The sequence below is a fragment of the Streptomyces sp. NPDC086777 genome (assembly GCF_040702065.1).
In the GTDB taxonomy this organism is placed as follows: Bacteria; Actinomycetota; Actinomycetes; order Streptomycetales; family Streptomycetaceae; genus Streptomyces.
In genome coordinates, this window is record NZ_JBFBJI010000006.1 from 80,540 (window position 1) to 136,596 (window position 56,057).

Here is a 56,057-nt window from a genome sequence, read left to right on the forward strand (position 1 = left end):
GCCGGGGGTGCCGGCGCGGGGGGTGGCCGCCGGGCCGGCGGTGCCGGCCCGGGGGGGGGGGGGGGGGCACCCCGGGGCGGGGGCCGCGGGTTCCGCCGGGGCCACGGCGGACGACGACGACGCCGACGCGGCCGCGGACGACGAGGAGACCCCCTCGGGTCCCGTCTTCGAGGCCGCCGACCGGCGCGCCCGGATAGTGGCCGACCACGAGGGCGTGCGCCTCAGCCTCGACGAGGAGAACTGCGAGTTCCGCTGGGACGAGATCGGTGCGGTCGAGACCGAGGCGCCGCGCTTCGGCAAGCGCTTCACGATCACCGTCCACACGCCGGAGCGCCGCTGGTACCCGATCGAGATCGAGGCGACGTCCCGCTCCCGCTTCAAGGAGTGGGAGGAGCAGCTGGACGAGGTCCTCGACGCGTACTTCGACGACGGTACCGAGGACGAGGACCGGGACGAGGACTTCACGGACGCGGACGCCGAGGCGCAGGACCGGGCGGAGGCCGACGCCGATGCCGACGCCACGGACGCAGCCGAGGCCGGGGACAAGGCCGGAGACAAGGACAAGGCCGAGAACAAGGCCGAGAACAAGGCCGTCGACAAGGCCGTGGACAAGGTCCTCGGCAAGGAGTAGTCCCGGTCCGTCCGCGGTCGCGCCGCTCCGGCCCTGGTGGCTGCCCCACGGCCGGAGCCGGTGCGCCGTCCCGCGCCCGGCTCCCGGGACGGGATACCCAGGCCGCGCGCAACGGCCGCGCAGTGTACGCGCGTACCCGCCACCGCAAGCAGCCCCCGCCGAAGTGCACCCGCCCGCGTGACGTCCGTGTGCGTTCTCCCGGTCCGCCGGGAGAACGTGGTCGGACGGTCTGGAGGAGGGCTGGCTGATCATGGGCGGATCGGCGCCGCGCGAGGGCTGCCAGCTGCCGGTCGAGACGACCAGCTTCGTCGACCGGAGAGACGAACAGGCCACGGGCCGCGAGCTGTTGGCCAAGGCCCGCCTCGTCACGTTCACCGGCCCGGGCGGGGTCGGCAAGACCCGGCTCGCCGCCCATGTCGCCGCCCGTGTCGAACGCGCCTTCCCCGACGGCGTCCGGTACGTCGCCCTCGCCGGCCTGCACGACCCGGCGCTCGTCCCGCTGGCCGCCGCCGACGCCCTCGGCCTGCACGACCACTCCGACCGGCCGCCCCTGGACACGCTGGTGGAGCGGCTGCGCGACCGCCGCCTGCTCGTCGTCCTCGACAACTGCGAGCACCTGCTCGCCGCCTGCGCCGGCCTGGCCGCGGCCCTGCTGCGCGGCACCACCGGCGTCCGCATCCTCGCCACCAGCCGGCACCGTCTCGGCCTCACCGAGGAACACCTCATGGAGGTAAGGCCGTTGCCGGTTCCCGACCCGGACGGCGACCTCTCCGCCGCCGCGGCGAATCCGGCCCTCGCCCTGTTCGCCGACCGCGCCGCCGCGGTGCTCCCCGGCTTCCGGCTCACCCCCGCCAACCACGCCGCCGTGGCCCGCCTGTGCCGCCGCCTCGACGGGCTCCCGCTCGCCATCGAACTCGCCGCCGTCCGGATGCGCGTCCTCGGCCTCGACCAGCTCCTCGCCCGTCTCGACGACCGCTACCGCCTCCTCACCGCCGGCAGCCCGGCCGCCCTGCCCCGCCACCGGACGCTGCGCGCGGCCGTCGACTGGAGCCACGAACTGTGCACCGCCCGGGAGCAGTCGGCGTGGGCCCGGCTGTCGGTGCTCGCGGGAAGCTTCGACCTGGAGACGGCCGAGGCCGTGTGCCGCGAACCCGCGCCCCCGGGCGAGGCGTCCGGTCCAGCCGCCCGGGATCCTGAACCGCTCGACGTCCTCGAAGCCGTCGCCGGGCTCGTCGACAAGTCCGTGCTGGTCCGGGAGGAGACCCCGGACGGCGGCGGGGCCCGCTACCGCCTCCTCGACACCCTCCGCCACTACGGCCTCGACCGGCTCCGGGAGCGGCCCGGCGCGGAGGCCGCCGCCCGGCGCCGGCACCGCGACCACGTCCTGCTGCTCGCCGGCGCCTGCGAGGCCGCCTGGTTCGGGCCGGGGCAGCGGGAGATCGTCGCCCGGCTCCGCGCCGACCAGGACAACCTGCGTACCGCCCTCGACTTCAGCCTCACCACCCCCGGCGAGGCGGACGCCGGGCTGCGGCTCGCGGGCACCCTCTGGTTCTACTGGCATGCCTGCGGCGCCCCGCGCGAGGGCCGCTACTGGCTCGACCGCGCCCTCGGCGCCGCCCCCGCCCCGACCGCCGTCCGCGCCCGCGCCCTGTGGGTCTCCGCCCTGCTCGCTGGCAGCCCCGAGGACCTCACCCGGGGCCTGCGCCGCGCCCGCGAGGCCCGTGCCCTCGCCGAGCGGCTCGGCGACCCGGCGGAGGCCGCCCACGCCGACTACGTCATCGGCGTGGTCCAGCTGTTCGCCGACGACCTGGGCGCCGCCCGTGCCCACTACGAGACCACCGTCGCCCGCGGGCCCGTGCCCGGTCAGCACCTCAGCCTGCACGGCCTGGACCTGGTCGAACTGGCCTGCGCGTACGCCCTCCTGGGCCAGGCCGACCGGGCCGCCGCCGTCTGCGAGCGGGCCCTTGTCCTGTGCGAGGCGCACGGCGAGGACTGGGTCCGCTCCTACGTCCTGCGCATCCTCGCCCTCGCGCACGCCGTCCGCGCCGACTGGCGCCGCGCCGAGCCCCGCGCCCACGAGGCGCTGCGCCGCAAGCGCGACGTCCACGACGTCATCGGCATCGGCCTCACCCTCGACCTGCTGGCGAGGATCGCCGACGGCCTGGGCGCCGCCGAGCGCACCGCCGTCCTGCTCGGCGGCGCCGACCGGGTCTGGTCCGACATCGACCGCGACCGCTGGGGCTCCACCGCCCTCACCTCGGCCCGCCGTGACTGCGAGACCCATGCCCGGGCGGCCCTGGGACAGGGCGCGTACGAGCGGGCGTACGCCCGGGGCGGCGCATTCGCCCTCGCGGAGGCCTTGGCGTACGCGCTGGACGAGCAGCCGCAGCCGCCGCGGCAGCCCGAGTTGCGGGCCGCGCCCGCCCGGCTCACCCGCCGCGAGACCCAGGTGGCCGAGCTGGTCGCCGAGGGGCTCGGCAACCAGCAGATCGCCGACCGGCTGGTCATCGCCCGCCGCACCGCCGAGGGCCATGTGGAACGCATCCTCGGCAAGCTCGGCTTCAGCAACCGCAGCCAGATCGCCGCCTGGGTGACCGCCCGGCGCTGACGCACAGGAGACCCGATGAGTACCAGTACGGGCGCGCGCCCCGCCGCGGCCCACGGGCAGTTCGACCACCGGATGGCCGTGTTCGGCTCGGACGACGCGTTCGTCGCCGCCGCGCTGCCGTTCCTCGCCGAGGGCCTCGCCGCCCCCGACGAGCCCCCGCCCGTCGCCATCGCCGCCCCGGGCCTGCTGGCCGCCCTGCGCGACGCACTCGGCGGCGACGCCCGGGACGTCGGCTTCATCGACCACACCGACTGGTACACCGGAACGGCCGCCAACGCCGTGGCCCAGGGGGCCGGTTACCTTGCCGCGAACGCCGGGCCGGGCGGCCGGGTGCACCTCCTGATGGAGCCCGACTGGGGCGGGCGCGCCGGCCGTTCGGCGCGCGAGAGCACCGAGTGGATCCGCTACGAGTCCCTCGCCAACCTCCTGTTCGCCCCCTTCGCCACCACCGCCCTGTGCGCGTACGACACCCGCACGGCGGGCCCGGCCGTCGTCGACGCGGCCCGCAGGGCCCACCCGGGTACGGGGGTGTACGAGCAGCCGCCGGTCCTGGTGCGCGAGCTGGACGCCGTGCCGCTGCCCCCGCCACCGCAGTCCGCGGCCCGGCTGCCCGCGCCGGAGGCGGTCGGGTCCTGGGCCGCCGGGCGCGGGCTGCCGGCGGTGGACGCCGGGCGGTTCGGCCGTGCCGTCGGGGCGGCGGCGGCCGCGCACGGACCGGTGATCGAGATCCTCGCCTGGGGCGACGCCCCGGCCTGCGTCTGCGAACTGCGGCTGTGCCGGGCGGTGGCCGACCCGCTGGCCGGCTTCGTGCCGCCGCCGGGCGGGGAGCCGGAGCCGGGGCACGGGCTGTGGTTCACGCGCCAGGTGTGCGCGTACGTCGATGTCCGGGACGGGGAGCCGGGGGACGGGGCGAGGATCCGCGTCCAGTACGCGTGAGCGAGACGCCGTACGTGCGTACCCTCGCGGTGGCCCGTACGCGGGTACCTGATCAGGTATTCCTCCCCGTGTGCGGGGCGACGGGGCCGGGCAGGCTGGGAGGCATGCTGCTGCCTGCCGGGAGCCGGTTCCCGGATCCCGACCCCCAGTACGCCGCCTATCCGCAGCCGCCGACCCGGGCCGGTCACCTGCGCGTCGAGTACGACCCCCGGCCCACGGCGGCCGGCGAGGCGCGCGCCGCGGTGCGGCGGCAGCTGGAGGAGTGGGGACTCGCGGAGCAGGACGAGGTGGCCTACGTGTGCGAACTGCTGGTCGGGGAGCTGGCCGCGAACGCCCTGTGCCACGCGGCGACCCGGTTCCGGCTCACCCTGGCGGCCTCGCACGGGGTGCTGCGCTGCGAGGTCGCCGACGAGGACCGCCGCCCGCCGCGGCTGCTGGAGGCGGGCCTCGCGGAGGGCGGCAGAGGGATGTACCTGGTGGATGCGCTTGCCCGGCGCTGGGGCTGCCACCAGGACGGGCCGGGCAAGACCGTGTGGTTCGAGCTCGGTACCTGCGGGTGCGACGGCTGCGGTCGGCGACAGCCGTAGCGCCGCACAGCCCGGGCCCCGGCGGCCGGCCCAGCCGCCGGGACCCACACGGGCCTTACGGCAGGGCGTGCACGTGGGCGCCCACCGAGGACGACCACGCGTTCCCGGCCGCCGCGTCCCAGTTCGTCGACCAGGTCATGGCGCCCCGCAGGTCGGGGTACGCCTTCGACGGCTTGAACGAGCCGCAGTTGGTGAGCTTGGTCAGGCAGTCGAGAGCGTTGTTGACGACGGTGGGCGAGACATAGCCGCTGCCCGCCGCACTGGTCGACGCCGGCAGGCCGAGACCCACCTGGGACGGCGCCAGACCGCCCTGCAGCTGGATGCAGGCGAGCGCGGTCAGGAAGTCCACCGAGCCCTGGCTGTACACCTTGCCGTCGCAGCCCAGCATCGAACCGCTGTTGTAGTACTGCATGTTGACGACCGTGAGGATGTCCTTGACGTTCAGGGCCGTCTGGAAGTACCCGTTGGACGTCGACTGCATGTCGATCGTCTGCGGGGCCATGGTGATGATCAGCGAGGAGCCCGCCTTCGAGGAGAGCGAGCGCAGCGCCTGGCTCATGTAGGTCGCGTTGATGCCGTTCTCCAGGTCGATGTCGACGCCGTCGAAGCCGTACGTCTGCATCAGCGCGTACACGGAGTTGGCGAAGTTCGTCGCGGAGGCCGAGTCGCTCACCGAGATCGTGCCGTTCTGGCCGCCGATCGAGATGATGACCTTCTTGCCGGCCGCCTGCTTGGCCTTGATGTCGGCCTTGAACTGGTCGACCGTGTACCCGCCGAGCCCGGAGGAGTCGAGGGTGAAGCTCACCGCGCCCGGTGTGCTGGTCGCGTCCGCGAAGGCGACGGCGATGATGTCGTACGAGGACGGCACGTCCGAGATCTTCTGGACGGTGGCGCCGTTGTTGAAGTTCTGCCAGTAGCCGGTGACCGCGTGCTTGGGCAGCGAGCCGCCGCCGCCCCCGCCGGACGCGGTCGTGGTCGCCGTCACCGCCGACGACTTGGCCGACTCGCCGGCCGAGTTGGTCGCGCTGACCTGGAAGGAGTACGACGTCGACGCGGCGAGGCCGGTGACCGTCGCCGAGGCGCCGGTGACCGCCGAGACCTTGGTGCCGTTCTGGTAGACGTTGTAGCCGGTGGCGCCGGACACCGCGCTCCAGGACAGGGACGCGGAGGACGACGTCGTACCGGAGACCGCGAGGCCGGCCGGGGTGGCCGGGACGGTCGGGGCCGGGTCGGAGCCGCCCCCGCCGTCGGGGCCGTAGACCGAGACGTCGTCGGCGTAGTAGGCGGGCTGGCCGTACCAGCCGTGCGTCCAGACCGTCACCGAGGTGGTCGAGGCGCCGGTGGTGAAGGTCGTCGACAGCTGCGTCCAGGTCGTGTTCGGGGTCCAGGTCGACACGTCCGTGGTGCCGGTGCCGGTCACCCCGAGGTAGGTGTAGGAGCCCTGCACCCACGCGCTGAGCGTGTAGGTCGAGTTGGCCTTCACCGCCACCGTCTGGCTGCACTGGGCGTAGTCCTGCCCGGCCGGGGTCGCCTGCAGGGCGGCGGCGCCGGAGTGCACGGGGGAGGAGACCGTCGTCCCGCTGCCCGCGGAGCAGGTCCAGTTGGACAGGCCCGACTCGAAGCCGGGGTTCTTCACGTTGTTGACGTCGGCGGCGGAGGCCGGCGCGGAGGCCAGGCCCGCCATCGCGAGTGCCGTGGCGAGGGTGGCCACGGCCGACCAGGTGCGGATGCGTCGCTGTCCGGCATGCCGGGACACGAGCCGGGGGATGAGTCTGGGCATGACAATCAAGGTGGTCCAGACCAATTCACGTGTCAATAGGTCCAGACCAAATTCAAAGCTCCCGGAGACCACCGCGAGGCCGAACGGGCCCCGGTCATATGCACAACCTGTCCCGTTTTGAAGTCAGTTGTGTGGTCACGGATCCCAGACAGCTGCACAAACGCTGTTCTCCGGTCACAGGCGCGTGGTTACAGTGCTGAGGAAGTCACGCAATGAAGTCGTCCCGGCTCATTGGAGTTACACCGGTGGGCCGCCGGGTGTGAAGAGCGGGGAGCTGCGCGTGCCAACTGCCATTGCCGTGACCAGTGCCGACATGGCGCTGCCCGTCCAGGACGAGCGGACCATGCCCGCGGTCGTCCTGAAGGACCTGGACCAGCGGCCCCTCGACCACGCCCTCGCCGAGTTCGTGACCCTCATCGAGCAGTACGGGTACGTGGTCGTCGTGTACTCGGACGCCGTGCCCGAGGCCGTGGTCCGGCGCCTGTACACCCTCCGCGCGCTCCTGGAGAGCGACCGGATCGCGCTGTTCCGCCCCGGCCTGCCGCCGCTCGGCATCGCTGTCCTGGCCCGGCAGCTGCGCCAGCTGGCCTCCTGCGACCTCAGCCCCGGCGTCCTCGCGTCGGCCGGCCGGCTGCTCACCCACTACATCCACTCCGGCGCCGTCCTCGGCTCCGTCGCCAAGCTGGACCGCGTGCCGGTCGGCCTCAGGTCGCACGCCAAGTCCTGGATGCCCGGCACCCACTTCGGGGTCGTCGCCCACCCCGAGCCACAACTGGTCCGGATCGCCCCCGAGGCCGTCCTGAACGGCCCCGAGTTCAGCACCTGGATGCTGGTCGCCCGGGGACAGCTGCAGTCCGACTGGATCGGCGGCCTCGCCAAGGCCTGGGGCGCACACGGCCTGCGTGAGACCCCGCTGCCCGCCGAGTCCGCCGCGTGGTGGGGTACCGGCCGGATGATCGAGTTCACCAGCTACCTCGCCGACCTGTCGGTCCTCTACCAACTGGTCACCTCGGTACGGCAGACCAGCTGCCACTGGTGCGGCATCGACGTCATCGGCGATCGCTGCGTCTTCTGCTCCGCCACCCCGCCCGACCACGACCCGCCGGCGTCCCGTGCGCTGGAACAGCGTTCGCCCGCCTGACCCGTACCTCCCGCCATCGCTCGGTTCCCCCACTCCTCCCCGCTTCCCCGATGAGGTCGCACGGTCCATGAACTCCCGTCAGCGCCGCGGCGTGATACTCCTGATCCTGTCGATCGTCTGCGCGCTCGCCGCGTTCGCCGGCGTGCTCTCGGTCATCGACAACGCGAAGTCCGAGGTCGGTCCCAAGGTCACCGCGTACGAACTCCGCTCCGACGTCACGCCGTACACCACGCTGAGCCCGAGCCAGTTCAAGAAGATCTCGCTGCCCAAGCGCTGGCTGTCCGCCAACGCGGTCACCAGCCTCGGCCAGATCCAGGGCAAGATCGCGGTCACCGCGCTGAAGAAGGGCTCGCTGCTCCAGACCGACATGATCGTCGACCAGCCCGAACTGAAACCGGGCGAGCAGGAGGTCGCCATCATGATCGACGCGGCCACCGGGGTGGCCGGCAAGATCACCCCGGGCTCGCGGGTCAACGTCTACGCCACCTTCGAGGGCAAGCAGCAGAGCGCCCCCGACCAGTCGAAGATCATCGTGACCAACGCCCGGGTCCTGGACGTCGGCGCCCAGCTCAGCTACGTGGACCCGGACAACAGGAACCAGCAGCCCAGCGACGCCGTTCCCATCACCTTCGCGCTGTCCACGCTCGACGCCCAGCGCCTCACCTACGCGGAGTCCTTCGCCCAGCGGGTCCGGCTCGCCCTGGTCGCGCCCGGTACGACGACCACCGTGCCGGACAAGGACCGCACCTACGAACTCGCGACGGACAAGTGAGAGGCGCCCTCCATGCCCATCAGGATCCTCCCTGCCGTCGGTGACGCGGACGCCGTCCGCTCCCTGGTCTCCCTGCTCAGCCAGCTCCCGGACACCGAACCGCTGCCGCCCGTCGTCGACTCCACCCAGCTCGTCGACACCCTCGCCCGGTCCGCCGCCGAGTCCGTCGACGAACTCCCCGAGGTCGTCGTCGTCCACGAACGCATCGGCCCCGTCCCGGCCCTCGAACTCATCCGCGAGGTCGCGCTCCGCTTCCCCGCCGTGGGCGTCGTCCTGGTCACCACCGACACCAGCCCCGGCCTGTTCGCCGCCGCCATGGACTCCGGCGCCCGCGGCCTGGTCGGCCTCCCGCTGAGCTACGAGGAGCTGGCCGGCCGCGTCCACGCCGTCGCCCAGTGGTCCACGGGCGTACGACGTCATCTCGGCCACGGCGCCGACGTCTTCGCCGGTGTCGGTGGCACGGTCGTCACCGTCAGCGGCGCCAAGGGCGGCACCGGCGCCACCCTCGTCGCGGTCCAGATCGCCCTCGCCGCGCAGGCCTCGGGACACTCCACCGCCCTCGTCGACCTCGACCTGCAGACCGGGGACGTCGCCTCCTACCTGGACGTCCAGTTCCGCCGCTCGGTCGCCGACCTCGCCGCGGTGGGCGACATCTCCCCACGGGTCATGGCCGAGGCCGTCTTCCGGCACGACTCCGGGCTCGCCCTGCTCCTCGCGCCCGCCGAGGGCGAACGCGGCGAGGAGGTCACCGACCGCGCCGCCCGCCAGATCCTCAGCGCCCTGCGCTCCCGCTACGAGGTGGTGGTCGTCGACTGCGGCGCCCAACTCGGCGGGGCGGGTGCGGCGGCCGTGGAGACCGCCGACCTGGCCCTCCTCGTCACCACGCCGGACGTGGTCGCCGTCCGGGCGGCCAAGCGGACGGTACGGATGTGGGACCGGCTGCAGATCCGCAAGGCCGAGGAAACGACGGTGGTCGTCAACCGTTACACGCGCGGTACGGAGATCCAGCCCGCGCTGATCGGCCGCATCACCGGGACGGCCATGGCGGGGACACCGATCCCCGCCAATTTCAAGGAACTCCAGGGCGCGGTCGACGCGGGCCGCATGCACGAGCTGGACGCGCGGAGCACGGTGAAGCAGGCGATCTGGGCGCTGGCCGGGGAGCTGGGGCTGGTCAGGTCGGGGGAGACGGCACCGCCACGCCGGTCCGGGGCACGGGCCAGGGGCGGGGAGCGGGCGGCGGTGGGGTTCCGGCGACGGAAGGAGCTGCCGTGAGAGGCCGGTGGTCGGGTGCGGTGGCGGTGGGACGTCGGTCGGGTGCGGCCCGGCGGGGGTTGTTCGCGCAGCTCCCCGCGCCCCTGAAGGGGCGCTCACCGTGGCGCCCTGGTCCTGGGGGCGCGGGGAACTGCGCGACCAGCCCCCACGCACCCGCGGACGACCGCGGCCAGGTCAGTATCGAACTCCTCGGCATGACCCCGGTCATCATCCTCACCCTCGTGCTCATGTGGCAGGCCGTCCTGGTCGGCTACGCCTTCACCCTCGCGGGCAACGCCGCCGACGAGGGCGTACGGGCGGGCACCGCCGTCCCCCGCGGGGAACGCTTCGGCGTCTGCGAGCGCGCCGCGCTGGCGGACCTCTCCGGCGCCTGGCGGGCGGGAGCCACGGTGGACGACTGCGGCGGCACCGGCACGGTGACCGCGGACGTCTCCCTGCGCGTCCCGGTCCTCTTCCCCGGCTCGATCGACTTCCCCGTCACCGTCCACGGCCACGCCGGCACCGTGGAGGAGGTGAAGCGCTGAGATGCACCCCCGTCACCCGCGTCACCCCCGGCCTCCCCGCCTGCGGTCCCGCGACCGCGGCCAGGTCGCCGTCGAGTACCTCGGCTTCCTCCCGATCCTCCTGATCGTCGGCCTGGCCGGCATCCAGCTCGGCGCCGTCGCCTATGCCGCCGAGCAGGCCGGGACGGCGGCACGGGCGGGGGCACGCGCCGCCTCGCTGCGGCAGGACGCGGGCGCCGCCTGCGCGTCCGCGGTCAGCAGCGGGATCGACGTGAGCTGCGCGACCTCCGGCGGTGGCGACTCGGTCACCGTCACCGCCACGGTCCACATCCCCAAGATCGTCTGGGACCTCGGCAACGCCACCAAGTCCGCCACGATGCCCGTCGACCACTGAACGAGGAGCACGGCAAATGAGCCTGCGGGCACGCATCAACTCCCCCGAGGAGCACGGCAGCCGGGGCGAGGACGGCCACCTGGTCTCCTCCTACCGGGCCAAGCTCCTGGAGGAGATCGACCTCGCCGAGATGAGCGCGCTGGCCGCCGCCGAGCGCCGGGCCCGTCTCGAACGCGTCCTCGGCCACATCATCAGCCGCGAGGGCCCGGTCCTGTCGACCGTCGAACGCTCCCAGCTGATCCGCCGGGTCGTCGACGAGGCCCTCGGCCTCGGCATCCTGGAACCGCTCCTCGAAGACGCCTCGATCACGGAGATCATGGTGAACGGCCCGGACGCGATCTTCGTCGAACGCGGCGGCCGCGTCGAGCAGCTGCCGCTCCGCTTCGTCTCGGCCGACCAGCTGATGCAGACCATCGAACGCATCGTCTCCACGGTCAACCGCCGCGTCGACGAGTCGAACCCGATGGTCGACGCCCGCCTCCCCTCCGGCGAACGCGTCAACGTCATCATCCCGCCGCTCTCCCTGACCGGCCCCACCCTCACCATCCGCCGCTTCCCACGCTCCTACACCCTCCAGGAGCTGATCGGCTTCGGCTCGCTCGACGAGCACATGGTGTTCCTGCTGGCGGGCCTGGTGCAGGCGAAGTTCAACATCATCGTCTCCGGCGCCACCGGCACCGGCAAGACCACCCTGCTCAACGCCCTGTCCGGCCTGATCCCGGCCCACGAACGCATCATCACCATCGAGGACTCCGCCGAACTCCAGCTCCAGCAGTCCCACGTGGTCCGCCTGGAGTCACGCCCGGCGAACGTCGAGGGCAAGGGCCAGGTCACCATCCGCGACCTGGTCCGCAACTCCCTGCGGATGCGCCCCGACCGGATCGTGGTCGGCGAGGTCCGCGGCGGCGAGGCCCTGGACATGCTCCAGGCCATGTCCACCGGCCACGACGGCTCGCTGGCCACCGTCCACGCCAACAGCGCCGAGGACGCACTCACCCGGCTGCAGACACTGTCCTCCATGTCGGATGTCGAGGTCCCCTTCGTCGCCCTGCACGACCAGATCAACAGCGCGGTCGAGGTCATCGTCCAGCTGACCCGGTTCGCCGACGGCGCCCGCCGGATCACCGAGATCGCGATGCTCGACAGCCACGGCAGCGAGCCGTACCGGCTGGCGACCGTGGCCCGCTTCGACGCCCAGCCCATGACCCACGACGGGCGGGTCTTCGGCGCCTTCCAGTACTTCCCGCTCCCGCGCCGCACGGCCGACCGCCTCTACATGGCGAGCCAGCCCATCCCGCAGGCCTTCGGCGTGGCCCAGCACCTCGACCAGCTCACCACCCGAGAAGCCCGGTAGGCGGCCCATGTCCCTCCACGACCTCGTCACCCTCACCACCGGCATCACCCTGCTGGCCTGCCTGCTGGCCGTGCTGGGCCTGCACACCTACGCCTCCGGCCGGGCCCAGCGCGCCGCCCTGGTGGACCGTCTCTCCTACACCGGCCAGGCCCCGCTCACCGGCCGCCGGCGCCGGTTCCGCAACCTGGACCGCCGGCTGCGCGGCACGTCGGTCGGCCGCCGCCTGGAACTCCGGCTGGCGGCGACGGGCCTGGACGTGACCCCCGGCGAGTTCCTCGTCTACATGCTCGCCGCCGTCGCGGCCCTCTGGCTCATCGGCCAGGCCTCGCTCGCCCCCTTCTTCGGCCCGATCGCCGGGCTCCTCGGCGTCTTCGCCGCCGTCCAGTTCCTCAACTGGCAACGGCAGAAACGCATCGAACGGTTCATCGGCCAACTCCCGGAACTGGCGCGCATCCTGGCCAACGCCACCCACGCCGGTCTCGCCCTGCGCACCGCGATCGGCATGGCGGCGGAGGAGCTGGAGGCCCCGGCCGGCGAGGAACTCGGCAAGGTGGCAGACCAGTTGGCGATCGGCCACTCCATGGACGACGCGCTGGGCGAGCTCGCCACCCGGCTCCCGTCCCGCGAGCTGGTCGTCCTCGTCACCACGCTGGTCCTCTCCAACCGGGCCGGCGGCCAGGTGGTGTCGGCCCTGCGCAACCTCACCGAGACCCTGGAGGAGCGCAAGGAGACCCGCCGGGAGATCCGCACCCAGCTCTCCCAGGTGACGATGACGTCGTACGCCGTCCCGGTCCTCGGCGTCGGCGCCCTGTTCCTGATGAACGGGGTCAAGGACGGCACCCTGGCCCGCATGACGGGCACCGGCCTCGGCCAGGCGGCCGTGGTCATCGCCTTCGGGCTGTACGTCGTCGGGTTCGTCCTCATCCGCCGCCTCAGCCGCATCGACGTATAGGGAAGAGGTGGTATGTCACATGGCCCTCCTCCTGGCCCTCCTCATGGCCCTCGCCGTCTACGGCGTCTTCGCGGGCGTCCGCATGTACCGCGCGGACGCGAAGCTCCCCTCCGACCTGGCGATCGCCCTGGAGGTGGGCGCCACCCGCATCGGCGCCGCCAACTCCCTCATCGACCGCATGGGCATGCGGTACGCCCCGGCCGTGCTGCGCCTGATGGGCCCGCGCCAGGTGGCCAAGTACCGCCGCAAGATCGACCTGGCCGGCAACCCCGGCGGTCTGACCATCGACCGCTACGCGGCCCGCCGCGCCGTCTACGGCGCCCTGGGCGGCACCGGCTTCCTGGTCTTCCTCCTCCGCGGCCAGTGGCTGGTCGCGGTCCTGCTCCTCCTCTTCGGCGCGTTCTGGACCGAAGTCGGCATCTGGTCGGCGATCCGCCTGCGCAAGGACGTCATCGAACGCACCCTCCCGGACTTCCTCGACGTCCTCGCCGTGGTGGTCGGCGCCGGCCTCGGCTTCCGGCAGGCCCTGGACCGGGTGGCCACGCACTACGAGGGCCCCTGGGCCGACGAACTGCGCATCACCCTCCGCCAGATGGACCTCGGCATGAGCCGCCGCCAGGCCTTCGCGGAACTCCGCCGCCGCAACGACTCCGAACAGGTGGCGATGTTCGTGACGGCACTCCAGCAGGGCGAGGAACTGGGCGCGCCGATCGTCGACACGCTGGTCGCGCTGGCCAAGGACATGCGCCGCACCGACGCCCAGAACGCCCGCCGGAAGGCGGCCCGCGCGGTACCGAGGGCCACCCTCATGATCACCACGTTCATGGTCCCGGCGACGATGCTGCTGCTGGCCGCGGGCCTGCTGCTCGGCTCCGGGGTCGACTTCGGGTCGGTCACGGGTAAGTAGGGGGAGGGTGGGCGGAGGTGACGACCGTGGCGACAAGCGAGGACGAGGAGAAGACCGCGGCCGACGCCGAGGGCGCTACCGCGGGGACCGACGTGTCCGGTGCGAACGGTGTGGCCGGCGTGAGCGGTGTGACCGTCGGGGACGGCGGGACGGTCGCGGACGGTGAGAGGGCCGAGGTCCGGGACGGTGAGAGGGGCGAGGTCCGGGACGGCGTGAAGGTCGAGGTCCGCGGCGGTGAGAGGGGCGAGGTCCGGGACGGCGTGAAGGTCGAGGTCCGTGCTCTTCAGGCGTTGTGCCGGCAGGTCTTCGGCCTCCGCCTCGCGATGATCGCCGTGGCGACCCCCGCCGCCCTCCTCAACGCCAGCCCCGGCCTGGGCGTCCGCCTGGTCGGCTCGGCCGTGGTCGTCACGTTCATGGTCTCCTACGTCCTCTTCCGGGACTGGCAGCGCTTCGGCCCCCTCCTCCTGCGCCACCCCACCCTCCTGGCCGGCGACACCCTCTTCGGCTCCCTCCTGCTGATCTCGGCGGGCCCCGACACCACCCTCGCGTACGTCAGCGTCTGCACCCCCCTGCTCGCCGGCCTCCTCTACAGCTGGCGCGGAGCGGCGGTCTTCGCCTCCCTCCAGTCGCTGATCCTCCTGGTGGCCGAGGAAGCACTGCGGCACCACTCGGTACTGGCCGAGTCCCTTCTCCTCCCCGGCCTCTGCGTCATCACCGGCGCGATGGGTTCGACCCTGCGCAACCTGATGCTCCGCTTCGGCACCGCCACCGAGGCCCTGACCGAGACCCGGGCCCGGCTGGCCGCGACGGAGGCGGCGAGCGCGGAACGCGCCCGGCTGGCCCGCGAGATGCACGACTCGGTGACCAAGACGCTGTACGGCGTGGCGCTGGTCGCCGACGGTCTCGCGGCGTCCGCCGCCGTCTCCCCGGACCGCCTGGACCCGGCCCTGATCAGGCAGCAGGCGGACCTGCTGGCCAGGGCGGCCCGCAGGGCGGCGGCGGAGTCCCGCGCACTCCTGACGGACCTGCGGGGCGGCCCGGAGGCCGACGTGCTGGCCCAACTACGCGCGCTGACCACCGGATTCACCGCGCGTACGGCCCTCCCGGCCCGGTACGACGGCCCCGCCGCGCCGGTCCCGCTCCCGCCTCCCACCGCCCGCCAGCTGCTGCGTATCGCGGCGGAGGCCCTGGAGAACGCGCACCGCCACGCACACGCGACGAGAGTCGACGTACGGGCCGCCACCACCCCCACCCACCTGGTGGTGACGATCCACGACGACGGCCGGGGCCTCCCCGCGGACACGTCCCTCGAAGACCTGCGCCGCACCGGCCACTTCGGCCTGCTCGGCATGACGGAACGGGCGGTGGCGGTGGGCGCCCGCATCCAACTGACCACCGACAAGGGCACGGAGGTCCGAGTGGAGGTGCCACTGACATGACCGACGCGACAGAGCCACTGCGCGTCCTGGTGGCCGACGACAACCCGGTGATCCGCGCCGGCCTGACGGCCGTCCTCTCCGCGGCAAACGACCTCACGGTGGTGGCGGAGGCCGAGGACGGCCGCGCGGCCTACGAGGCGGCCCTGCGGCACCGCCCCGACGTCATCCTCCTGGACGTCCGCATGCCACGCGTGGACGGCATCGCGGCCCTGCCCCACCTGGTCCGCGTCGCCCCGGTCATGATGCTGACGTACAGCGACGAGACGGCCCTCGTGCAGGAGGCGGTCCGGCTGGGCGCCGGGGGCTACCTGGTCCACGGCGAGTTCACGACACAGCAGCTGACCGAGGCGGTACGGGACGTGGGCCGGGGCCGTCCGCACTTCACACCGACCGCGACGAACGCGTTGCTGGCCCACGTCAGGGGCGACGCAACTGCACACACCGAACCGGAACTAGGCGCTCCAGGTGGGAATTTTACTGCTCGCCATCTTTCGCGATTGCAATCTCCCGTGGGACAGTCATCCCAGTCCCGGTTTCAACTGAGCGGCAGAGAGGCGGAGATCATGGACCTCATCGCGTCCGGCATGAGCAACCAGCAGATCGCCGCCGTCTGCTTCATCAGTGAGAAGACGGTCAAGAACCACATCAACCGCATCTTCGCCAAACTCCACACCACCACCCGCGCCCAGGCGACGGCCAAGTGGCTGGGGGTGGCCTGAGATGAACCGGGTGAACTGGGTCCGGATTTGGGTCCCGGGACCCTCCGCCGAAGGGTATGTTCCGCCATACGCTGCCAGGATCGGAACCGAACCCGGAGGGGAGCACCATGAGCAACCTGATGCTGCGGATGCTTGTCGCAATGCAGCGCCGTGCCGACGACCGGGGTCAGACCGCGGTCGAGTACCTGGGAATCATCGCGGTGGTGGTGGCGATCGTGCTGGCGGTTACCGGTACCAGCATCGGCCAGACGATCCTCACCAAGATCACTGCGGAGATCAACAAGATCACGTGATACGTCCTCGCCGTTACGGCGACTCGGGGCAGGCCTTCCCTATCTACATCACGGTAGTGGGAGGCCTGCTCTTTCTCGCGCTCGCGTACCTCGCGGTCGGCCAGGCCGCGGTGAACCGGAACGGTGCCCAGACGGCCGCCGACGCTGCGGCCCTCGCCGCGGCCATGAACACGCGTGACGAGCTTGCGGACCAGTGGGTGCAGGACGTACTCGACCCGACCAAGTGGCAGGACGTCTTCGACGGCAGGGTGGACGTCGCGGACTCCTGCTGGCGTGCGGCGCAGCTGGCGTCGGAGAACGATGCGACGGCTCAGTGCACACCGGAGCCGCCGCTGAGTTACAGGGTCGATGCCAGGACGAACAAGACCGTGGGCGACTCCGTCGTTCCCGGCACCGAGAGCATCAGGTCGACGGCACAGGCCACCGCTGTGATCGAACCGCTCTGCACGTTCACGCTGTCCGGGGCGGACGGCGGCGTACTGCCCGAACTCACCTGCAAGGACCGGAACTGGACCCTCGACCCGGACGACCTCACGGATCTTCCGGGACCCGAGGACCTCTTCGACGTCCATCTGGCCGGCTGACAAGCGAATCGACGAGTGAAGAAGGAAGCGGTGCGATGAGCATTCGGTTCACTGCGACGGCTCGCAGGGGGGCGGTCGCGTTGCTGGTAACGGCAGGCCTGGCAGTGGCAACCGGCTGCGGTGGCGGGGGCGACGGCAAGGCTGACAAGCCCCAGGCGTCGGCCTCTGCGTCCAAGGCCGGCGGATCGAACCCGAGTGCTCAGGAAGGCCAGTCCGAGACGCCGTTGGCCGAACTCAAGGGAACGGGCGGCCTGCTTCTGCAGATCACCTCCGCCCAGCGGGACTCGGGCGGCTTCGTCACCGTCAACGGAGACATCAAGAACGACGGCTCCGACTCGGTCGTCATCCCCGCCCAGGTCAGCGGTGACGAAACGGAGATCACCAAACACGGCTTCTCGCTCGGCGGGGCCACCTTGGTGGATTCCAAGGGCAAGAAGCGCTACTACGTCCTGCGCGACACGGACGGCCGGCCACTCACCAGCACCGGCATCACGAACGTGGACGCCGGCCAGACCATCCCCGTCTTCATGCAGTTTCCCGCCCCACCGGCCGACACCACCGAGGTCACCCTCCAACTCCCCACCTTCTCCAGCGGCACCATCAAGATCTCCGGGTGAGGCCGAAGTGACCACTCCACGCCTCCCCCTGACCCTCGGCGCCGCGGCGCTCCTGCTCGCCGCGAACCTCTGCGGCGCCACGGCCGCCCGGGCGGACGGCGGCGATCCGAGCGTCCCCCCGGGCACGGAGCCCTCCGCCTCCGCCCCCGTGAAGATCGACCCGACCGATCCCGACCTGAAGCTCCCCGAGGGCGCCACCCTGGCCGAGCCCAAGGTCCTGGACATCAAGTCGGTCGTCGAGGACCAGAGCGGTGACGAGCGCCGTACGGACACCAACACGGACGTGACGTTCGCCCTCCAGGCCGAGGTGCTGTTCAGCAAGGACAGCGCGAAGCTGAGCGAGGCGGCGAAGGCGCGGATCGGGGCGATCGCGGACGAGATCAGGAAGCAGAACCCGACCCAGGTCCGCGTCTTCGGCTTCACCGACAACCTGGGCACCTCGGCCCACGGAGACGTCCTCTCCCGCCAGCGCGCCAACGCCGTGCAGGCCGTCCTGGACCAGGACCTGAACGACCCGAACATCACCTTCGACGTGCGCGGCTACGGCGAGCAGTACCCGATCGCGGACAACTCGACCGAGGAGGGACGGAAGAAGAACCGGCGGGTGGAGGTGACGTTCCCGCGGACGGAGAGCTGAGTGCCGCCAGGCCCTACTCCACCTCGACCGTCACCCGCGCGCCCGTTCGCATGCCCCATCCGGCCATGGTCCCCGCCTCCGCCTCCAGCACATGCCGGGAGCGCAGGCGGGGCCGGCCGAGGCGGCCCGGTGGCATCGTCCGCACGGCGATGACGTTCAGCCGGCGGTCCAGGTAGGCGACGTCGATCGCCATGCGCATCCGGAACGTGTGGATCCCGTTGGCAGGGGAGAGCAGAATGGCGCCGTCCAGGGCGTCGCGCCCCAACAGCCCCCTGGTGCGGGCGCGATACGACGTGGCGATCTCCAGCGGAACGGCGGCCAGCCGGTCCCCGTCCCCGTGCACGAGCAACGTTCCCCGACCGTCTCGCCAGCGTCCCACGCCCCACCCCTTTCACGGCTCCACCGCAGGTGTCCGCACCGACCGTACCCACATCGCGGGCGACAGGTCCCGTCCGGAGCCCGCATACGTGTCACCCGAGCGCGCGGAGATCGTTGAGCGGGGCAAGAGACCTCCTACCCCCACCCGGAGCCCCCAGTGAACCGCCCTGCCCGGCACGAGGAACGCACATGGCCGACCGGCTGAAGATCGACGGTACCGAACTCGACCGGTTCTTCAGGGACCTGAGGAAGGCGCAGGACTCGTTCACCGCCCTGCGGAGGGCGCTGCACGGTCATGGTGCCGAAGGCCTCGGTACGGACGGCCTGGACAAGGCCTGTGACCGGTTCCAGGAGGAGTGGCGCTACGGGGCGAAGGAGATCGCCGAGCAGATCGGGGCGCTCACGGACCTCACGAAGAAGGCGAAGGACGACTTCCGCGAGGTGGACATCGCCCTGGAGAAGGCGCTGGAGAAGGCGCGGAACAAGGGCGGGGGGACATGACGGCCGCGAGCCCCTACCCCCATCTCGGCTTCGACCCGGCACCCGGCAGTACCGACCTGGTGCGGGACCTCCACCGCAGGCTGGCCGACTGCGCGCGGGAGATGGAGAAGGCGCACGCCAAGGTCACGAAGCTGATGGACGGCAGCTACTGGGAGGGAGACGCGGCCGTCGCCTTCCGTGCGCAACTGGAGAGCGGCCCGTTGCCGCTCAACCTCGAGAACGGTGCCCGCTCCGTCGAAAGGGCGGCCGGACAACTCCACCTCTGGGGCGCGGAACTGGCGGATTTCCAGCGGCGCGCGCGGAAGCTGGACGGCGAGGCCGAGGAGGCCCGCGAGGCCCTGCGGCGGGCCGGCCGGGGACACTCGGCTCCGCACCCGGCGCAGGGAGACCTGGACGACGTGCTGAAGCGCGCCCGCGCTCTCGCCGGCGAGCACGAGGAGACCGCGCGCAGGCGGGCCCGGCACATCGGCGAGGCCTCGCACAGACTGGCGCCGCACGAGCCCGGCGCGTGGGACGACTTCACCGACTGGCTGGGCGACAACCTCCCCGACATCCTCAGTGCGTGCGCCGCCGTGCTGGGCGTGATCGCGCTGCTGGGGCTCACGGCCGTCGCCCCCTGGATGCTGTTCCTGGCCGCGGGCCTGCTCAGCGGAACGGCCTTCGGCCTGCGGATCGCCGACCCCGAAGTCCTGTCCTCACTGCAGGACGGCTTCACCAAGGGCGAGCTGGACCTCGACTTCTGGAGCAACCTCCTGGGCACCGCGGGCGACTTCCTGGGGATGCTGCCGGGGTTGGGGGCGGTGGCCAAGGGAGCCATGAAGGCCCCCGAACTGCTCGCCGCCACAGCAGGACCGGCCGGTGGGGCCGAAGGCGCGTTGACCCTCGGGCAGAAGATCGCCAGGGCCGGAGTCAGAGCGGGGACCTCGATCAGAACAGTGGGCGTCTCGATCCGGACGGAGGCCGCGGCGGCCGAGGGAGCCGTGAGCCTGCTGTCGCATCCCCGCGTGCTCGGCGGACGGCTGGCACCGATCGTCGAGAAGGTCGAAGGACCCGCGACGATCCTGGGCGCCGGCACAGCCGTGTACGGCGTCGCGAGCAGCCTTGCCGGTGCCCTGGACAACGACACGGCCGAGACGGTCACCGACCTTCTCGACGGGCCGAGAACCCTGGGCGTCGACGTCCCGGCGACGGTGGGTGCGCTCCACTTCCTGCTCCGCGGCGCGGGAGAGGCGTCATGAGCGGTGCCGCCTACACGGTCGACGCCTCGGCCCGGAACGAGGACGCCGACATCTGGTTCGCGCTGCCCCCGGGCTTCCTGCCACTTCCGCTCCACGAGCTGGCGGCGGCGTGCGATGCGGCACCGACGGCCGGTCGGGCCGCCGGCATCGGTCCGGTGCTCCGGCTGGCCCAGCTGTTCCTCGGTGCCGGCGCGTTGCACTGCTGCCTCGGTCTTCACACGGACGACGAGGGAGACGGCGGACCGTTGCTGTCTCTCTTCACGCTTGCTCGGCGGGCAGCCGACTGGGCTCCGCGCAGTGTTCTCGCGGGCCGGGTGGCCGCCGGCGCGGAGGGAGCCGAGCACATCGAAATGCTGGACCTGCCGTGCGGTCCGGTCTCACTCGTCCAGACACGTCTGAAGGAGCCGCCGGAACTGGAACTCGGTACTCCGAGCGGACTGCTCCAGGTCACGGCATACGTACCGGGCCTCGACGGCCGACACATCGCGATCTTCTCCCTGGCCACAACGGCGGCCGACCGTGCCCGGTACTACCGCGATCTGCTTAGGGACATCGCCGCCACGGTGAGTTTCGAAGACCCGCTTCCGACAGCGTCCGACGACGTAGCCGACAAGGACTGACATGCCCCCCACGCATCACCCCGCGGCCTGGGACGATCCGGCGACCCGCCGGGCCTGGGCCAAGCTGGTCACCTGTGCGCTCCTGGGCCAAATCCTGTGGCCCGCCGCGTGGCTGGGACTGCTGACCTGGTACGTCACCATGTCGAAGACGTGGACGCTGTGGTTCTTCTTCGTTCCCCTGCTCTACTCGTTCTACCGGACGTTTCTCCAGCCGTCCTACATCTCCTGGGCGTTCCGCACGCGGCGGCTGCTGCGTGCCTACCCCTGGCAGGTGTTCGAGGAGCCGGAAAGCGGGATCGGAAAGGTTCCCGGAGCCACCGCCGGAGACGTCTGGCTGAGCTTCCCCCACCCGGAGCGCCCGGACGAGAAGCTGCCGATGATCCTGAAGGTGCACCTTCGGTCCATGTGGTGGCGACGGCGCCTCGGACGTGGCTACGCCACCGGGAAGGCCCAGCAGATCAGGGAGGTGTGGTTCGCCGGAGACCCCCGCTTCGCCGCCGTCATCGCGGCCTCCGGCCCCCGTCGCTTCCAGGTGGTCCAGCAGCGCCCGGTGGACAAGCGAGGCGCGGCGGACCCCCGGGGCGCGGATCCGGCCGCCCTCGCACGCGCCCGCCGTGCCGGAGTACGACTGCCGGACGCGGACGCCGACTCGGTGACCGGGTGAACGATCCCGCTGGCCGACGGAGTTGCCGCGCCCCCGCCGCCGGGTAATACCACCCCCATGACATCACTCGGCGCAGTCTTCCGCCCCCAGCTTCCCCCCGAGCGGCTGCGGGGTGTGGTTCGGCTTGCGGAGGGGGTGGGGCTTGAGGAGTTGTGGTTGTGGGAGGACTGCTTCCGGGAGGGTGGGATCTCCACGGCGGCGGCCGCGCTCGCGTGGTCGGAGCGGGTGCGGGTCGGGGTCGGGCTGTTGCCGGTGCCGTTGCGGAACGTCGCCGTCACCGCGATGGAGGTCGCCGCGCTGCACCGGATGTTCCCGGGGCGCGCGATCGTCGGCGTCGGCCACGGTGTGCAGGACTGGATGGGCCAGGTCGGCGCCCGCGCGGAGTCCCCGCTGACCCTGCTGCGCGAGCATCTCGACGCCCTGCGCGCGCTGTTGCGCGGGGAGCGGGTCACGGTCGGCGGGCGGTACGTCCGGCTCGACGACGTCGCGCTCGACTGGCCGCCCGCCGGGCCCGTCGAGATCCTCGCCGGCGCCGAGGGCCCCCGTACCCTCCGGCTGTCCGGTGCCGCCGCCGACGGGACCGTGCTCACCAGCGCCACGTCCGTCGACGGGGTGCGCCGGGCCGTGCGGCTCATCGAGGAGGGGCGGCTGGCCGCGGGGCGCGACGCGGACGCACCGCACCGGGTCGTGGTGTACCTGCTGACCGCCACCGGGGACGACGGACCCGCCCGGCTCCGCGCCGACCTCGTCGCGGACGGGCTGGAGTCCGTCCCCGGCCTCGGTGTCGCAGGGGACGCGGACACCGTCGCCAAGGCCGTGCGGCGGCTGGCGGAGGCCGGCGCCGACACCGTCGTCCTCCAGCCGACGGCGGACGAACCCGACCCCGAGGGTTTCGTGCGGTTCACCGCGGAGGAGGTCCGGCCGTTGGTGTCCTAGCCGCCCGGCGTTGTCAGTGGCGGGTGCCACACTCGCCGGTATGACGACCAACGACGTTCGGCTGCGACCCGTACAGGACGACGACCTCGAACTCTTCCTCGCGTACGAGCACGATCCGGAGGCCGTGCGGCGGTCGAGGTTCACGCCCCGGCCGCGGGAGGCCTTCCTCCGGCACTGGAGGGAGCGGGTGCTCGGAAATCCGAGTGGCCGGGTGCGGACCGTCGTCGCGGACGGGGAGGTCGCGGGGAACATCGTCGCCTGGTGGGAGGGCGAGCGCCGGTTCACCGGATACTGGCTCGGGCGGGCCTACTGGGGGAGGGGCATCGGCAGCCGCGCCCTCGCCCTCTTCCTCCAGGAGGAGACGGTACGGCCGCTGTTCGCCGACCCGTTCGCCGGGAACACCGCCTCCGTACGGCTCCTGGAGAAGAGCGGCTTCGTCCCGTACGAGGGCGCGGAGCACCCCGTGGACGAGGGGTACGTGCTGCTGGTCCTGCCCGACCGCGCCGCGGGGGCTTCCTGATCGCCCTCGCGGCGCGGTCGGCCGGGGCTCTCAGGTACGCGGATGGTCCCCCGTCGCCCCGTCGATCAGCTCCCGCAGGATGTCCATGTGCCCGGCGTGCCGCGCCGTCTCCTCGATCATGTGGACGAGGACCCAGCGGAGCGAGATCTCGTGGTCCCGCCAGTCCGGGCGGCCGGGCGCGTCCAGCGGGCGTGCGGTGATCACCGCGTCGGACGCGGCGCGCGCACGGCCGTAGAAGTCGATGATCTGCCGGGTGGTCTCACCGGGCCCGATGGACAGGTCGTCGTCGGTGTAGGGGTCGAACCACAGCGGTTCGACCTCGGCGCCGAAGGCCGCGACGAACCAGCCGTACTCCACCGACGCCAGATGCTTCACCAGCCCCAGCAGGTTCGTGCCCGACGGCGTCATCGGCCGCCGCAGTTGCTCGTCGTCCAGACCCTGCAGTTTCCACAGGACCGCGTCCCGGTGCCGGTCCAGGCTCGCGTGCAGGGTTTCCTTCTCACCGGCCGTGTACATGTCGTCGGTCGTCATGGCGGCTGAAATTAGCAGCGGGGACCGACAGTCCGCTGCGATGCTGCGGGCATGGCAGAGCAGCGCACGCACCGCACCTTCGAGGATCTCGTCGCCGAGGGCGCCGCCGTGCCGACCGAGGGATGGGACTTCTCCTGGTTCGAGGGGCGGGCCACCGAGGCGCGGCCGTCCTGGGGGTACGCCCGTTCGGCCGGCGGGCGGCTGGCCCGTGCCGCGGCGGCCCTCGACATCCAGACCGGCGGCGGCGAGGTGTACGACTTCGCCCTCGATGCCGCCGCCCCGGACCGGCCCGGGCTGCTCGCCGCCACCGAGGGATGGCCGCCGAACGTCCCGAAGGCGAGCGCGCTGCTGGGTGCACGCGGTGTGGTGGTCGTGGTCTCGCCCGAGGACGCCCCGCTGCCGTTCGCCGACGAGACCTTCGACCTGGTGCTCAGCAGGCACCCGGTGCGGGCCCACTGGGACGAGATCGCACGGGTGCTGCGGCCGGGCGGCACGTACTTCGCGCAGCACGTCGGGCCGGCCAGCGTCTTCGAGCTCGTCGAGTTCTTCCTCGGCCCCCAGCCGGAGGCCGTCCGCGGCGGCCGCCACCCCGGCACCGAGCGCGCCGCGGCCGAGGCGGCCGGGCTGGAGGTAGCCGGTCTGCGGGCGGAGCGGCTGCGGATGGAGTTCCACGACATCGCGGCCGTCGTGCACTTCCTGCGCAAGGTCGTATGGCTGGTCCCGGGCTTCACGGTCGAGGCGTACGAGCCCCAACTCCGCGCCCTGCACCGCCGGATCGAGGCGGAGGGGCCCTTCGTCGCGCACAGCTCCCGGCACCTCTTCGACGTCCGCAGGCCGGTGCTCCGGCCCTGATCCAACGGCCTTGGAATGCCAGGCGGCGAAGAATGGCCAAGAACCGTCGTCCGGGATTCCGGACACCCGTCCGGAGGGGTGGGAGATGAAACGATCAGGGCAGGGCATTACGGGGCGTTGATCATCAATGCGGTCAAGTGGTGCCCCGCACCCCAGTTCTGTACATACGTGAAGGGTGAGTCTCGTTGTTCACCTCTCATTTTCACAGCGTTCCCACATCGTTACCTCTTTTGCTTCGTATCACCCGATCGGCTCACGTAAGTTCAGACCAAGGCAATTCGCGTGAGCAAAGCTGCGCGGGCGGTACCGCGTGGTGGAGGGGGCTGCGCGGTGCCGCGACGCCCCGCTCGCCCTCGTCAAGCCGCTGTTCGCACCTGGGGTAGTCCGTCGGGGGGATGGGCGAACAACTCGCCGAGGCATCCACAAGACGGCCCAAACTCTCTTGATCTCCCCGTAAGCGGCCACTCTTCCTGGGATTCCGCTGCGAATCGGCCATGCGGGACTCTCGAATCCAGCGTTTCAGGCCCACCGGGGCGTCGCCGGGCGACTCCGGAGAGTAGTTGATGCGCGCTGATGCGCGCAGCATCACTTACGAAGGGTTATGGTGGAAGCCCCCCCTCGGGCCGGTCCGTCTCCCCCCCACGGACCGGCCCGTTTTTTGTCCGCGCTTCTCACCCGGTTCTCAAGCGCCCTCGGCGGCGTCCCGAAGGCCGCTGGGGGCGCCCCGGGCCGAAGGCCGGGGGCGGAACTGCGCGACCAGCCACGACCGACCCGCGGCCGCCTACGGCCACAACCCCCACCCCCCGGGGGCGCCTTCCCTCCCGCGCCTCCCCCAACTCCCTGCGGGGTAGGCTTCGGCGGGCGGACCCCCAGCATCCGAATCACGAGGGGCGGACTTCAAGTGAACCTGCGCGACAAGCTGCGCGGCCTGCTCGTCAGGCTCTACGCGCGCCGGGTGGAAGGCCACCTGGACCACGCTCAGGTGCCCAAGCACATCGGCGTCATCATGGACGGCAACCGGCGCTGGGCGAAGGCCGCGGGCTCCAGCACGGTGCACGGTCACCGCGCCGGCGCGGAGAAGATCGAGGAGTTCCTCGGCTGGTGCTCCGAGACCGACGTCGAGGTCGTCACCCTCTGGCTGCTGTCGACCGACAACTTCGACCGCGCCAAGGAGGAACTGGTCCCGCTCCTCGGCATCATCGAGGACGTCGTCCGCACCCTCGCCGCCGACGGCCGCTGGCGGGTCCACCACGTCGGCACGCCCGACCTGCTGCCCGCCCCGATGCAGACCGCGCTGAAGGAGGCCGAGGAGGCCACCGCGCACGTCGACGGAATACTGGTGAACGTCGCCATCGGCTACGGCGGCCGTCAGGAGATCGCCGACGCCGTCCGCTCGATGATCCTGGACGCCCACGACAAGGGCGTCGCGATGGAGGACCTCGCCGACTCCGTCGACGTCGACATGATCGGCCGTCACCTCTACACCGGTGCCCAGCCCGACCCGGACCTGGTGATCCGCACCAGCGGCGAGCAGCGGCTGTCCGGATTCATGCTCTGGCAGACCGCCCACTCGGAGTACTACTTCTGCGAGGTCTTCTGGCCCGCGTTCCGCAAGGTCGACTTCCTGCGTGCCATGCGTGACTACGCGGCCCGGCACCGCCGCTACGGCGGGTGACGTCATCCTGACGGCCGACGTCAACACGGCCCACAGCTCCCGGCACCTGCGCCACGCTGGATGACCACGTCGTCACGGTGGATGACCCCACGCCACCCATGAGGCGTAAATCACCCGTATTGGGGCGCGGGTAACACGGAGTTCACCTGCGTGTCGTTGCGGACCGTGGCATGGCGGCGCATGTTCGAGGGCATAAGCCAGACAGGTCGACGCCCGATCCCCGGGCATCGGATCTCAGTGGGCGGCTCGGGGCCGTCCACCCGGGAGGCCCTTTGCACCAGCCCGACCGTGCGGTCACGGCACGGAAGAAGCAGCGGGGGGCCGGTTTTCGGCCCGTGCGGGGTGGCCGTCAACCGGTCGGGTTCTCCCCACCCTCCCGGCCCAGCTCTGCCTTCGTCGCTCCCCGACCTCATCCGAGGGGGTACGTCCTTCCGTGGTGACCAGCACAACGCGCCGCAAGTCCGACCGGCGCACCTATGTTCTCGACACCAGCGTCCTGCTGGCCGACCCGAACGCCATGACCCGCTTCGAGGAGCACGAGGTCGTGCTCCCGATCGTCGTGGTCACGGAACTGGAGGCCAAGCGGCACCATCCCGAACTCGGGTACTTCGCCCGGCAGGCGCTGCGCCTGCTGGACGACTACCGGGTCCGGCACGGCCGCCTCGATGCCCCCATCCCGATCGGCGACTTCGGCGGCACCATCCGTGTCGAGCTCAATCACTCGGACCCCAGCGTGCTGCCGAGCGGCTACCGCCTGGGGGACAACGACTCCCGCATCCTCGCGGTGGCCCGCAACCTGCAGGCCGAGGGGTTCGACGTCACCGTCGTCTCGAAGGACCTGCCCCTCAGGATCAAGGCCTCGTCGGTCGGACTCCTCGCCGAGGAGTACCGCGCCGAACTCGCCATCACGGACTCCTCCGGCTGGACCGGAATGTCCGAACTGACGCTGCCCGGCGAGCAGGTGGACATCCTCTTCGAGGAAGGGCACGTGTACGTCCCGGAGGCCTCCGACCTCCCCGTGCACACCGGCCTGACCATCCAGTCGGAGCGCGGCAAGGCGCTCGGCCGGGTGACCGCGGACGGCAACATCCGCCTGGTGCGCGGCGACCGTGAGGCGTTCGGCATCAAGGGCCGCAGCGCCGAGCAGCGCATCGCGCTGGACCTGCTGCTCGACCCGGACGTCGGGATCGTGTCGATGGGCGGCCGGGCCGGCACCGGCAAGAGCGCGCTGGCGCTGTGCGCGGGCCTGGAGGCGGTTCTGGAGCGCCGTCAGCACCAGAAGGTGATGGTCTTCCGTCCGCTGTACGCGGTCGGCGGCCAGGAACTCGGCTATCTGCCGGGCTCCGAGGCGGAGAAGATGAGCCCCTGGGCGCAGGCGGTCTTCGACACCCTCTCGGCGGTCACCAGCCGCGAGGTGATCGAGGAGGTCACCGCCCGCGGGATGCTGGAGGTGCTGCCGCTCACCCACATCCGCGGCCGCTCCCTGCACGACGCGTTCGTGATCGTGGACGAGGCCCAGTCGCTGGAGCGGAACGTCCTGCTGACCGTTCTGTCCCGGATCGGCGCGAATTCGCGGGTCGTTCTGACCCACGATGTGGCGCAAAGGGACAATCTGCGGGTCGGCCGGTACGACGGTGTGGTCGCCGTGGTGGAGAAGCTGAAGGGGCATCCGCTGTTCGCGCACGTCACCCTCACCCGGTCCGAGAGGTCCCAGATCGCCGCCCTTGTGACCGAAATGCTGGAGGACGGGCACATCTGAACCATCTGATCCCTGTGTCCAACTTGGGCTGATGGCCCACCCGTTGGCGCCGTCCGGCAAAGGCCCCGAGCCTAGCCGGGCGGCGCTTTCGCGCGTGGTGGTTTCCTGAAATCCCCTGGGAGAAACCGGATGTGAGCTTTCACACGCAACTCTGAATTGCCACCCGGCGTCGGGTTACGGCAGAGTCTCAGTCCTGTCAGGCCCCGCATACGACACACCTGTACCCCCAGCGGTACGGAACAACAGAAGCAGCACTGCTAATTCCATAGCGACGTCGTATGCCGCCCGAGCACCACGCGGCGCTCCCCTCCCGGGGGGTTGCCCACCGGGCCCGTGTCTCCCGTGACCCAGTAGTGAGGAGACCTGTGCCAGGGGCACGATTGCGTCCGCCAGGGTCACCGAAGCGGGCGATGCTGGAAGGAAACCGTGTGAGCCGGATCTCGGTCCGGGGATTCGCAGTGGCCTCCGCCACCGCGGTCACCGCCGTCGGAAGCGTCGTAGGCGTTGCCTCGGGCAGCGTCGCCCAGCCCAACAACGACGCCGAGGCGACGGCAGCCGACACCACGCTCCTCGCCGACCTGCCCGCGGGTCAGCAGGCCCAGGTGCAGACCGCGTCCCTGACGCAGCAGGCCGACGCCGTGGCGATCCAGGCGGACGCGTCCGCCAAGAAGGACGCCGAGCAGGCCGCCCGTGTGGCCGCGGCCAAGACCGCGGAGGCCAAGAAGGCCGATGCGGAGAAGGCGGCCAAGGAGGCCAAGGAGCGCGCCGAGGCGAAGGAAGCGGCCAGCCGGTCCTCCGTGTCCTCGTCCAGCTTCCCGGTCCAGAGCTCGTACACCGTGGCGCAGATCCAGGCGATGGCGCAGCAGATGGTGGCCAGCGGCCAGTACCAGTGCTTCAGCAACATCGTGGACCACGAGTCCAGCTGGAACTACCAGGCGGTCAACGCCTCCTCCGGCGCCTACGGTCTCTTCCAGGCCCTGCCCGGCTCCAAGATGTCCTCCGTGGGCGCCGACTGGCAGACCAACCCGGCCACGCAGATCAAGTGGGGCCTCAACTACATGAACTCCCGGTACGGCAGCCCGTGCCAGGCCTGGTCCTTCTGGCAGGCGAACCACTGGTACTAGGCGTTCCGCCGGGTTCGGCCGGCCGGCAGCCCCGCGGTTCGTGGGTGTCTGCGGGCCTCTCTCAACCTTCCACAGCCCCTCCCCGTCCTAAGGGGAGGGGCTGTCGCCCTGTACGGTCGTTGCGGACGACTCCAGGGGGGAGTGGTGGGGAGAGGGCGGATCATGTCGCGCGTGCCTGAGTGGCTCGGCCGTATCGGAGCCGGACTGACCGAGATGGGCGAGCGGTTGGACGAGCGCCGGGCCGAGGTGGAGCGGGAGCACGCCGAGCCGGAGCCGCCCGCTCCGGCCGTGCCCGTACCGGCACCCGCCCCGGCACCGGACCCGGCGGCCCCCGCACCCGTCCGCAAGCCTGTGCCGCGTCCCGACCCCGTGACGGCCATCCCGTGGGGCGTCCGGGTCGCCGCCGAGGCCGGCTGGCGACTGCTGGTGCTGGCCGGCACGGTCTGGATCCTGATGCGGGTCATCAGCGCCGTCCAACTCGTCGTGTTCGCCTTCGTCATCGCGCTGCTGATCACCGCCCTGCTCCAGCCGACGGTCGCCCGGCTGTGCCGCTACGGCATGCCCCGCGGCCCGGCCACCGCGCTCACCGCCATCTCCGGCTTCGTGGTGATCGGTCTGATGGGCTGGTTCGTGACCTGGCAGGTCATGGAGAACATCGACACGCTCTCCGACCAGGTGCAGAACGGCATCGACGACCTGCGCAACTGGCTGCTGAAGAGCCCGTTCCACGTCACCGACAAACAGATCAACCAGATCGCCAAGAACCTCCGCGAGGCCATCGGCGCCAATACCGACCAGATCACCTCGTTCGGCCTGGAGGGCGTCCAGGTGATCGTGGAGGCCCTGACCGGCATCCTGCTGGTCTTCTTCTCCACGCTCTTCCTCCTGTACGACGGCGCCCGCATCTGGCAGTGGTTCCTGAAGCTCGTGCCGTCCGCCGCCCGCGAAGGGGTCGCAGGGGCCGGTCCGCGGGCTTGGCGCACGCTCACGGCCTACGTCAGGGGCACGGTCCTGGTCGCCCTCATCGACGCCATCTTCATCGGCATCGGCATCTACTTCCTGGACGTCCCGATGGCCGTCCCGCTGGCCGTCTTCATCTTCCTGTTCTCGTTCATCCCGCTCGTCGGCGCCGTCGCCTCCGGCGCGCTGGCGGTGATCGTGGCGCTGGTCACCCAGGGCGTCTTCACCGCGGTCATGACCCTGGCCGTCGTCCTCGCGGTCCAGCAGATCGAAGGCCACATCCTCCAGCCGTTCATCCTCGGCCGCGCGGTCCGGGTCCACCCCCTCGCGGTGGTCCTCACGGTCGCGGCCGGCGGCATGGTCGCCGGCATCGGCGGCGCGGTGGTGGCGGTACCGCTGGTGGCGGTGACCAACACGGTCGTCAGCTATCTGCACCAGTACTCGCGCGAACGCTACGAGGCCACCGAACCCGGCGAGGCCGGCCGGCCACCGCACCCGGCGGCACTCGACGACGGCGAGCGGCCACCCGGGCCGGCCCATCCGGCCTCCGAGGACGAGGCGGTCGAGGCGGTCGAGGCGGTCGAGGCCGAAGGGGGGTCCGGGGGCACGGCCCCCAGGGACGCGGAGGACCCCGCCCACCAGAGGTGAGCGGGGTCCGCAGGACGCCGGCGCCTACTCGAACTCGGCGAGCACGGCCTCGGCCTCCAGGGTGGAGCCCACCGCCTGGACCACCGACGCGATCTTGAACGCCTCCTGGATCACCTCACGGCCGACCCCGGCCTTGCGCAGCACCTGCTCGTGGGAGTCCAGGCACGTCCCGCAGCCGTTGACGGCGGACACCGCGAACGACCACAGCTCGAAGTCGATCCTGTCGACGCCGGGGTTGCCGATGACGTTCATCCGCAGGCCGGCGCGCAGGGTGCCGTACTCGTGGTCGGAGAGCAGGTGGCGGGTGCGGTAGAAGACGTTGTTCATCGCCATCACCGCGGCCGCGGCCTTGGCCGCCGTGTACGCCTCGGGCGTCAGGTTCGCCTTCGCCTCGGGCGCCAGCTCACGCAGCACGATCGGGGAGCGGGCGGCGACGGCGGTGGCCAGGACCGTGCCCCACAGCTGCTGGGCGGGCAGCTCCGAGTTGCCGATGACCGAACCCAGGTTGAGCTTCAGGTCCTTGGCGTAGTCCGGGACCCGGGACTTGAGGTTGTCGAGGGACACGGGATCACTCACCCGACAGGAGCGCGACCGGGTCGAGGGTGTCCTCGCCCTTGGTCCAGTTGCACGGGCAGAGCTCGTCGGTCTGGAGGGCGTCGAGGACCCGCAGGACCTCCTTGGGGTTACGGCCCACCGAGCCCGCGGTCACCATGGAGAACTGGATCTCGTCGTTCTGGTCGACGATGAACACCGCGCGCTTGGCGAAGCCGTCCTCGCCCTCGATGCCCAGGTCGCGCATCAGCTCGTGCCTGGAGTCCGCCATCATCGGGAACGGCAGGTCGCGCAGGTCGTCGTGGTCCTTGCGCCAGGCGTGGTGGACGAACTCGGAGTCACCGGAGAAGCCGAGAACCTGCGCGTCGCGGTCGGCGAACTCCTCGTTCAGCTTGCCGAACGCGGCGATCTCGGTGGGGCACACGAAGGTGAAGTCCTTGGGCCACGCGAAGACCACCTTCCAACCCTGGTAGGTCTTGTGGGTGATCGTCTCGAACTCCTTGCCCTTCTCCAGCGAGACGCAGGCGGTCAGTTCGAACTCGGGGAACTTGTCACCGACAGTGAGCACACGCTCTCCTTGCAGCGCGGAGCCACCCCGGATCGCGGGGTCGGCTCCGATGGGTTGGACGCCGCCGATCGTGGCACAAGGTGCATTGATTCCTGAAATAGCTACACTCGGTCGAGTTGATCGGAGGTGGCTATCAGTGGCTGTGGGTAATCCCCTGGGGAACGGTACCGGGAGCGGGGCCGGTGCCGGCGGCAGACGGCGGCAGCCCAGTCTCGCGCAGCTGCGCGCCTTCGCCGCCGTCGCCGAGCACCTGCACTTCCGGGACGCGGCGGCCGCGATAGGCATGAGCCAACCCGCGCTCTCGGGAGCCGTCGCGGCCCTCGAGGAGACGCTCGGCGTCACGCTGCTCGAACGGACCACCCGCAAGGTGCTGCTGTCGCCGGCCGGCGCCCGGCTCGCCGTACGGGCGAAGGCGGTGCTGGACGGCGTGCAGGCGCTGCTGGCCGAGGCGGAGGCGGTGCGGGCGCCGTTCACCGGCGCGCTGCGGCTCGGGGTGATCCCCACCGTCGCGCCGTACCTGCTGCCGACCGTCCTCGGCCTGGTCCACGACCGCTATCCCGACCTCGACCTCCAGGTCCACGAGGAGCAGACCGCCAGCCTCCTGGACGGGCTCGCCGCCGGCCGGCTCGACCTGCTGCTGCTCGCGGTCCCCCTGGGCATCCCCGGGGTCGTCGAACTCCCGCTGTTCGACGAGGACTTCGTGCTCGTCACGCCCCTCGGGCATCCGCTCGGCGGCCGCACCGGCATCGCCCGCGAGGCGCTCAAGGAGCTGAACCTGCTGCTCCTGGACGAGGGGCACTGCCTGCGCGACCAGGCCCTGGACATCTGCCGGGAGGCGGGCCGCGAGGACGTCGCCGTGACCACCACGGCGGCCGGGCTCGCCACCCTCGTCCAGCTGGTCGCCGGCGGACTCGGCTGCACCCTGCTGCCGCACACCGCCGTCAGGGTCGAGACCAGCCGCAACGACCAGCTCCGCACCGGCTCCTTCGCGGAGCCCGCGCCGAGCCGCCGGGTCGCCCTCGCCGCGCGCGCCGGGGCAGCGCGCGGCGCCGAGTACCGGGAGCTGGCGGCCGCGTTGCGCGAGGCGCTGCGGCCGCTGCCCGTCCGGGTCCTCGGCGCCGGTTCCTGACGGCGGCTACTCGGTGCGCAGGCCGTCCGGGCGCATCAGCCGCAGCAGCGGCGGCAGGCTGAGCAGGGTCACCGCCAGCACCACCGCGGCGCCGAAGGCGGTCATCGCGAGGACGCCCGGCCAGTCCACGCGGACCGTGGAGCCGACCATCTTCAGCAGCACCGAGCCGAGCGTCAGCCCCACCACGCCGGCCAGCAGCAGGCCGAGCCCGACCGGGATCGCCGTCTGCCACAGCACCGACAGGCTCAGCGTGCGACGCCGGGTGCCGAAGGCGACCAGGGCGGACAGCAGCTTCTTGCGCTCGCGCAGCTGCTCCACCTGGCCGACCAGCAGGCTCGCGCCGATCAGTGCCAGGACGGCGGCCGCGCCGACGAACAGCCCGGTGCGGATGGACTCGAACTGGTTGTTCCGTTCGAACCGGGTCAGCGCCTCCGCGTGCATCAACGGGTCGACCCGGACCGCCGTGTTGATCACGTACTCGTTGACGTCGGGCACCGCGGAGTCGACGGACAGGTAGACCACGCCCTGCACCGCCGTGCTGGCGCCGTGCGGCAGCGCGCCCGGGGTGAGCAGGAAGCCGCCGCGCTTGTAGCCGGTGGGGTCCTCGCGGGTCTGCGCCTGCTTCAGGCCGGCCGGCACCGTCCAGCGGCTCGCGGCGGCGTCGTCGTCACCGCTGTAGGCGGGGTCGAGGTAGAGCGTCCGGCCGTGCTTCTCGCCGGCCGCCAGCAGCTTCGCCGTCTCGGCGTCGCTCTCGGACCCCTTGACCACGAAGACGTCGCCGTCGTGGCAGGACGGCAGGGCCGCGACCTCCCGCAGCGAGGCGCAACCGCCCACGCTCACCTGGGCGGTCTGCGCCGGGTCCTTCTTCAGGTCGCCGACCTCGCCGTCGGCGATCGAGACCACCTTGCGCACGCCCTTGGTCGCGGTCATGGCCCGGGCGACCTCGGGCACCGAGACGCCGGCCGGAACCTGGACCGACATCTGCGCGCGGTTGAGGTCGTTGGCGGTCACCTTGGTGTAGTCCGCCTCGACACCGGCGAAGACCATCTGGAGCGCGATCGCCCCGGCCACCGCCACCGCGATGCCGTTGACCATGCGGGCGGCCGTACCGCTGCTCAGCTGCAGCCGCCGTACCGCCAGCTGCCAGGCCACCGCGCCCCGGCCGAGCCGGCCGACGACCGTCTCCACGACCCAGGGCAGCAGCGCCGTGATGCCGACCAGGAGGAGCAGGACGCCGCCGGTCACCAGGTACTGGTTGAAGTCGCCGTCGCCGCGGCCCTGCCCGATCATCGGGTAGAGCGCCGCCAGACCGGCCACCGGGAGCAGCAGCCGCCACCACAGCCGTCGGCGGGCGGGCTTCGCCGTGCGCACCACGCCGAGCGGCTCGATGACCACCCCGCGGAGCGCGAACAGGGTCACCAGCACGGCCGCCGCCGGGACGGCCACCGCCACCAGCAGGGCCAGCACGGGGGAGGGGTCCAGATAGCTCGGGAACACGCTGGTGCCGAACACCTCGACGTTGCCCGCGAGCTGACGGCCGAGCAGGAAGAACCCGGCACCGAGGACGAGTCCGAGCAGTGCGCCCGCCATCGCCTCGCCGGCCGCGATCCGCCGTACCATCCGGCCGTCGGAGCCGACCAGGCGCAGCGCGGCCAGCCGCCGGTCGCGGCGCTCGCCGCCGAAGCGGACGGCGGCCGCGACGAACACGGCGACCGGCATCAGCAGCACCACGAACACCACGAGGACGAGCAGGGTGAGGACCGGATCGGACTCCGCGTCCGGGGACCGGGGGCTGCCGAAGTGGTCGATCCGGGCCACGTCCGGCGGGTGGATGTGGGCGGCGAGGTCGTCGGAGCCCACGTAGTAGGCGAGCTCCTGGGAGCCGGTCAGCCCGCTCTCCGCGATGGTCGCGGTGATCCGGTACGGCAGCCGGGCCCGCAGCAGCGCCCCGTCGGAAGAGTCCAGCAGCCGCTTCAGCGCGGGCGAGACGGCCATCTCGCCGGGCGCCGGGTACGCGGCGAGCCCGGGCGGCACCGGCGCCTTCGCGCCCTCCCGCTGGATCATCCGGCCGCGGATGTCGGCGCCGCGGTAGGGGGTGTCGATGTCCGCGATGACGAACGTCCTGTCGCCGCGCTTCAAGGGGTGGTCGAAGACGTACGTGTAGTCCGCCCGTGCCACGTCGCGCTGGTGGCGCACGGCCAGCGCGTTCGGGATGGCCGTGGTGAGCAGCAGCAGCGCCACCCCCAGGCCCACGCCCACCGCCGTCATCGCGGCCCGGAACCAGCCCTCGCGGCCGCCCCCGAAGGCGAACCTGACCCCCATGGCCAGATCCCTCGCCCACTGCCGGACGTTCATACCGCCCGCTCCATGTCCCGGGACTTCCCGTCCCGTACGACGATCTCGCGGTCGGAGTAGGCGGCCACCCGTGCCTCGTGCGTGACCAGGACGACGGCCGCGTTGGTGGAGCGCGCGGCGTCCGTCAGCAGCTCCATCACCCGCTCACCGTTGAGGGAGTCGAGCGCGCCGGTCGGCTCGTCCGCGAACAGCACCCGCGGTCCGGTCACCAGCGAGCGGGCCACCGCGACCCGCTGCCCCTGACCGCCGGAGACCTCGCCCGGACGCTTCTTCGCGAGGTCGTCGACCTCCAGCTTCTCCATCCAGCCGAGCGCGGCCCGCTCGGCCTCCCGGCGGGAGGTGCCGTTCAGCCGCAGCGGCAGCGCGACGTTCTCCACGCAGGTCAGCTCGGGCACCAGCTGGCCGAACTGGAAGACGAACCCGAACTCGCTGCGCCGCAGCGCGCTGCGCTCGGTGTCGTTCATGGTGGCCATCTCCCGGCCCGCGTACATGATCGACCCGGAGTCGGGGGGCACGATCCCGGCGAGGCAGTGCAGCAGTGTGGACTTGCCGGAGCCGGACGGCCCCATCACGGCGACGACCTCGCCGGGGTGTATGGAGAACTCGGCACCGTCGAGGGCGACGGTCGGGCCGTAGGCCTTGTGGAGGTTCTGGGCCGCGAGCAGCGAACCGGCGGGGGCGTTCACCTGGTCACCTCCGCACGGAGCTTGTCGAGCCGGGCCGCGGTCAGTTCCAGCCAGCGCAGGTCGGCCTCCAGGTGGAACAGGGCGTGGTCGCAGACGAGCTGGTCGGCGAGGTCGCCGTGGCGCTTGCGGTCGGTGAGGATGCGCATGCTGCGCAGGTGCTCGGAGCGCTGGCTGTCGAGGATGTCGCCGGCGTCGCGGTGCGTCAGGAGTGCGAGCACGACCTTGGTGTACAGGGTCGACTGGAGGTACTCCGCGGGCTTCTCGGGGGTCGCCAGCCACTGCTCGACGTCGGTGACCCCGGCGTCGGTGATGGCGTACCGCTTGCGCTCGGGTCCGCCGCCGGCCTCGATGCCGTCGACTTCCACGAGCCCGTTCTTCAGCAGCCGGGACATCGTCGAGTAGACCTGGCCGTAGTGGAGCGGCCGGTCGTGACCGAACTTCTCGTCGAAGGCCCGCTTGAGGTCGTAACCGTGGCGCGGGCCGGACTCCAGGAGCCCCAGGAGGGTGTGACCGATGGACATGGGGAGGACTCTACACACGGTGTATACGCCGCATGTATACGCACGGTGTGTAGATCATGGCCCGCTGTACGGAGGCGCAGGTGACGGCCGAATGTCACGGTTCTGCGACAGCGCGATGTCACAGCGGCGCGGGGCTGTCTCGTCTCCGGTCCGGCAGCGGGTCCGCCGCGTCGGGTCGGATCGGGTCGCATCGGGTCGGATCGGGAAGGTGATGGTCGTGCGGGTGTTCGTGGCGGGGGGCAGTGGGGTTCTGGGGCGGCGGCTGGTACCGCAGCTGGTGGCGCGGGGCCATCAGGTGACGGCCACCACGACCGGCGAGGCCCGGCTCGGGCTGCTGGCGGAACTGGGCGCGCAGGGGGTCGTGATGGACGGCCTGGACGCGACGTCGGTCGGCGCGGCGGTGGCCGCGGCCCGCCCGGACGCCGTCGTCCACCAGCTGACCGCCATCTCCGCGGCGCACGCCGGCAAGCCCGACATCAAGCACCCCGACCGCTGGTTCGCCCTCACCAACCGGCTGCGCACCGAGGGCACGGACCACCTGCTCGCCGCCGCTGAGGCGGCCGGCGTGCGGCACGTCGTCGCGCAGAGCCACGCCAGCTGGAACGGCATCCGCGAGGGCGGCTGGGTGAAGACCGAGGAGGACCCGCTGGACCTGCTGCCGGGCACCGCGGCACACCGGGGGATGCTGGCGCTGCGCCACCTGGAGGACGCGGTCCTGGGGGCCGGCGGCGCGGTCCTGCGCTACGGCGCCTTCTACGGCCCCGGCGCCATCGACGACCAGGTCGAACTGGTCCGCAGGCGCCAGTACCCCCTGGTCGGCCGCGGCACCGGCCACAGCAGCTGGATCCACCTCGACGACGCGGCGAGCGCGACCGTCCTCGCGGTCGAGCAGAAGGCGCGGGGCGTCTTCAACGTCGTCGACGACGAACCGGCGCCGGCCTCCGAGTGGCTGCCGTACCTGGCCGAGTGCGCCGGGGCGAAGCGCCCGCTGCGGCTGCCGGTGTGGCTGGCCCGGCTCCTGGCCGGCGAGCAGGCGGTCGTCATCATGACCCAGGGCCGGGGCTTCTCCAACGCCAAGGCCAGGCGGGAACTGGGCTGGGAACCGCGGTACCCGTCCTGGCGGCAGGGGTTCAAGGCGGAGCTGACGCGCTGAGGCGCCACGGGTGAACGGCCGGACGCCGCCCGCCGGCCGCGCAATCCCGGGCGGCTTTGTTTTATCGAAGTGATATCACTCGGCGGCTCCGGGCAACCCTCCGTCTCCTCCGCTCGTCGGTTCCGTTGGGTGGGGGTGCTCATTGTCACGTCCGAAAAAGGGCAGATCGTGGGGCCTTTGTCATAGAGAGCGGTGTTAGCTTTCTGGACTGACCTGAGCCACGTACCTGTGTGACACCCGTACACACGTGTGACAGCCGAGACGAAGCGGAGCAGACGGACTCATGGGACGAGCGGACGAGAGAAGAGCGCGACAGCGTGGCGGACGCCGCGCCGCGCCGCGGAACCGCACGTCCCCGCAGGCCGGGCCCGACATGCCGACGGGGGCGGAGGCCGGCACCACGACGGTCGAGTCTCCGGCCGCCCCGGCCGACTCGGCCGCCGAGGGTGCCACCCGCGCGGAGCGCCGCCGGGCCGCCGGGCGGAAGCCGGGCAAGTCCGGTCCGCCCGGCAGGTCCGGTGCGCCGGGCAAGCCCGCCAAGGGCCGCATACGCAGGCTGTTCACGTGGAAGAAGATGCTCGGCGCCTTCTTCACCTTCTGCCTGCTCGGCATCGGCTCCTTCATCGCGCTGTACATGATGGTGAGCGTCCCCAAGGGCAACGCGCTCGCGCAGACGCAGAGCAACGTCTACAAGTACAGCGACGGCACGGTGCTGGCCCGCAAGGGCACCGTCAACCGCGAGATCGTCGACCTCTCCAAGGTCCCGAAGGCCGTCCAGCACACCTTCGTCGCCGCGGAGAACAAGACCTTCTACAACGACAACGGCATCGACCTCAGGGGCATGGCGCGCGGCCTCTACAACACCGCGCGGGGCCGCGGCACCCAGGGCGGCTCGACCATCACCCAGCAGTACGTCAAGAACTACTACCTCGACCAGGACCAGACCGTCACGCGCAAGCTGAAGGAACTGGTCATCTCGCTGAAGGTGGACCGCGAGACGTCCAAGGACGACATCCTCGCCGGCTACATCAACACCAGCTACTACGGCCGCGGTGCCTACGGCATCCAGGCCGCCGCCCAGGCCTACTACCGCGTCGACGCCGACAAACTCTCGGTCGAACAGGGCGCCTACCTGGCCGCGCTGCTGCAGGCGCCCAGCCAGTACGACTGGGCGGTGGCGGGTCCCATCGGCAAGAAACTGGTGCAGGCCCGCTGGAACTACGTGCTGGACAACATGGTCGGCCAGAAGTGGCTGGACAAGTCCAAGCGCGACGCCATGAAGTTCCCGATCCCCAAGGAGCCGAAGGCCGCGTCCGGCCTGGAGGGCCAGAAGGGCTACCTGGTCGACCTGGCCAACACCCAGCTGGAGAACCAGCTGATGAAGGAACAGAACATCAGCCGGTCCGACGCCGAGGCCCTCGTGGTCGACCAGGGCTGGACGATCACCCTGAACATCGACCCGAAGAAGCAGGCCAAGCTGGAGGCGGCCGTCAAGAGCCAGCTCACCGGCAAGCTCGACGGCAAGAAGCGCAAGGTCGACAACAACGTCCAGGCCGGTGCCGTCTCCGTCGACCCCAAGACCGGCAAGATCCTCGCCCTGTACGGCGGCATCGACTACTACAAGCACTACACGAACAACGCCACCCGCGCCGACTACCAGCCGGCGTCCACCTTCAAGCCGATCATCCTCGCCTCCGCGCTCGACCGGGACGCCAAGACCCAGGACGGCAAGGACATCAACGCCAACACCGTCTACGACGGCACCAGCCGCCGCCCGGTCAAGGGCAGCGACATCGCCTTCGCGCCGCCGAACGAGGACGACGCCGACTACGGCAACATCACCGTGCAGACGGCCATGAACAAGTCCGTCAACTCGGTGTTCGCGCAGATGGGCGTGGACGTCGGCATGAAGAACGTGCTGAAGACCGCCGACGACCTCGGCCTGGACACCGAGAACCTCCAGGCGGTGCCCGCGATGACCCTGGGCAGTATGGGCGCGAGCCCGCTGGAGATGGCCTCGGTGTACGCCACGCTCGACAACCACGGCCAGAAGGTCACCCCGACGATCCTCGCGTCGGCGGAGAAGACCGGCCGCAAGGTCGACCTGCCGGACCCGATCGGCGACCAGGTGGTCAGCGCCGAGGCGGCCGACCAGGTGACGTCGGTACTGACCGGCGTGGTCGACGACGGTACGGCCAAGGTGTCGGTGGCCCAGAACCCGCTGCGCAAGGGCCAGCAGGTGGCCGGCAAGACCGGTACCTCCGACAACAACAAGTCGGCCTGGTTCACCGGTTACACGCCGGACCTGGTGACCTCGGTCGGGCTGTTCGGCGAGGACGCCAAGACCCACAACCAGGTCCCCCTCACCGGCGCGACGGGCCTGATCCCCGGCACCGGCCGTATCAACGGTGGCGGTTACCCGGCGCAGATCTGGGCGACGTACACCTTCGGCGTCACGAAGAAGGCGAAGTTCGACCTGAACACCGAGCTGGGCGCGGCCGTCGAGCCGACGGACACGCCGAGCATCAGCCAGAGCCCGTCCCAGACGCCCTCGCAGAGCCCGAGCTCGACCCCGACGAAGTCCCAGACCCCGTCGCAGACGCCGTCCCAGACACCGTCCCAGACCCCGACGAAGTCGCCGGATCCGACGACCAGCGCACCGTCGACCCCGTCGCAGACCCCGTCGGGCGGCATCACGGACAATCCGCTGGATCCGGCGGACGAGCAGTAGTCAGCAGCGACGGCCCGCCCCGGTGCTTCGCCGGGTGCGGGCGCGTCGTGGTTGCTCGCGCAGTTCCCCGCGCCCCTCACGGGGCGCTTGTGAGGGGCGCTGCCTGAGGCCCCTGTAAGGGACGCTGGGGGTCCCCCCGGCCGAAGGCCGGGGGGAGGAACTGCGCGACCAGCCCCCATCGGCCCGCGGCTTCCCGACGACTCAAGCAGCCCCTACGCGCTACCGGTTGAGCTCGAACCAGACGACCTTGCCGGTGCTGAGCCGCGTCGCCCCCCACCGCCGTGCCAGCCGGTTCACCAGGTACAGCCCACGGCCGCCCTCGTCCGTCGCCCGGGCCTGCCGCAGCCGCGGCAGCTGGGGCACGTCGTCCCCGACCTCGCAGCGCAGCACATCGGTGCGCAGCAACCGCAACGTCACCGGCCGCGACGCGTACCGCACGGCGTTCGTCACGACCTCGCTGACCAGCAGCTCGACGGAGTCGGTCAGCTCCTCGAGGCCCCAGCGGGCCAGCGCCCGCCGCGCGAGCCGCCGGGCCCGCCCCGGCGCCGCGTCCTCCGGCTCCAGGAACCAGTACGCGACATCGCTCGGCGCGATCCCGTCGAACCGGGCCGCGAGCAGCGCGATGTCGTCGTCGCGGTCACCCGGCCCGAGCATGTCGAGCACCTCGTCGCACAGCGCCTCCAGCGGCGGCGGATGGTCCGGCCCCGTCAGCTGCGCCGTCGCGGCGAGCTTCTCGCGCAGCTGCTCTATGCCGGTCCACACGTCCCGCAGCCGGGACTCCACCAGACCGTCGGTGTACAGCAGCAGCGTCGCCCCGGCCGGCGCGTCCAGCTCCACCGCCTCGAAGTCGACCCCGCCGACGCCGATCGGCGCCCCGGCCGGCACCCGCAGCACCTCGGCGCGGCCGCCCAGGTGCAGCAGCACCGGCGGCGGATGACCGGCGTTGGCGATGGTGATGCGGTGCGACACCGGGTCGTAGACGGCGTACAGGCAGGTCGCCATCCGGTCGGAACCCAGCCGCTGGGCCTGCTCGTCCAGGTGGTGCAGGACCTCCTGCGGCGGCAGGTCGAGGCCCGCCAGCGTCTGCGCGGTCGTCCGCAGCTGGCCCATGATGGCCGCCGACGTCATCGAGTGGCCCATGACGTCGCCGACGACCAGCGCCACCCGGCTCCCGGGCAGCGGGATCGCGTCGTACCAGTCACCGCCCACCCGGGCCGTCTCGGCGGCCGGCAGGTAGCGGGACGCCAGCCGCACGCCCGTCGCGCTCGGCAGGTTCTCCGGCAGCATGGTCCGCTGCAGCTCGTCGGCGATGTAGGCCTCCCGGCCGTACAGCACCGCCTTGTCGATGCCGAGCGCGCTGTGCGTGGCCAGCTGGGCGGCGACCAGCAGGTCGTCGGCCTCGAACGCCAGCCGCTCCGGGCGGCGCAGGAACAGGGCCGCGCCGATCACCCGGCGCCGGCCGCGCAGCGGGGCGAGGATCGCGTGCTGGGCGCCGGGGACGTGCGACTCGTTGCCCTCGCCGAGGAGTTCGGGCAGCGCCGCGCGGGCCGCGGGGGAGTCGGCGAAAACCGGTCGTACGCCGCGCAGCACCTCGTTCAGCGCGCCGCCCGGCCGTACCTCGCACAGCTCCGCGGTGAGCGCGGCCAGGCCGATGTCGGCAGGATCCGGCTCCGGGACCGGGACCGGCAGGAAGCCGCCGTCGGTGTCGCGCTCCTCCGGGATCCGGTCGGTGCGGCGCAGCCGCAGCACCACCGGTCCGACGGGGCGCTCGTCGCCGACCGGCAGCGGGTCGCGCAGATAGACCAGGATCGCGTCCGAGAAGGTCGGCACGGTCGCCCGGCACAGCCCCATGACGATCTCGTCCAGGTCGATGCCCCGGGCGATCCGCCGGGTCGCGGCGCCCACGAAGCGCAGCCGGTCGCCGTCCCGCCGCATCGGCATCGGCCGGCCCGGCGGCAGCCCGCGTCCGGTTCGCCGCTCCTGCGCGCTCGCCACCCGCTCCGGCTCGGCGCCGGGCTGCGGCGGGATGCCCTCCGGGACGGGGCGCGGCCGGTGCGGATCGGGCTCAGCGCTGGTGGGCTGGGCGTGCTCGGGGCCGTTGACGGAGTGCTCCTCGGACGTGCTGGTACCGGGGCCGGAGGGCGTCTCGCCCGCCCGGGCCTGTGCCGGTAAGGCGGTGCCGCCGCGCGGACAGGGCTGGGGTTGTCCCTGCGGCTGCGGCTGCGGGGTATGCAGGAGCGCCCCGCGGGCCTCCGCGGGGTCGGCGCCCGGCTGTGGGCGCTCGTAGGAGGTGGGGTGCTCCGTCACGCGTGTCGAATCCGTCCGTCCGGGGCTGCGCGCCGAGCGCGCAGGTGGTCCCGCCGAAGTGCCGATACCCGGATTACGTGTCCCAGGAACGGGTTTTCGGCGTGGCTGGAGGCTGTTCCTGTGCCACCGGCGAACGGTCTGCGGCCCGCGCGCCGCTCGCCGGTGTTGCCCTCGTACCCCTCGCTCACGTCCTGCCGCCCCTCGGTGACGTTCGGTCAAGCCCGGCGCATGATCCGGGAGTTGTGCGCACGCTTCCTTGCGGAGGACGATCCTACGGTTGTGGACCGGGGGCGCATCAAGGGTCTCATGAGGACACGTGCGCGGTCGTACGGTCCCAGTCCTCGGGCAGTGACGGTACCGCCCAGGACGGGTCCGGGCGCCAGTGCTGCCAACCGGCCGAGAAGGGCGCCTCCCAGGCCTCCACGGTCCCCACCGCGGCCAGGCCCGCCGCCCGCACCGCCGCGGCCGTCTCCGCGTCCATCAGCCCGTCCCGCTGGGCCTGCGCGAACTCGTCCTCGTCGAGCCACCGCCAACTGCGGTCCGGGTGCACGGAGATGTCCAGAAAGTGGTCTTCGGAGTCCACTCCGCCGTTCCAGCGGGTCAGCGGCTGCTCCAGGTTGACGTACCAGTTCTTGAACTGCCAGCCCGGCTCCCAGAACAGCCACACCGACCAGGGCTGACCGGGCCGGGCCAGCTTCAGCACGCCGGTGCCGCGCCAGTGGCCGTGCGTGACGGACCTCGGCTTGGTGTAGCGGGACTCCAGCGGTTCCTCGCCGACCGACGAGCCGTCGGCGAGGACGGGCCTGACGCACTCGGTGCCGGGGGCCAGCCAGACGGCGAGCAGCTCCTCGTCGTCCCGGACGACGGTGACGGGCCGCGCGATGTGGAAGCCGTGCCCGGCGTTCTCCCGGTACCGCCACAGGATCTGGCTCCCGGGAGTCCAGAAACCGGTCCCGTCACCGGTCGCACCGCCCGTTTCCCCGCGCATCACGCGTCTCACCGCTCCACCGTCTGCCATGCACAGATATTAGGTGCCGTAGGCATACGACGCTGCGGCCGACGTCACGGTTCCGGCCGGGCGGCGCGAAACGTTCGCACCCGGTTACGGCCGTGTCATCCGCAGGACATCCAGCGCCTCGTCCAGCTGCCCGACGGTCAGATCGCCCTTCTCGACGTACCCGCCCTCGATGACCACCTGGCGGATCGTCTTACGTTCCGCGAGCGCCTTCTTGGCCACCTTGGCGGCCTCCTCGTACCCGATGTACTTGTTGAGCGGCGTGACCACGGACGGCGACGACTCGGCGTACTCCCGGGCCCGCTCCCGGTTCGCCGTGACTCCGTCCACGGTCCGGTCGGCGAGCAGTCGCGACACGTTGGCGAGCAGCCGGACGGACTCCAGCACGTTCTTCCCGATGACCGGCAGCATCACGTTGAGCTCGAAGTTACCGGCCGCGCCGGCCACGGCGATGGTCTGGTCGTTCCCGATGACCTGCGCGGCCACCATCAGCACGGCCTCGGGAATCACCGGGTTGACCTTCCCCGGCATGATCGAGGACCCCGGCTGCAGGTCCGGCAGCGCGATCTCGGCGAGCCCGGTGCGCGGCCCCGAGGACATCCACCGCAGGTCGTTGGCGATCTTCGTCAGCCCGACCGCGACGGTCCGCAGCTGCCCGCTGGTCTCCACGATCCCGTCCCGGGCGCCCTGCGCCTCGAAGTGGTTCCGGGCCTCCGTGAACGGCAGCCCGGTGACCCGCGCGACCTCCTCGATCACCGCGGCGGAGAACCCGGGCGGCGTGTTGATCCCGGTGCCCACCGCCGTCCCGCCGAGCGGCAGTTCCGCCAGCCGGGGCAGCGCGGCCCGCAGCCGCTCGACGCCGTACCGCACCTGTGCCGCGTATCCGCCGAATTCCTGCCCCAGCGTCACGGGCGTCGCGTCCATCAGGTGGGTGCGCCCCGACTTCACGACGTCGGCGAACTCCTCGGACTTGCGGGTGAGGGAGTCGGCGAGGTGCTCCAGGGCCGGAATCAGGTCACGGGTGACGGCGGCGGTGGCGGCGATGTGGATGGACGACGGGAACACGTCGTTGGAGGACTGCGAGGCGTTCACGTGGTCGTTCGGATGGACGTCCCGCCCCAGCCGCTCGGTCGCCAGCGTCGCGAGCACCTCGTTGGTGTTCATGTTCGACGAGGTGCCGGACCCGGTCTGGAACACGTCGACGGGGAAGTGCTCGTCCCACTTCCCCTCGGCGACCTCATCGGCCGCCTCCTGGATCGCCCGCGCGATGTCCTCGTCGACCACCCCCAGCTCGGCGTTCACCTTGGCCGCCGCGCCCTTGATGCGGGCCAGCGCCTCGATGTGCGCCCGCTCGATCCGCTGCCCGGAGACGGGGAAGTTCTCGACGGCCCGTTGCGTCTGGGCCCGCCACTTCGCGTGCGCGGGCACCCGGACCTCGCCCATGGAGTCGTGTTCGATGCGGTAGTCGCTCATGCCCTTGTCAGCGATCGGGAAGCGGTGGTTGTTCCGGGTGCCTGCTGCATTGGCACCACGGACGTCACCGGGTCGGGGGACTGCACCTCCGCTCACCGGGCGGGACATCGCGGACAAGTGTGACGATCACTCCAAGGCGGCAGGGCGATTCCCCGCCGTCACCACTGTTACCAGGAGGGTCACTCGATGAACTTCACTCCAAAGGGTCTGCTCGGCGCCCTGGCGGCGGTGTCCATAGGCACGGCGACCCTGCTGGGCGCGGGCGCCGGAACCGCCGCCGCCGGCGGTAGCGGCGGCGCCCACCGCGCCCACTGCGACCGCGCCGAACGGCCCGTCTGGAGCGGCGACCCCAGCCGCAACATGACGAGCCGCGGCTGCACCCTGCCGTCGAGCAAGCGCCCCTGGTACCGCGTCGCGATCGACGACCTTGCGCAGCCGTACCACACGACGGACTACGCGAACGGCCCGGTCGACCACACCGAGAAACTGCACGACGAAACCGTCCGGTGCATGGGCTACACCAAGGACCACGACACGGTGAACTGGTTCGGCTGCATCCCGGACTGACGGCCCGGGCCGGCCGGCCCGTCCGGCGTTCGCGGCCACAGGCCGGTTGCGGTGGCATCCGGCCTGTCCGGTTCTGGTGGCCGAAGGCCGGTCGCCATCGCATCGGGCCTGTCCGGTGCCGGTGGCCGGAGGCCGGTCGGTACCGGATCCAGGCCGTCCGGTGTGTGCCGACGACGACCGGCCCGCACCCCCACTCTCCAGCCCGTCCGGCGTTCGAGGACGAGGCCGGAGGCCGATGGGGGGTCCGGGGGCGGCAGCCCCCGGAACGGGCGGTCGCAGGGGGCCCACCCCCTGGCGGGACGGGACGGGTAGGGGCGGCGGGGGCGACATCCTCCCCCGCCGCACCGGCCGTACTACGCCAGCCCCGGCCCCCGGACCGGGATCGAGGTGAACGTCGGAGCCGGCGCCGGGTCCTGGAAGAAGTCGTTGCCCTTGTCGTCCACGACGACGAACGCGGGGAAGTCCTCGACCTCGATCTTCCAGACCGCCTCCATGCCGAGCTCCTCGTACTCGACGACCTCGACCTTCTTGATGCAGTCCTGGGCGAGCCGCGCGGCCGGCCCCCCGATGGAGCCGAGATAGAACCCGCCGTGCGCCTCGCACGCGTCGGTGACCTGCTTGCTGCGGTTCCCCTTGGCGAGCATCACCTTGGAGCCCCCGGCGGCCTGGAACTGCTCCACGTAGGAGTCCATGCGCCCGGCCGTCGTAGGACCGAAGGACCCGGAGGCGTACCCCTCGGGCGTCTTCGCGGGCCCCGCGTAGTACACCGGGTGGTCCTTCAGGTACTGCGGCATCTCCTCGCCCGCGTCCAGCCGCTCCTTGATCTTGGCGTGCGCGATGTCGCGCGCCACGACCAGCGGGCCGGTGAGCGAGAGCCGCGTCTTGACCGGGTACTTGGTCAGCTCGGCGAGGATCGTGTCCATCGGCTGGTTGAGGTCGATCCGCACCACGTCCGAGGAGTCGTCCAGGTGCTCGTCCGTCGTCTCCGGCAGGAACCGCGCCGGGTCCGTCTCCAGCTGCTCCAGGAACACGCCCTCGGCGGTGATCTTCGCGACCGCCTGCCGGTCGGCGGAGCAGGAGACCGCGATGGCGACCGGGCAGGACGCGCCGTGCCGCGGCAGCCGCACCACCCGCACGTCGTGGCAGAAGTACTTGCCGCCGAACTGCGCGCCGATGCCGATCTTCTGCGTCAGCTCGAAGACCTTCTGCTCCAGGTCCTTGTCCCGGAAGCCGTGCCCGAGCTCCGAGCCCTCGGCCGGGATCTCGTCGAGGTAGTGCGCGGAGGCGTACTTGGCGGTCTTCAGCGCGAACTCGGCGCTGGTGCCGCCCACCACGATCGCCAGGTGGTACGGCGGGCAGGCGGCCGTGCCGAGCGAACGGATCTTCTCCTCCAGGAACTTCATCATGGAGGCCTCGTTGAGCACGGCCTTCGTCTCCTGGTACAGGAACGACTTGTTGGCCGAGCCGCCGCCCTTCGCCATGAAGAGGAACTTGTAGGCGCCGCCGTCGGTGGCGTACAGCTCGATCTGGGCCGGCAGGTTCGACCCCGTGTTCTTCTCCTCCCACATGGTGAGCGGAGCCATCTGCGAGTAGCGCAGGTTGAGGTTCAGGTACGCGTCGTAGATGCCGCGGCTCAGCGCCGCCTCGTCGCCGCCCTCGGTCAGCACGTTCTGCCCGCGCTTGCCCATGACGATCGCCGTGCCGGTGTCCTGGCACATGGGCAGCACGCCGGCCGCCGCGATGTTCGCGTTCTTCAGCAGGTCGAGCGCGACGAACTTGTCGTTGCCCGACGCCTCGGGGTCGTCGACGATCCGGCGGAGCTGGGCGAGGTGGGCCGGGCGCAGGTAGTGCTGGATGTCGTGGATCGCCTCCTCGGCGAGCTTGCGCAGCGCCTCCGGCTCCACCTTGAGGAACGTCCGCCCGTCCGGTCCCTCGACGGTGGACACACCCTCCGAGGTCACCAGCCGGTACGGGGTGGTGTCCTCGCCCTGGGGGAGCAGATCGGTATACGCGAACTCAGGCATCTCAGCCCATTCCTCACTCTGACGGACGGCCGCCCGCCGACGCTGGCGGGCGCTGTCCAGCGTAGAACCTGCCGCCGACGGGGAGCCTGTGAGGTAAGGCTCAGTTCGGGAACCGTACGGGTTTTCCACAGGTCGCGACGAGGGGTAGTCGCGATCTATCGCGTTTCGGTACGCTGCTGCCGTGGACCTTCAGAAGCAGACCCCTCAGGAGCGGGCCGGAGCGCCGGTGGCCGAGCTGCGCGCCTCGGACGCCGACCGCGACCGCATCGCCGACATCCTGCGGGAGGCCCTCGCCGAGGGGCGCCTGACCGCGGACGAGCACGCCGAGCGCGTGGAGGGGGTGCTGAACGCCAAGACGGTGGGCGAGCTGGAGGTCTTCATACGGGACCTGCCCGCGGCCCACGCGCGCCCGGCCGCCCCCGCCTACACACCGGTGCCGCCGCGGCCGACGCCCGGCGCCATCCCCGTCGAGGCGGACAGCAACGTGGTCGCCGTCTTCAGCAGCGCCCGCCGCCGCGGCCGCTGGCGGGCCGGCCGCCGGCTGCACGCCTACGCGGTCTTCGGCTCCATCGAGCTGGACCTCACCGAGGCGATCTTCGAGTACCAGCAGGTCGTCATCAAGGCCGTCTCGGTCTTCGGTGACATCCAGATCCGCGTCCCGGAGAACGTGTCGCTGCGCGGCACCGGGGGCGGCGTGCTCGGCAACTTCGAGGCGGACACGCTGGATTCGGTCGACTCCGACGCGCCGGTCGTCTATGTCGACGGCTGGGCCGTCCTCGGCAACGTGGAGGCGCGGCCCAAGCGCGGAAAGCTCATCGCGGACATCCTGGACCGGGTTCAGGACAAGGTCGACCGGAAGTTGCGCAAACACCTGGACCGTTGACGGTCGCGAATCACTCCTGGCCCAGCGACCCCAGGGGTCGTGAACAAGCCTACGGGCTACGGCTGTTGAGAACGCTGTGCATAGGCCCGCGCACAGCGGGTAGGCCTTGCTGCATCGTCTCTCGCTCGCGAAGCCGTCGTCAGGAGTAGACCCGTGCTGCAACCGCCGCATTCGTCCCTGCAGGTAGCTGCCGTTCCGGCCCAGCGGGTGCCAGTGCGGGACAGGGACCAAGACGCACCCTGGCACACCGAGGCGGTGTGCCGGCGCGACGAGGCCGGCCTGTTCTTCGCACCCTCCAAGGAACCCACCGCCGCCCGGCTGTCCCGCGAGGAGGCGGCCAAGCGGGTCTGTGCCCGCTGCCCTGTGATGGTCGAGTGCCGCGAACACGCGCTGCTCCAGCCCGAGCCCTACGGTGTGTGGGGCGGCCTCACGGCGGCGGAGCGCCGCGTGGTCCTGGCCCGCCGCAGGCGCCGCGAGATGGAACTGAAGAAGGCGGCACGAGCGACGGCGGCGAGCCGCATAGCGCAGGCGGGCTGACAGAAGGCGCCCTCTCCGCACAGGGGGCGCCTTCCGGCTTGCCTCAGGGGCAGCGCGCCCGCAAGGGGCGCGGGAAACCGCCCGACCAGCCACAACGCACCCGCACTCGCCGGTGCGCCGCAGCCTCCGGCCGCGGCCGCGTCACTTCGGCCGGTCGAAATCCACCGTGCTGTACGCCCGCAGCTTGCGCAGCCGGTGCTCGGAGTCGATCCGCCGTACCGTCCCCGACTTCGAGCGCATCACGATGGACTCGGTCAGCGCGGTCTCCGACCGGTACCGCACCCCCCGCAGCAGCTCCCCGTCGGTGATCCCGGTCGCGACGAAGAACACGTTCTCCCCGGTCACCAGGTCCTCGGTGGTCAGGACCCGGTCCAGGTCGTGCCCGGCGTCGATCGCCCGCTGCCGTTCCTCGTCGTCCTTGGGCCACAGCTTGCCCTGGATGGTCCCGCCCAGGCACTTCACCGCGCAGGCCGAGATGATGCCCTCGGGCGTGCCGCCGATCCCGAGCAGCATGTCGACGCCCGTGCCCTCGCGCAGCGCGTAGATCGACCCGGCGACGTCACCGTCGGAGATCAGCTTGATGCGCGCGCCGGCCTCCCGGATCTCCTTGATGATCCCTTCGTGCCGTGGCCGGTCGAGGATGACGACGGTCACGTCCTCCGGGGTGGCCCGCTTCGCCTTGGCGACCCGCCGGATGTTGACGGAGACGGGCGCGTCGATGTCGACGAAGTCCGCCGCCTCCGGGCCCGTGACCAGCTTGTCCATGTAGAACACGGCGGACGGGTCGAACATGGCCCCGCGCTCGGCGGCGGCCAGTACGGCGATCGCGTTGGGCATGCCCTTGGCGGTCAGCGTCGTCCCGTCGATCGGGTCGACGGCGATGTCGACCTCGGGTCCGGTGCCGTCGCCGATGCGCTCGCCGTTGAAGAGCATCGGGGCCTCGTCCTTCTCGCCCTCGCCGATGACGACCACGCCGTTCATCGACACGGTGGAGACGAGGGTCCGCATCGCGCGCACCGCGGCGCCGTCGGCGCCGTTCTTGTCGCCGCGGCCGACCCAGCGTCCCGCGGCCATCGCGGCGGCCTCGGTCACCCGGACCAGCTCCAGGGCGAGGTTGCGGTCGGGGGCCTCGGAGGGAACATCGAGTTCGGACGGCAGATGATGATGATTCTCGGTCATCGGAGCGCACCTTTCTGATACGACGACGGCCGGATGAGGGTCGCCTGTCGACTCTATCGCCAGGCTGACAGAATGAGCAGGGGACCCCACGGATGAGCGCAGCGGGCACCTGCGACGATAGGGGGCGTGGCAGGCACGAACGGCAAGCAGAAGACGGTCCGGGACATGATTCTCTCCCTGGCCCTGATCGGCCTCGCGGCGGGCTTCATCTACCTGCTCGTCCCGCACGACGATCACGCTCCCGACATCCAGCGGGTCGACTACCGGGTCGAGCTGCTGACGGCACGGCGTGCGGCGAGCTACCCGGTGGCCGCACCGCAGGGCCTGCCCGGCGCCTGGAAGGCGACCTCGGTCCGCTTCCAGGGCGAGGCGGGGGACCGCTGGCACCTCGGCTACCAGACCCCTGACGGTCAGTACGTCCAGATCGAGCAGTCGACTCAGAAGCGCGCGGACTTCATCGACGACGCCAGCCAGGGTGCGTCGGCCACGAGGACGACCGAGAAGATCGGCGACCGCACCTGGACGCACTACACCGGCGGCCGCTACGACGCGCTGGTGCTGGACGGCACCACCGGCTCCACCACGGTCGTGGCCGGCACCGCCTCCTTCACCGAGCTGACGAAGATGGCGGCGGCCCTGAAGCTGTCCTGACGGACGGCGCGACGCGCACGCGAGAGGCCCCCGGCGCCGTTGCCGGGGGCCTCTGCGGTGTCTGCGGAGAGACGGTCCGCGGGGGGCTCAGACGGTCGTGACGACGTCGTCGTAGGCCAGGCGCGGGGAGCGCGGGAACCAGGCGTCCGGGCCCGGCTTGCCGATGTTGATGACCACGAACGGGGTGTGGTCGTCGTCCAGGAACTCCTTCTGGATGCCCGCGAAGTCGACACCGGTCATCGGGCCGGCGGCGAGACCGGCGGCGCGGATGCCGATGATGAAGTAGGCGGCCTGCAGGGCGGCGTTCAGGGCGGCGTTATTCTCACGGGCCTCGCGGCCGGCGCCGTCGAACATGGCCTTGGCGCCCTCGAAGTGCGGGAAGAGCTCCGGCAGCTCCTCGTGGAACTCGTTGTCCGCGGCGAGGATCGCGACCAGCGGGGCGGTGGCGGTCTTCTTCTGGTTGCCCTCGGCCATGTGCTGCACGAGGCGCTCGCGGGCCTCGGGGGAGCGGACCAGCACCACGCGCAGCGGCGACTGGTTCATGGAGGTCGGACCGTACTTGACCAGGTCGTAGATCGCCTGCACCTGCTCGTCGGTCACCGGCTCGTCGGTGAAGGTGTTGGCGGTGCGGGCCTCACGGAACAGCAGGTCCTGAGCGGCGGGGTCGAGAACGAGAGACATGGTTGAACTTCCTGGGGGTCGCATCGCGTTCAAATCCGGACCGTGGTCCGGATAGGCTGACGGCACGACGATACGCCAGGAAGGTTCAAGTTTCAACAAAGCCCCGGCCTCGCTCGGTGATCCGCCTCACACCGGCACCGCCGACGGCCCCGCGCTCAGCCCTCCGCGCCGGCCTCTTCCTCCTCGTCCTCCTCCTCGGCCAGTGCCGCGTCCAGCCGGGCCCGCGCTCCCTCCAGCCACCGCCGGCACACCCTGGCCAGCTCCTCGCCCCGCTCCCAGAGCGCCAGCGACTCCTCAAGGCTCGTCCCGCCGGCCTCCAGCCGCCGCACGGTCTCGATCAGCTCGTCCCGCGCCTGCTCGTAGGAGAGCGTCTCCTCGGCCCTGCCGCTCATGCACACACCTCTCTCATCCGCCCGTACGGCATGGACTAGCCGTCCACCCGCACCGTGAACTCACCCTCGGCGACCCGCGCCCGCAGCGCCTCGCCCGGCTCCACCTCCGCGCCGTCGCGCACCACGTGGCCGTCGCCCTTCTGCAGCACCGCGTAACCGCGCTTCAGCGTGGCGGCCGGGGAGAGGGCCACCACGCGCGCGTGCGTGTGCGTCAGCTCGGAGTCGGCGCGGTCGAGCAGATGCCCGACGGTGCGCCGCGAACGGTCCACCAGCGAGGCGACGTGATCGGCCCGCTCGTCGACCATCCGGTGCGGGTCCTCCATGGCCGGCCGCGCCAGCGCGTTGGCCAGTCCCCGCTCCTCACGCGCCACCAGCGCCTCGACGCACCGCCGCCCCCGGTCCCGCAGCATCCGCACCCGTTCCGCCTCTTCCCCCACGTCCGGGACGACCTTCTTGGCCGCGTCGGTGGGGGTGGAGGCGCGCAGATCGGCGACGTAGTCGAGCAACGGGTTGTCGGGCTCGTGCCCGATGGCGGAGACGACCGGCGTACGGCACTCCGCTACCGCCCGCACCAGCTGCTCGTCGGAGAACGGCAGCAGATCCTCCACGCTGCCGCCACCGCGCGCGACGATGATCACATCCACCTCCTCGATCGCGTCCAGCTCCTTCACGGCCTGCACGACCTGCGGCACCGCGTGCACGCCCTGCACCGGCACGTTGCGCACCTCGAACCGCACCGCGGGCCACCGGTGCCGGGCGTTCTCCAGCACGTCCCGCTCGGCGGCCGAGGCCCGCCCGCACACCAGGCCGACCAGCTGCGGCAGGAACGGCAACGGCTTCTTCCGCCCGGCGGCGAACAGCCCTTCCGCGGCCAGCGCCTTCTTGAGCATCTCCAGCCGGGCCAGTAGCTCCCCGACCCCCACCGGCCGTATCTCGACGGCCCGCAGGGACAGCTGCCCACGCGGGGCGTACCACTCGGGCTTCGCGTGTACGACGACCCGCGCCCCCTCGCCGACCACGTCGGCCACGGCGTCGAACACCTGCCGGAAACACGTCACGCCGATCGAGATGTCGTACGACGGGTCCCGCAACGTCAGGAACACGACCCCCGCCCCCGGCCGCCGCGACAGCTGCGTGATCTGCCCCTCGACCCAGACGGCCCCGAGCCGGTCGATCCACCCCCCGATGAGCCGGGAGATCTCGCCGACGGGGACGGGAGCTTCAGCGGACGTGTTCAAAGCCATGCGCCGAGAGTAACGGCGCACACCGACAGCGCCCTCCAGCCCGTCCGGACACCGCGGACGAGGCCGTTCGGGCCGCGACGGGGCCCGGCGGCGCCGCACGACCAGCACCGCCGGCCCCGCCCCCGGACACACCGCCGCACCCCCGGCCACACCGCCCACCCCCGGCCACACCGCCCCACCACCTGTGCCGCCCCGGAGGCCGCCACGATCACCGCGACCGCGATCGCCGCCCCCGGTGTCTTCCGCCGGTCTCCCCGGGATGGTCACCCGGAGGAGATCTTCCACCCCCGAACGCGGCCTTACGATGGGTGCCATGACTGCTTCGCCTGGCCGCCGTGTCCTGCTCGCCGCCCCCCGTGGCTACTGCGCGGGTGTGGACCGCGCCGTGATCGCCGTCGAGAAGGCCCTGGAGCAGTACGGGGCCCCGATCTATGTCCGGCACGAGATCGTCCACAACAAGTACGTCGTGCAGACCCTGGAGAAGAAGGGCGCGATCTTCGTCGAACGGACCGAGGAGGTCCCGCCGGGGAACATCGTGATGTTCTCCGCGCACGGCGTCGCCCCCGTCGTCCACGAGGAGGCCGAGCGCGGCCGCCTCGCCACCATCGACGCGACCTGCCCGCTGGTCACCAAGGTCCACAAGGAAGCCGTCCGCTTCGCGAACGACGACTACGACATCCTCCTGATCGGCCACGAGGGCCACGAGGAGGTCATCGGCACCTCCGGCGAGGCCCCCGACCACATCCAGCTGGTCGACGGCCCGGCGGACGTCGCCAAGGTCGAGGTCCGCGACGAGTCCAAGGTCGTCTGGCTCTCCCAGACCACCCTCTCCGTCGACGAGACGATGGAGACCGTCGACGCCCTCAAGGAGAAGTTCCCGCAGCTCATCTCGCCGCCCAGCGACGACATCTGCTACGCCACGCAGAACCGCCAGCTCGCCGTGAAGCAGATGGGCGCCGAGGCCGAGCTGGTCATCGTGGTCGGCTCCCGCAACTCCTCCAACTCCAAGCGCCTGGTCGAGGTCGCCAAGCTGGCCGGCTCCCGCGACGCGTACCTGGTCGACTTCGCCGCCGAGATCGACGAGGCGTGGCTGGAGGGCGTGACCACCGTCGGCGTCACCTCCGGTGCCTCCGTACCCGAGGTGCTGGTCGAGCAGGTCCTGGAGTGGCTCGCCGAGCGCGGCTACGGCGACGTCGAGATCGTCAAGGCGGCCGAGGAGTCCATCACCTTCTCGCTCCCCAAGGAACTCCGGCGTGACCTGCGCGAAGAGGCGGCCACCCTGGTCGCCGAACGCGGCGGCACCGGCGCCGGCGCGTGACCGACGTCCGTACGACTGTGTGACCGGGGGCCCGTCCGACGTCGTGACTGTCAGTCGTACCACGTAACGTGGAGCCATGCAGATCTTCGGCGTGGACATCGGTGGTTCCGGGATCAAGGGTGCTCCCGTGGACCTGGACAAGGGCGACCTGGCCCAGGAGCGGTGCAAGGTGCTCACCCCGCACCCGGCGACGCCGGACGGCGTCGCCGACGGGGTCAAGCAGGTCGTCGACCACTTCGGGTGGAGCGGCCCGGTCGGCCTCACCTTCCCCGGGGTGATCACCGACGGCACCCACATCCGTACGGCGGCGAACGTCGACAAGAGCTGGATCGACACCGACGCGCGCACGCTGTTCAGCGAGCGGCTCGGCGGTCTCCCGGTGACCGTGGTCAACGACGCGGACGCGGCGGGCGTGGCCGAGATGGAGTTCGGCGCCGGCCGGGACCGCAAGGGTGTCGTCCTCCTGCTCACCTTCGGCACCGGTATCGGCAGCGCCCTGTTCGTCGACGGCGAGCTGGTCCCCAACACCGAGTTGGGCCACCTGGAGCTGGACGGCCACGACGCCGAGAAGAAGGCCTCCAGCAAGGCCAAGGAGGACGGCGACCTGACCTGGGAGCACTGGGCCCGCCGGGTCAACAAGTACCTGGCGCACGTCGAGATGCTCTTCTCCCCGGGCCTGTTCATCATCGGCGGCGGGGTGAGCCGCAAGGCCGACAAGTTCCTGCCGTACATCGAGGGCATCAAGGCCGAGATCGTCCCGGCCCAGCTGCAGAACAACGCCGGCATCGTGGGCGCGGCGATGCGCGCGACGCACCACGCCAAGTAGGCGGTACTCCGGCGCCGCGGCCTCGCGGCCTCGCGGCACCCCGACCCCGGCCCGCCTGCCGGGGTCAGGTCCGGCGGCGCCGGACCGCCCGGGCCGTCCGGATCATCCGGATCCGGCGGACGATGACGATCACCCCGGCGATCAGCGTCCCCCCGTAGAGCCAGCCGGCCTGCGTGGACAGGGCCGTCACCAGGCCCATCACCGAGCCCAGGAAACCACCGCCGCCGTCGTCGGCGACGGTCGGCAGGCCGACGGCGAAGGCGATCGGGATGACGACGGGAGCGGTCAGCAGGTCGCCCCCGCGCACCCACAGCGCGGCCAGCGCGGACACCAACAGGGACAGCACGCCGTACACGGTCAGGGACGCCCCGAGGAGCAGGTCGTCCAGGAAGCCGAGCGCGAGCATCGCGACCATGCAGAAGAGGCCGCAGCCGAGCCCCGTGAGCCGTGGGTTCGGCAGCCGCGCGGGCTGCGTCACCGGTGCCGGACGCGGCCTTCCCGGAGCGGGCCGGCGCCCTGCCGTCCCCGGCCGTGGTCTCGCCTGCGGAGGCAGCGGCGGACGGGGACCGCCACGACGCGGTCCGGGCTGTCGGGGTCGGGTCCTGTGATGCTCCACCGGACCAACCTAGGTCGGTTTATGTGCCCAGTCGCCGCCCAGACACGCCGAAACCAAGCCGAAGAGCGGCCCTTGGCCACGTGTTCGACGCGGCCGCCGGCAGGGTGCCCCGAA

At 71.6% G+C, this 56,057-nt stretch carries 55 protein-coding genes; 38 read left to right on the top strand and 17 right to left on the bottom strand.

Annotation, left to right across the window (positions count from 1 at the left end; translation table 11 throughout):
• The 4 genes from AB0472_RS10870 to AB0472_RS10885 all read left to right on the top strand — a co-directional run.
• Positions 1–631, top strand: a 631-nt coding sequence (locus tag AB0472_RS10870) for a hypothetical protein (RefSeq protein ID WP_366355322.1), incomplete at its 5' end; no start/stop codon positions are given.
• A gap of 250 nt (positions 632–881) precedes the next feature.
• The gene (locus AB0472_RS10875; protein ID WP_366355324.1) at positions 882–3,239 is read left to right on the top strand and encodes a LuxR C-terminal-related transcriptional regulator; all 2,358 of its coding nucleotides are present in this window, start codon (positions 882–884) and stop codon (positions 3,237–3,239) included.
• Positions 3,240–3,254: 15 nt separating this feature from the next.
• Positions 3,255–4,175 (top strand): MEDS domain-containing protein, encoded by a 921-nt coding sequence (locus AB0472_RS10880; RefSeq protein ID WP_366355326.1) that lies wholly within the window; start codon positions 3,255–3,257, stop codon positions 4,173–4,175.
• Positions 4,176–4,279: 104 nt separating this feature from the next.
• Entirely contained in the window at positions 4,280–4,762 is a 483-nt protein-coding gene (locus tag AB0472_RS10885) for an ATP-binding protein (RefSeq protein WP_366355328.1), read from the top strand.
• Positions 4,763–4,817: 55 nt separating this feature from the next.
• Here the strand turns inward: AB0472_RS10885 and AB0472_RS10890 are convergent, their stop codons facing one another.
• Positions 4,818–6,542, bottom strand: a complete 1,725-nt coding sequence (locus tag AB0472_RS10890; protein WP_366355330.1) for a glycoside hydrolase family 18 protein — start codon at positions 6,540–6,542, stop codon at positions 4,818–4,820.
• Between the two features lie 313 nt (positions 6,543–6,855).
• Here AB0472_RS10890 and AB0472_RS10895 point away from each other — a divergent pair, with 313 nt between their 5' ends.
• The 14 genes from AB0472_RS10895 to AB0472_RS10960 all read left to right on the top strand — a co-directional run bounded on the left by AB0472_RS10895 (position 6,856) and on the right by AB0472_RS10960 (position 18,129).
• A complete protein-coding gene (locus AB0472_RS10895; RefSeq protein WP_366355694.1) occupies positions 6,856–7,683 on the top strand; it encodes a hypothetical protein in 828 nt (275 codons plus the stop codon).
• A 67-nt stretch (positions 7,684–7,750) separates the two neighbouring features.
• Positions 7,751–8,455, top strand: a complete 705-nt coding sequence (cpaB, locus tag AB0472_RS10900; protein ID WP_366355331.1) for a Flp pilus assembly protein CpaB — start codon at positions 7,751–7,753, stop codon at positions 8,453–8,455.
• 12 nt (positions 8,456–8,467) lie between these two features.
• Entirely contained in the window at positions 8,468–9,730 is a 1,263-nt protein-coding gene (locus AB0472_RS10905; RefSeq protein WP_366355333.1) for a P-loop NTPase, read from the top strand.
• Between the two features lie 194 nt (positions 9,731–9,924).
• Positions 9,925–10,254: a pilus assembly protein gene (locus AB0472_RS10910; RefSeq protein ID WP_366355335.1), complete on the top strand. Its 330-nt coding sequence runs from the start codon at positions 9,925–9,927 to the stop codon at positions 10,252–10,254.
• A 1-nt stretch (position 10,255) separates the two neighbouring features.
• The gene (locus tag AB0472_RS10915) at positions 10,256–10,627 is read left to right on the top strand and encodes a TadE/TadG family type IV pilus assembly protein (protein WP_366355336.1); all 372 of its coding nucleotides are present in this window, start codon (positions 10,256–10,258) and stop codon (positions 10,625–10,627) included.
• A 16-nt stretch (positions 10,628–10,643) separates the two neighbouring features.
• A complete protein-coding gene (locus AB0472_RS10920; RefSeq protein WP_366355338.1) occupies positions 10,644–11,981 on the top strand; it encodes a CpaF family protein in 1,338 nt (445 codons plus the stop codon).
• A gap of 7 nt (positions 11,982–11,988) precedes the next feature.
• A complete protein-coding gene (locus tag AB0472_RS10925) occupies positions 11,989–12,933 on the top strand; it encodes a type II secretion system F family protein (RefSeq protein ID WP_366355339.1) in 945 nt (314 codons plus the stop codon).
• A gap of 19 nt (positions 12,934–12,952) precedes the next feature.
• Positions 12,953–13,840 (top strand): DUF5936 domain-containing protein, encoded by an 888-nt coding sequence (locus AB0472_RS10930; RefSeq protein ID WP_366355341.1) that lies wholly within the window; start codon positions 12,953–12,955, stop codon positions 13,838–13,840.
• 212 nt (positions 13,841–14,052) lie between these two features.
• Positions 14,053–15,279 (top strand): ATP-binding protein, encoded by a 1,227-nt coding sequence (locus AB0472_RS10935; protein ID WP_366355696.1) that lies wholly within the window; start codon positions 14,053–14,055, stop codon positions 15,277–15,279.
• Positions 15,276–15,998, top strand: a complete 723-nt coding sequence (locus tag AB0472_RS10940; protein WP_366355343.1) for a response regulator transcription factor — start codon at positions 15,276–15,278, stop codon at positions 15,996–15,998. The genes AB0472_RS10935 and AB0472_RS10940 overlap by 4 nt, the downstream gene beginning before the upstream one ends.
• A gap of 107 nt (positions 15,999–16,105) precedes the next feature.
• Positions 16,106–16,291, top strand: coding sequence for a hypothetical protein (locus tag AB0472_RS10945; RefSeq protein ID WP_093499360.1), 186 nt, complete (start codon positions 16,106–16,108; stop codon positions 16,289–16,291).
• Entirely contained in the window at positions 16,291–16,875 is a 585-nt protein-coding gene (locus AB0472_RS10950; RefSeq protein WP_366355698.1) for a pilus assembly protein TadG-related protein, read from the top strand. The genes AB0472_RS10945 and AB0472_RS10950 overlap by 1 nt, the downstream gene beginning before the upstream one ends.
• Before the next feature lie 35 nt (positions 16,876–16,910).
• Positions 16,911–17,492: a hypothetical protein gene (locus AB0472_RS10955; protein WP_366355344.1), complete on the top strand. Its 582-nt coding sequence runs from the start codon at positions 16,911–16,913 to the stop codon at positions 17,490–17,492.
• A gap of 7 nt (positions 17,493–17,499) precedes the next feature.
• A complete protein-coding gene (locus AB0472_RS10960; protein ID WP_366355346.1) occupies positions 17,500–18,129 on the top strand; it encodes an OmpA family protein in 630 nt (209 codons plus the stop codon).
• 13 nt (positions 18,130–18,142) lie between these two features.
• Here AB0472_RS10960 and AB0472_RS10965 read toward each other — a convergent pair whose 3' ends face one another.
• Positions 18,143–18,508, bottom strand: a complete 366-nt coding sequence (locus AB0472_RS10965) for a DUF192 domain-containing protein (protein ID WP_366355348.1) — start codon at positions 18,506–18,508, stop codon at positions 18,143–18,145.
• Between the two features lie 188 nt (positions 18,509–18,696).
• Here AB0472_RS10965 and AB0472_RS10970 point away from each other — a divergent pair, with 188 nt between their 5' ends.
• The 6 genes from AB0472_RS10970 to AB0472_RS10995 are packed head-to-tail and all read left to right on the top strand — an operon-like array spanning position 18,697 to position 22,986.
• Complete coding sequence (locus AB0472_RS10970; RefSeq protein ID WP_366355350.1) at positions 18,697–19,008, top strand: hypothetical protein; 312 nt, start codon at positions 18,697–18,699, stop codon at positions 19,006–19,008.
• The gene (locus AB0472_RS10975) at positions 19,005–20,246 is read left to right on the top strand and encodes a hypothetical protein (RefSeq protein WP_366355352.1); all 1,242 of its coding nucleotides are present in this window, start codon (positions 19,005–19,007) and stop codon (positions 20,244–20,246) included. Before AB0472_RS10970 ends, AB0472_RS10975 begins: the two co-directional genes overlap by 4 nt.
• Complete coding sequence (locus tag AB0472_RS10980) at positions 20,243–20,866, top strand: hypothetical protein (RefSeq protein ID WP_366355354.1); 624 nt, start codon at positions 20,243–20,245, stop codon at positions 20,864–20,866. Before AB0472_RS10975 ends, AB0472_RS10980 begins: the two co-directional genes overlap by 4 nt.
• A gap of 1 nt (position 20,867) precedes the next feature.
• Entirely contained in the window at positions 20,868–21,530 is a 663-nt protein-coding gene (locus AB0472_RS10985; protein ID WP_366355356.1) for a hypothetical protein, read from the top strand.
• A 57-nt stretch (positions 21,531–21,587) separates the two neighbouring features.
• Entirely contained in the window at positions 21,588–22,466 is an 879-nt protein-coding gene (locus AB0472_RS10990) for an LLM class flavin-dependent oxidoreductase (RefSeq protein ID WP_366355358.1), read from the top strand.
• 40 nt (positions 22,467–22,506) lie between these two features.
• Complete coding sequence (locus AB0472_RS10995; RefSeq protein WP_366355360.1) at positions 22,507–22,986, top strand: GNAT family N-acetyltransferase; 480 nt, start codon at positions 22,507–22,509, stop codon at positions 22,984–22,986.
• A 30-nt stretch (positions 22,987–23,016) separates the two neighbouring features.
• Here the strand turns inward: AB0472_RS10995 and AB0472_RS11000 are convergent, their stop codons facing one another.
• Positions 23,017–23,517, bottom strand: coding sequence for a DinB family protein (locus AB0472_RS11000; RefSeq protein WP_366355362.1), 501 nt, complete (start codon positions 23,515–23,517; stop codon positions 23,017–23,019).
• A gap of 51 nt (positions 23,518–23,568) precedes the next feature.
• On the opposite strand from AB0472_RS11000, the gene AB0472_RS11005 reads away from it, so the two are divergent.
• The 5 genes from AB0472_RS11005 (at position 23,569) to AB0472_RS11025 (ending at position 30,535) form a co-directional block, all read left to right on the top strand.
• Entirely contained in the window at positions 23,569–24,369 is an 801-nt protein-coding gene (locus AB0472_RS11005) for a methyltransferase domain-containing protein (protein ID WP_366355364.1), read from the top strand.
• A 901-nt stretch (positions 24,370–25,270) separates the two neighbouring features.
• The gene (locus AB0472_RS11010) at positions 25,271–26,044 is read left to right on the top strand and encodes an isoprenyl transferase (protein ID WP_352354477.1); all 774 of its coding nucleotides are present in this window, start codon (positions 25,271–25,273) and stop codon (positions 26,042–26,044) included.
• 433 nt (positions 26,045–26,477) lie between these two features.
• Positions 26,478–27,803 (top strand): PhoH family protein, encoded by a 1,326-nt coding sequence (locus tag AB0472_RS11015; protein WP_366355366.1) that lies wholly within the window; start codon positions 26,478–26,480, stop codon positions 27,801–27,803.
• Between the two features lie 428 nt (positions 27,804–28,231).
• Positions 28,232–28,927: a transglycosylase SLT domain-containing protein gene (locus AB0472_RS11020; RefSeq protein WP_366355368.1), complete on the top strand. Its 696-nt coding sequence runs from the start codon at positions 28,232–28,234 to the stop codon at positions 28,925–28,927.
• Between the two features lie 162 nt (positions 28,928–29,089).
• On the top strand, positions 29,090–30,535 hold the full coding sequence (locus tag AB0472_RS11025) for an AI-2E family transporter (protein WP_366355370.1): 1,446 nt from the start codon (positions 29,090–29,092) through the stop codon (positions 30,533–30,535).
• 24 nt (positions 30,536–30,559) lie between these two features.
• On the opposite strand, the gene AB0472_RS11030 is transcribed toward AB0472_RS11025, so the two are convergent.
• Together AB0472_RS11030 and AB0472_RS11035 are read right to left on the bottom strand one after the other, a co-directional pair.
• Positions 30,560–31,099, bottom strand: coding sequence for an alkyl hydroperoxide reductase (locus tag AB0472_RS11030; protein WP_366355700.1), 540 nt, complete (start codon positions 31,097–31,099; stop codon positions 30,560–30,562).
• A 4-nt stretch (positions 31,100–31,103) separates the two neighbouring features.
• Complete coding sequence (locus AB0472_RS11035; RefSeq protein WP_366355372.1) at positions 31,104–31,655, bottom strand: peroxiredoxin; 552 nt, start codon at positions 31,653–31,655, stop codon at positions 31,104–31,106.
• A gap of 220 nt (positions 31,656–31,875) precedes the next feature.
• On the opposite strand from AB0472_RS11035, the gene AB0472_RS11040 reads away from it, so the two are divergent.
• Positions 31,876–32,784 (top strand): LysR substrate-binding domain-containing protein, encoded by a 909-nt coding sequence (locus AB0472_RS11040; RefSeq protein WP_366355702.1) that lies wholly within the window; start codon positions 31,876–31,878, stop codon positions 32,782–32,784.
• 6 nt (positions 32,785–32,790) lie between these two features.
• On the opposite strand, the gene AB0472_RS11045 is transcribed toward AB0472_RS11040, so the two are convergent.
• Genes AB0472_RS11045 through AB0472_RS11055 form a run of 3 tightly spaced genes read right to left on the bottom strand, consistent with a single transcriptional unit; the run spans position 32,791 to position 36,346 of the window.
• Positions 32,791–35,139 (bottom strand): FtsX-like permease family protein, encoded by a 2,349-nt coding sequence (locus tag AB0472_RS11045; RefSeq protein ID WP_366355374.1) that lies wholly within the window; start codon positions 35,137–35,139, stop codon positions 32,791–32,793.
• The gene (locus AB0472_RS11050; RefSeq protein WP_366355376.1) at positions 35,136–35,825 is read right to left on the bottom strand and encodes an ABC transporter ATP-binding protein; all 690 of its coding nucleotides are present in this window, start codon (positions 35,823–35,825) and stop codon (positions 35,136–35,138) included. The genes AB0472_RS11045 and AB0472_RS11050 overlap by 4 nt, the downstream gene beginning before the upstream one ends.
• Positions 35,822–36,346, bottom strand: a complete 525-nt coding sequence (locus tag AB0472_RS11055) for a PadR family transcriptional regulator (RefSeq protein ID WP_366355378.1) — start codon at positions 36,344–36,346, stop codon at positions 35,822–35,824. The genes AB0472_RS11050 and AB0472_RS11055 overlap by 4 nt, the downstream gene beginning before the upstream one ends.
• A gap of 211 nt (positions 36,347–36,557) precedes the next feature.
• Between AB0472_RS11055 and AB0472_RS11060 the strand changes: the two genes are divergently transcribed.
• Positions 36,558–37,499 carry an NAD(P)-dependent oxidoreductase gene (locus tag AB0472_RS11060; protein ID WP_366355703.1) on the top strand — a complete coding sequence of 314 codons (942 nt, stop codon included), beginning with the start codon at positions 36,558–36,560 and terminating at the stop codon, positions 37,497–37,499.
• Between the two features lie 283 nt (positions 37,500–37,782).
• The gene (locus tag AB0472_RS11065; protein ID WP_366355379.1) at positions 37,783–40,230 is read left to right on the top strand and encodes a transglycosylase domain-containing protein; all 2,448 of its coding nucleotides are present in this window, start codon (positions 37,783–37,785) and stop codon (positions 40,228–40,230) included.
• 219 nt (positions 40,231–40,449) lie between these two features.
• Here the strand turns inward: AB0472_RS11065 and AB0472_RS11070 are convergent, their stop codons facing one another.
• From AB0472_RS11070 to AB0472_RS11080, 3 genes are all read right to left on the bottom strand, one after another.
• On the bottom strand, positions 40,450–42,537 hold the full coding sequence (locus AB0472_RS11070; protein WP_366355381.1) for a SpoIIE family protein phosphatase: 2,088 nt from the start codon (positions 42,535–42,537) through the stop codon (positions 40,450–40,452).
• Between the two features lie 304 nt (positions 42,538–42,841).
• The gene (locus AB0472_RS11075; protein WP_366355705.1) at positions 42,842–43,525 is read right to left on the bottom strand and encodes a DUF402 domain-containing protein; all 684 of its coding nucleotides are present in this window, start codon (positions 43,523–43,525) and stop codon (positions 42,842–42,844) included.
• Between the two features lie 114 nt (positions 43,526–43,639).
• On the bottom strand, positions 43,640–45,025 hold the full coding sequence (locus AB0472_RS11080; protein WP_366355382.1) for a class II fumarate hydratase: 1,386 nt from the start codon (positions 45,023–45,025) through the stop codon (positions 43,640–43,642).
• Between the two features lie 186 nt (positions 45,026–45,211).
• On the opposite strand from AB0472_RS11080, the gene AB0472_RS11085 reads away from it, so the two are divergent.
• Positions 45,212–45,592 carry a hypothetical protein gene (locus AB0472_RS11085; RefSeq protein ID WP_366355384.1) on the top strand — a complete coding sequence of 127 codons (381 nt, stop codon included), beginning with the start codon at positions 45,212–45,214 and terminating at the stop codon, positions 45,590–45,592.
• 353 nt (positions 45,593–45,945) lie between these two features.
• On the opposite strand, the gene AB0472_RS11090 is transcribed toward AB0472_RS11085, so the two are convergent.
• Complete coding sequence (locus tag AB0472_RS11090; RefSeq protein ID WP_366355385.1) at positions 45,946–47,616, bottom strand: fumarate hydratase; 1,671 nt, start codon at positions 47,614–47,616, stop codon at positions 45,946–45,948.
• A 181-nt stretch (positions 47,617–47,797) separates the two neighbouring features.
• Here AB0472_RS11090 and AB0472_RS11095 point away from each other — a divergent pair, with 181 nt between their 5' ends.
• Complete coding sequence (locus AB0472_RS11095) at positions 47,798–48,499, top strand: DUF1707 domain-containing protein (protein ID WP_366355386.1); 702 nt, start codon at positions 47,798–47,800, stop codon at positions 48,497–48,499.
• Between the two features lie 153 nt (positions 48,500–48,652).
• Positions 48,653–49,036 (top strand): WhiB family transcriptional regulator, encoded by a 384-nt coding sequence (locus tag AB0472_RS11100; RefSeq protein ID WP_366355388.1) that lies wholly within the window; start codon positions 48,653–48,655, stop codon positions 49,034–49,036.
• Positions 49,037–49,177: 141 nt separating this feature from the next.
• Here AB0472_RS11100 and glpX read toward each other — a convergent pair whose 3' ends face one another.
• A complete protein-coding gene (gene glpX / locus AB0472_RS11105) occupies positions 49,178–50,215 on the bottom strand; it encodes a class II fructose-bisphosphatase (protein WP_093499329.1) in 1,038 nt (345 codons plus the stop codon).
• A 126-nt stretch (positions 50,216–50,341) separates the two neighbouring features.
• Here glpX and AB0472_RS11110 point away from each other — a divergent pair, with 126 nt between their 5' ends.
• Positions 50,342–50,866, top strand: coding sequence for a DUF4245 domain-containing protein (locus AB0472_RS11110; protein WP_366355390.1), 525 nt, complete (start codon positions 50,342–50,344; stop codon positions 50,864–50,866).
• 87 nt (positions 50,867–50,953) lie between these two features.
• Here AB0472_RS11110 and AB0472_RS11115 read toward each other — a convergent pair whose 3' ends face one another.
• From AB0472_RS11115 to xseA, 3 genes are all read right to left on the bottom strand, one after another.
• Complete coding sequence (locus AB0472_RS11115) at positions 50,954–51,547, bottom strand: malonic semialdehyde reductase (RefSeq protein ID WP_366355391.1); 594 nt, start codon at positions 51,545–51,547, stop codon at positions 50,954–50,956.
• A gap of 155 nt (positions 51,548–51,702) precedes the next feature.
• Positions 51,703–51,939, bottom strand: coding sequence for an exodeoxyribonuclease VII small subunit (locus AB0472_RS11120; RefSeq protein WP_366355392.1), 237 nt, complete (start codon positions 51,937–51,939; stop codon positions 51,703–51,705).
• A gap of 35 nt (positions 51,940–51,974) precedes the next feature.
• Entirely contained in the window at positions 51,975–53,183 is a 1,209-nt protein-coding gene (gene xseA, locus AB0472_RS11125) for an exodeoxyribonuclease VII large subunit (RefSeq protein WP_366355394.1), read from the bottom strand.
• A gap of 304 nt (positions 53,184–53,487) precedes the next feature.
• On the opposite strand from xseA, the gene AB0472_RS11130 reads away from it, so the two are divergent.
• Both AB0472_RS11130 and ppgK read left to right on the top strand, forming a co-directional pair.
• The gene (locus tag AB0472_RS11130) at positions 53,488–54,501 is read left to right on the top strand and encodes a 4-hydroxy-3-methylbut-2-enyl diphosphate reductase (protein ID WP_366355396.1); all 1,014 of its coding nucleotides are present in this window, start codon (positions 53,488–53,490) and stop codon (positions 54,499–54,501) included.
• Between the two features lie 76 nt (positions 54,502–54,577).
• Entirely contained in the window at positions 54,578–55,327 is a 750-nt protein-coding gene (gene ppgK / locus AB0472_RS11135) for a polyphosphate--glucose phosphotransferase (protein WP_366355397.1), read from the top strand.
• A 64-nt stretch (positions 55,328–55,391) separates the two neighbouring features.
• On the opposite strand, the gene AB0472_RS11140 is transcribed toward ppgK, so the two are convergent.
• Complete coding sequence (locus tag AB0472_RS11140; protein WP_366355399.1) at positions 55,392–55,805, bottom strand: DUF6542 domain-containing protein; 414 nt, start codon at positions 55,803–55,805, stop codon at positions 55,392–55,394.
• Positions 55,806–56,057: the final 252 nt, after the last annotated feature.

What these genes read in the sequence shown, in the direction of transcription:
- AB0472_RS10875 (WP_366355324.1), top strand. Translation starts at nt 882, where the DNA reads ATGGGCGGATCGGCGCCGCGCGAGGGCTGCCAGCTGCCGGTCGAGACG.
- AB0472_RS10880 (WP_366355326.1), top strand. Translation starts at nt 3,255, where the DNA reads ATGAGTACCAGTACGGGCGCGCGCCCCGCCGCGGCCCACGGGCAGTTC.
- AB0472_RS10885 (WP_366355328.1), top strand. Translation starts at nt 4,280, where the DNA reads ATGCTGCTGCCTGCCGGGAGCCGGTTCCCGGATCCCGACCCCCAGTAC.
- AB0472_RS10890 (WP_366355330.1), bottom strand. Translation starts at nt 6,542, where the DNA reads ATGCCCAGACTCATCCCCCGGCTCGTGTCCCGGCATGCCGGACAGCGA.
- AB0472_RS10895 (WP_366355694.1), top strand. Translation starts at nt 6,856, where the DNA reads ATGGCGCTGCCCGTCCAGGACGAGCGGACCATGCCCGCGGTCGTCCTG.
- cpaB (WP_366355331.1), top strand. Translation starts at nt 7,751, where the DNA reads ATGAACTCCCGTCAGCGCCGCGGCGTGATACTCCTGATCCTGTCGATC.
- AB0472_RS10905 (WP_366355333.1), top strand. Translation starts at nt 8,468, where the DNA reads ATGCCCATCAGGATCCTCCCTGCCGTCGGTGACGCGGACGCCGTCCGC.
- AB0472_RS10910 (WP_366355335.1), top strand. Translation starts at nt 9,925, where the DNA reads ATGACCCCGGTCATCATCCTCACCCTCGTGCTCATGTGGCAGGCCGTC.
- AB0472_RS10915 (WP_366355336.1), top strand. Translation starts at nt 10,256, where the DNA reads ATGCACCCCCGTCACCCGCGTCACCCCCGGCCTCCCCGCCTGCGGTCC.
- AB0472_RS10920 (WP_366355338.1), top strand. Translation starts at nt 10,644, where the DNA reads ATGAGCCTGCGGGCACGCATCAACTCCCCCGAGGAGCACGGCAGCCGG.
- AB0472_RS10925 (WP_366355339.1), top strand. Translation starts at nt 11,989, where the DNA reads ATGTCCCTCCACGACCTCGTCACCCTCACCACCGGCATCACCCTGCTG.
- AB0472_RS10930 (WP_366355341.1), top strand. Translation starts at nt 12,953, where the DNA reads ATGGCCCTCCTCCTGGCCCTCCTCATGGCCCTCGCCGTCTACGGCGTC.
- AB0472_RS10940 (WP_366355343.1), top strand. Translation starts at nt 15,276, where the DNA reads ATGACCGACGCGACAGAGCCACTGCGCGTCCTGGTGGCCGACGACAAC.
- AB0472_RS10945 (WP_093499360.1), top strand. Translation starts at nt 16,106, where the DNA reads ATGAGCAACCTGATGCTGCGGATGCTTGTCGCAATGCAGCGCCGTGCC.
- AB0472_RS10955 (WP_366355344.1), top strand. Translation starts at nt 16,911, where the DNA reads ATGAGCATTCGGTTCACTGCGACGGCTCGCAGGGGGGCGGTCGCGTTG.
- AB0472_RS10970 (WP_366355350.1), top strand. Translation starts at nt 18,697, where the DNA reads ATGGCCGACCGGCTGAAGATCGACGGTACCGAACTCGACCGGTTCTTC.
- AB0472_RS10975 (WP_366355352.1), top strand. Translation starts at nt 19,005, where the DNA reads ATGACGGCCGCGAGCCCCTACCCCCATCTCGGCTTCGACCCGGCACCC.
- AB0472_RS10980 (WP_366355354.1), top strand. Translation starts at nt 20,243, where the DNA reads ATGAGCGGTGCCGCCTACACGGTCGACGCCTCGGCCCGGAACGAGGAC.
- AB0472_RS10985 (WP_366355356.1), top strand. Translation starts at nt 20,868, where the DNA reads ATGCCCCCCACGCATCACCCCGCGGCCTGGGACGATCCGGCGACCCGC.
- AB0472_RS10990 (WP_366355358.1), top strand. Translation starts at nt 21,588, where the DNA reads ATGACATCACTCGGCGCAGTCTTCCGCCCCCAGCTTCCCCCCGAGCGG.
- AB0472_RS10995 (WP_366355360.1), top strand. Translation starts at nt 22,507, where the DNA reads ATGACGACCAACGACGTTCGGCTGCGACCCGTACAGGACGACGACCTC.
- AB0472_RS11000 (WP_366355362.1), bottom strand. Translation starts at nt 23,517, where the DNA reads ATGACGACCGACGACATGTACACGGCCGGTGAGAAGGAAACCCTGCAC.
- AB0472_RS11005 (WP_366355364.1), top strand. Translation starts at nt 23,569, where the DNA reads ATGGCAGAGCAGCGCACGCACCGCACCTTCGAGGATCTCGTCGCCGAG.
- AB0472_RS11025 (WP_366355370.1), top strand. Translation starts at nt 29,090, where the DNA reads ATGTCGCGCGTGCCTGAGTGGCTCGGCCGTATCGGAGCCGGACTGACC.
- AB0472_RS11045 (WP_366355374.1), bottom strand. Translation starts at nt 35,139, where the DNA reads ATGAACGTCCGGCAGTGGGCGAGGGATCTGGCCATGGGGGTCAGGTTC.
- AB0472_RS11055 (WP_366355378.1), bottom strand. Translation starts at nt 36,346, where the DNA reads ATGTCCATCGGTCACACCCTCCTGGGGCTCCTGGAGTCCGGCCCGCGC.
- AB0472_RS11060 (WP_366355703.1), top strand. Translation starts at nt 36,558, where the DNA reads ATGGTCGTGCGGGTGTTCGTGGCGGGGGGCAGTGGGGTTCTGGGGCGG.
- AB0472_RS11065 (WP_366355379.1), top strand. Translation starts at nt 37,783, where the DNA reads ATGGGACGAGCGGACGAGAGAAGAGCGCGACAGCGTGGCGGACGCCGC.
- AB0472_RS11075 (WP_366355705.1), bottom strand. Translation starts at nt 43,525, where the DNA reads ATGCGCGGGGAAACGGGCGGTGCGACCGGTGACGGGACCGGTTTCTGG.
- AB0472_RS11080 (WP_366355382.1), bottom strand. Translation starts at nt 45,025, where the DNA reads ATGAGCGACTACCGCATCGAACACGACTCCATGGGCGAGGTCCGGGTG.
- AB0472_RS11085 (WP_366355384.1), top strand. Translation starts at nt 45,212, where the DNA reads ATGAACTTCACTCCAAAGGGTCTGCTCGGCGCCCTGGCGGCGGTGTCC.
- AB0472_RS11090 (WP_366355385.1), bottom strand. Translation starts at nt 47,616, where the DNA reads ATGCCTGAGTTCGCGTATACCGATCTGCTCCCCCAGGGCGAGGACACC.
- glpX (WP_093499329.1), bottom strand. Translation starts at nt 50,215, where the DNA reads ATGACCGAGAATCATCATCATCTGCCGTCCGAACTCGATGTTCCCTCC.
- AB0472_RS11115 (WP_366355391.1), bottom strand. Translation starts at nt 51,547, where the DNA reads ATGTCTCTCGTTCTCGACCCCGCCGCTCAGGACCTGCTGTTCCGTGAG.
- AB0472_RS11120 (WP_366355392.1), bottom strand. Translation starts at nt 51,939, where the DNA reads ATGAGCGGCAGGGCCGAGGAGACGCTCTCCTACGAGCAGGCGCGGGAC.
- xseA (WP_366355394.1), bottom strand. Translation starts at nt 53,183, where the DNA reads ATGGCTTTGAACACGTCCGCTGAAGCTCCCGTCCCCGTCGGCGAGATC.
- AB0472_RS11130 (WP_366355396.1), top strand. Translation starts at nt 53,488, where the DNA reads ATGGGTGCCATGACTGCTTCGCCTGGCCGCCGTGTCCTGCTCGCCGCC.
- ppgK (WP_366355397.1), top strand. Translation starts at nt 54,578, where the DNA reads ATGCAGATCTTCGGCGTGGACATCGGTGGTTCCGGGATCAAGGGTGCT.